The sequence below is a fragment of the Echinicola vietnamensis DSM 17526 genome (assembly GCF_000325705.1).
GTDB classification, from domain to species: Bacteria; Bacteroidota; Bacteroidia; order Cytophagales; family Cyclobacteriaceae; genus Echinicola; species Echinicola vietnamensis.
In genome coordinates this window covers 2,110,001-2,167,671 of the sequence record NC_019904.1, presented here as the reverse complement: position 1 = coordinate 2,167,671, position 57,671 = coordinate 2,110,001, and the positions used below count along the sequence as shown (strand labels likewise).

Annotated in this window: 53 protein-coding genes, 3 tRNA genes and 2 rRNA genes (2 of these 58 running past the window's edge); 26 read left to right on the top strand and 32 right to left on the bottom strand. The window is 44.8% G+C overall.

All coding sequences use genetic code 11. From position 1 onward, the window contains the following. The 3 genes from ECHVI_RS09080 to ECHVI_RS09070 all read right to left on the bottom strand — a co-directional run. Positions 1–61 (bottom strand) — tRNA-Arg (locus ECHVI_RS09080); it reaches 13 nt to the left of the window's first position. A gap of 27 nt (positions 62–88) precedes the next feature. Further along, a tRNA-Pro gene (locus ECHVI_RS09075) sits at positions 89–163 on the bottom strand. A gap of 61 nt (positions 164–224) precedes the next feature. Beyond that, positions 225–297 (bottom strand) — tRNA-Lys (locus tag ECHVI_RS09070). A gap of 261 nt (positions 298–558) precedes the next feature. On the opposite strand from ECHVI_RS09070, the gene ECHVI_RS09065 reads away from it, so the two are divergent. After that, on the top strand, positions 559–1,137 hold the full coding sequence (locus tag ECHVI_RS09065; protein WP_245553461.1) for an SH3 domain-containing protein: 579 nt from the start codon (positions 559–561) through the stop codon (positions 1,135–1,137). A 499-nt stretch (positions 1,138–1,636) separates the two neighbouring features. On the opposite strand, the gene ECHVI_RS09060 is transcribed toward ECHVI_RS09065, so the two are convergent. The 5 genes from ECHVI_RS09060 to ECHVI_RS09040 form a co-directional block, all read right to left on the bottom strand. Beyond that, positions 1,637–2,545, bottom strand: a complete 909-nt coding sequence (locus ECHVI_RS09060; protein ID WP_015265670.1) for a sugar phosphate isomerase/epimerase family protein — start codon at positions 2,543–2,545, stop codon at positions 1,637–1,639. 67 nt (positions 2,546–2,612) lie between these two features. Beyond that, positions 2,613–3,164 carry a gluconate 2-dehydrogenase subunit 3 family protein gene (locus tag ECHVI_RS09055; protein WP_015265669.1) on the bottom strand — a complete coding sequence of 184 codons (552 nt, stop codon included), beginning with the start codon at positions 3,162–3,164 and terminating at the stop codon, positions 2,613–2,615. Positions 3,165–3,182: 18 nt separating this feature from the next. After that, positions 3,183–4,862: a GMC oxidoreductase gene (locus tag ECHVI_RS09050; protein WP_015265668.1), complete on the bottom strand. Its 1,680-nt coding sequence runs from the start codon at positions 4,860–4,862 to the stop codon at positions 3,183–3,185. Positions 4,863–4,896: 34 nt separating this feature from the next. Then, the gene (locus ECHVI_RS09045; RefSeq protein ID WP_015265667.1) at positions 4,897–5,730 is read right to left on the bottom strand and encodes a hydroxypyruvate isomerase family protein; all 834 of its coding nucleotides are present in this window, start codon (positions 5,728–5,730) and stop codon (positions 4,897–4,899) included. 42 nt (positions 5,731–5,772) lie between these two features. After that, on the bottom strand, positions 5,773–7,005 hold the full coding sequence (locus tag ECHVI_RS09040) for a nucleoside permease (RefSeq protein ID WP_015265666.1): 1,233 nt from the start codon (positions 7,003–7,005) through the stop codon (positions 5,773–5,775). A 284-nt stretch (positions 7,006–7,289) separates the two neighbouring features. Here ECHVI_RS09040 and ECHVI_RS09035 point away from each other — a divergent pair, with 284 nt between their 5' ends. From ECHVI_RS09035 to ECHVI_RS09020, 4 genes are all read left to right on the top strand, one after another. Then, a complete protein-coding gene (locus ECHVI_RS09035) occupies positions 7,290–8,459 on the top strand; it encodes a Gfo/Idh/MocA family protein (RefSeq protein ID WP_015265665.1) in 1,170 nt (389 codons plus the stop codon). Positions 8,460–8,646: 187 nt separating this feature from the next. Next, positions 8,647–9,699, top strand: a complete 1,053-nt coding sequence (locus ECHVI_RS09030) for a sugar phosphate isomerase/epimerase family protein (RefSeq protein ID WP_015265663.1) — start codon at positions 8,647–8,649, stop codon at positions 9,697–9,699. 27 nt (positions 9,700–9,726) lie between these two features. Further along, positions 9,727–10,152, top strand: a complete 426-nt coding sequence (locus ECHVI_RS09025) for a c-type cytochrome (RefSeq protein ID WP_015265662.1) — start codon at positions 9,727–9,729, stop codon at positions 10,150–10,152. 53 nt (positions 10,153–10,205) lie between these two features. After that, positions 10,206–10,964: a 3-keto-disaccharide hydrolase gene (locus tag ECHVI_RS09020; RefSeq protein ID WP_015265661.1), complete on the top strand. Its 759-nt coding sequence runs from the start codon at positions 10,206–10,208 to the stop codon at positions 10,962–10,964. A 121-nt stretch (positions 10,965–11,085) separates the two neighbouring features. Here the strand turns inward: ECHVI_RS09020 and ECHVI_RS09015 are convergent, their stop codons facing one another. Beyond that, positions 11,086–13,329 (bottom strand): NADP-dependent isocitrate dehydrogenase, encoded by a 2,244-nt coding sequence (locus ECHVI_RS09015; protein ID WP_041738463.1) that lies wholly within the window; start codon positions 13,327–13,329, stop codon positions 11,086–11,088. Positions 13,330–13,651: 322 nt separating this feature from the next. Here ECHVI_RS09015 and ECHVI_RS09010 point away from each other — a divergent pair, with 322 nt between their 5' ends. Beyond that, the gene (locus tag ECHVI_RS09010) at positions 13,652–14,740 is read left to right on the top strand and encodes a 6-bladed beta-propeller (protein ID WP_015265658.1); all 1,089 of its coding nucleotides are present in this window, start codon (positions 13,652–13,654) and stop codon (positions 14,738–14,740) included. A gap of 103 nt (positions 14,741–14,843) precedes the next feature. Here the strand turns inward: ECHVI_RS09010 and panB are convergent, their stop codons facing one another. The 6 genes from panB to ECHVI_RS08980 all read right to left on the bottom strand — a co-directional run bounded on the left by panB (position 14,844) and on the right by ECHVI_RS08980 (position 20,611). Continuing rightward, positions 14,844–15,665, bottom strand: a complete 822-nt coding sequence (panB, locus tag ECHVI_RS09005) for a 3-methyl-2-oxobutanoate hydroxymethyltransferase (RefSeq protein ID WP_015265657.1) — start codon at positions 15,663–15,665, stop codon at positions 14,844–14,846. A 54-nt stretch (positions 15,666–15,719) separates the two neighbouring features. Next, positions 15,720–16,223 carry a phosphoribosyltransferase family protein gene (locus tag ECHVI_RS09000; protein ID WP_015265656.1) on the bottom strand — a complete coding sequence of 168 codons (504 nt, stop codon included), beginning with the start codon at positions 16,221–16,223 and terminating at the stop codon, positions 15,720–15,722. A gap of 164 nt (positions 16,224–16,387) precedes the next feature. Continuing rightward, the gene (gene rsgA, locus ECHVI_RS08995) at positions 16,388–17,317 is read right to left on the bottom strand and encodes a ribosome small subunit-dependent GTPase A (RefSeq protein ID WP_015265655.1); all 930 of its coding nucleotides are present in this window, start codon (positions 17,315–17,317) and stop codon (positions 16,388–16,390) included. Then, positions 17,296–18,621, bottom strand: coding sequence for a 3-deoxy-D-manno-octulosonic acid transferase (locus ECHVI_RS08990; protein ID WP_015265654.1), 1,326 nt, complete (start codon positions 18,619–18,621; stop codon positions 17,296–17,298). Before ECHVI_RS08990 ends, rsgA begins: the two co-directional genes overlap by 22 nt. Before the next feature lie 894 nt (positions 18,622–19,515). Beyond that, a complete protein-coding gene (locus tag ECHVI_RS08985; RefSeq protein ID WP_015265653.1) occupies positions 19,516–20,145 on the bottom strand; it encodes a peroxiredoxin in 630 nt (209 codons plus the stop codon). Between the two features lie 52 nt (positions 20,146–20,197). Then, positions 20,198–20,611, bottom strand: a complete 414-nt coding sequence (locus ECHVI_RS08980) for a Fur family transcriptional regulator (protein ID WP_015265652.1) — start codon at positions 20,609–20,611, stop codon at positions 20,198–20,200. Between the two features lie 150 nt (positions 20,612–20,761). Between ECHVI_RS08980 and ECHVI_RS08975 the strand changes: the two genes are divergently transcribed. From ECHVI_RS08975 to ECHVI_RS08965, 3 genes are read left to right on the top strand one after another with little or no spacing between them, the layout of a single operon-like run. Further along, positions 20,762–21,751: a DUF6588 family protein gene (locus tag ECHVI_RS08975; protein ID WP_015265651.1), complete on the top strand. Its 990-nt coding sequence runs from the start codon at positions 20,762–20,764 to the stop codon at positions 21,749–21,751. A gap of 2 nt (positions 21,752–21,753) precedes the next feature. Continuing rightward, a complete protein-coding gene (locus tag ECHVI_RS08970) occupies positions 21,754–22,239 on the top strand; it encodes a low molecular weight protein-tyrosine-phosphatase (protein ID WP_015265650.1) in 486 nt (161 codons plus the stop codon). Next, positions 22,232–23,104, top strand: coding sequence for a fructosamine kinase family protein (locus tag ECHVI_RS08965; protein ID WP_015265649.1), 873 nt, complete (start codon positions 22,232–22,234; stop codon positions 23,102–23,104). The genes ECHVI_RS08970 and ECHVI_RS08965 overlap by 8 nt, the downstream gene beginning before the upstream one ends. 39 nt (positions 23,105–23,143) lie before the next feature. On the opposite strand, the gene ECHVI_RS08960 is transcribed toward ECHVI_RS08965, so the two are convergent. Then, positions 23,144–24,415 (bottom strand): aspartate kinase, encoded by a 1,272-nt coding sequence (locus ECHVI_RS08960; protein ID WP_015265648.1) that lies wholly within the window; start codon positions 24,413–24,415, stop codon positions 23,144–23,146. 58 nt (positions 24,416–24,473) lie between these two features. Between ECHVI_RS08960 and fbp the strand changes: the two genes are divergently transcribed. Then, positions 24,474–25,505: a class 1 fructose-bisphosphatase gene (fbp, locus tag ECHVI_RS08955; protein ID WP_015265647.1), complete on the top strand. Its 1,032-nt coding sequence runs from the start codon at positions 24,474–24,476 to the stop codon at positions 25,503–25,505. A gap of 1 nt (position 25,506) precedes the next feature. On the opposite strand, the gene ECHVI_RS08950 is transcribed toward fbp, so the two are convergent. The 3 genes from ECHVI_RS08950 to yihA all read right to left on the bottom strand — a co-directional run bounded on the left by ECHVI_RS08950 (position 25,507) and on the right by yihA (position 26,988). Continuing rightward, complete coding sequence (locus ECHVI_RS08950) at positions 25,507–25,809, bottom strand: hypothetical protein (protein WP_015265646.1); 303 nt, start codon at positions 25,807–25,809, stop codon at positions 25,507–25,509. Positions 25,810–25,884: 75 nt separating this feature from the next. Further along, entirely contained in the window at positions 25,885–26,322 is a 438-nt protein-coding gene (locus ECHVI_RS08945; protein WP_015265645.1) for a DUF5606 family protein, read from the bottom strand. Between the two features lie 60 nt (positions 26,323–26,382). After that, on the bottom strand, positions 26,383–26,988 hold the full coding sequence (yihA, locus tag ECHVI_RS08940) for a ribosome biogenesis GTP-binding protein YihA/YsxC (RefSeq protein ID WP_015265644.1): 606 nt from the start codon (positions 26,986–26,988) through the stop codon (positions 26,383–26,385). A 126-nt stretch (positions 26,989–27,114) separates the two neighbouring features. On the opposite strand from yihA, the gene ubiE reads away from it, so the two are divergent. The 5 genes from ubiE to ECHVI_RS08915 all read left to right on the top strand — a co-directional run bounded on the left by ubiE (position 27,115) and on the right by ECHVI_RS08915 (position 31,784). Continuing rightward, positions 27,115–27,837: a bifunctional demethylmenaquinone methyltransferase/2-methoxy-6-polyprenyl-1,4-benzoquinol methylase UbiE gene (gene ubiE, locus ECHVI_RS08935; RefSeq protein ID WP_015265643.1), complete on the top strand. Its 723-nt coding sequence runs from the start codon at positions 27,115–27,117 to the stop codon at positions 27,835–27,837. Next, positions 27,786–28,583: a type IX secretion/gliding motility protein PorT/SprT gene (gene porT, locus ECHVI_RS08930; RefSeq protein ID WP_015265642.1), complete on the top strand. Its 798-nt coding sequence runs from the start codon at positions 27,786–27,788 to the stop codon at positions 28,581–28,583. Before ubiE ends, porT begins: the two co-directional genes overlap by 52 nt. Before the next feature lie 853 nt (positions 28,584–29,436). Then, positions 29,437–30,195, top strand: a complete 759-nt coding sequence (locus tag ECHVI_RS08925) for an SDR family NAD(P)-dependent oxidoreductase (RefSeq protein ID WP_015265641.1) — start codon at positions 29,437–29,439, stop codon at positions 30,193–30,195. Then, entirely contained in the window at positions 30,195–30,974 is a 780-nt protein-coding gene (locus ECHVI_RS08920; protein ID WP_015265640.1) for a M15 family metallopeptidase, read from the top strand. The genes ECHVI_RS08925 and ECHVI_RS08920 overlap by 1 nt, the downstream gene beginning before the upstream one ends. 33 nt (positions 30,975–31,007) lie before the next feature. After that, positions 31,008–31,784, top strand: a complete 777-nt coding sequence (locus ECHVI_RS08915; protein ID WP_015265639.1) for a ThuA domain-containing protein — start codon at positions 31,008–31,010, stop codon at positions 31,782–31,784. A 4-nt stretch (positions 31,785–31,788) separates the two neighbouring features. Here the strand turns inward: ECHVI_RS08915 and ECHVI_RS08910 are convergent, their stop codons facing one another. Together ECHVI_RS08910 and ECHVI_RS08905 are read right to left on the bottom strand one after the other, a co-directional pair. Beyond that, positions 31,789–32,439: an alpha/beta hydrolase gene (locus ECHVI_RS08910; RefSeq protein ID WP_015265638.1), complete on the bottom strand. Its 651-nt coding sequence runs from the start codon at positions 32,437–32,439 to the stop codon at positions 31,789–31,791. A 6-nt stretch (positions 32,440–32,445) separates the two neighbouring features. Next, positions 32,446–32,928: a cytidine deaminase gene (locus tag ECHVI_RS08905; RefSeq protein ID WP_015265637.1), complete on the bottom strand. Its 483-nt coding sequence runs from the start codon at positions 32,926–32,928 to the stop codon at positions 32,446–32,448. A 212-nt stretch (positions 32,929–33,140) separates the two neighbouring features. On the opposite strand from ECHVI_RS08905, the gene ECHVI_RS08900 reads away from it, so the two are divergent. Beyond that, positions 33,141–34,487, top strand: coding sequence for a saccharopine dehydrogenase family protein (locus ECHVI_RS08900; RefSeq protein ID WP_015265636.1), 1,347 nt, complete (start codon positions 33,141–33,143; stop codon positions 34,485–34,487). Here the strand turns inward: ECHVI_RS08900 and ECHVI_RS08895 are convergent. The 5 genes from ECHVI_RS08895 to aroQ all read right to left on the bottom strand — a co-directional run bounded on the left by ECHVI_RS08895 (position 34,473) and on the right by aroQ (position 37,891). Further along, entirely contained in the window at positions 34,473–35,192 is a 720-nt protein-coding gene (locus tag ECHVI_RS08895; RefSeq protein WP_015265635.1) for a tRNA1(Val) (adenine(37)-N6)-methyltransferase, read from the bottom strand. The two genes, ECHVI_RS08900 and ECHVI_RS08895, sit on opposite strands and share 15 nt — an antisense overlap. A 47-nt stretch (positions 35,193–35,239) precedes the next feature. Further along, the gene (gene rnhA / locus ECHVI_RS08890; protein ID WP_015265634.1) at positions 35,240–35,692 is read right to left on the bottom strand and encodes a ribonuclease HI; all 453 of its coding nucleotides are present in this window, start codon (positions 35,690–35,692) and stop codon (positions 35,240–35,242) included. Between the two features lie 75 nt (positions 35,693–35,767). Beyond that, positions 35,768–36,346 carry a MarC family protein gene (locus tag ECHVI_RS08885; protein WP_015265633.1) on the bottom strand — a complete coding sequence of 193 codons (579 nt, stop codon included), beginning with the start codon at positions 36,344–36,346 and terminating at the stop codon, positions 35,768–35,770. Between the two features lie 57 nt (positions 36,347–36,403). After that, complete coding sequence (locus ECHVI_RS08880) at positions 36,404–37,459, bottom strand: aminotransferase class V-fold PLP-dependent enzyme (protein WP_015265632.1); 1,056 nt, start codon at positions 37,457–37,459, stop codon at positions 36,404–36,406. A gap of 12 nt (positions 37,460–37,471) precedes the next feature. Next, positions 37,472–37,891, bottom strand: a complete 420-nt coding sequence (gene aroQ, locus ECHVI_RS08875; protein ID WP_015265631.1) for a type II 3-dehydroquinate dehydratase — start codon at positions 37,889–37,891, stop codon at positions 37,472–37,474. A 118-nt stretch (positions 37,892–38,009) separates the two neighbouring features. Between aroQ and xerD the strand changes: the two genes are divergently transcribed. Together xerD and ECHVI_RS08865 are read left to right on the top strand one after the other, a co-directional pair. Next, on the top strand, positions 38,010–38,915 hold the full coding sequence (xerD, locus tag ECHVI_RS08870; protein ID WP_015265630.1) for a site-specific tyrosine recombinase XerD: 906 nt from the start codon (positions 38,010–38,012) through the stop codon (positions 38,913–38,915). A gap of 293 nt (positions 38,916–39,208) precedes the next feature. Continuing rightward, entirely contained in the window at positions 39,209–40,201 is a 993-nt protein-coding gene (locus tag ECHVI_RS08865; protein ID WP_015265629.1) for a c-type cytochrome, read from the top strand. 86 nt (positions 40,202–40,287) lie between these two features. Here the strand turns inward: ECHVI_RS08865 and ECHVI_RS08860 are convergent, their stop codons facing one another. Continuing rightward, the gene (locus tag ECHVI_RS08860) at positions 40,288–42,669 is read right to left on the bottom strand and encodes a glycoside hydrolase family 95 protein (protein WP_245553459.1); all 2,382 of its coding nucleotides are present in this window, start codon (positions 42,667–42,669) and stop codon (positions 40,288–40,290) included. A gap of 359 nt (positions 42,670–43,028) precedes the next feature. Here ECHVI_RS08860 and ECHVI_RS08855 point away from each other — a divergent pair, with 359 nt between their 5' ends. The 8 genes from ECHVI_RS08855 (at position 43,029) to ECHVI_RS08820 (ending at position 52,712) form a co-directional block, all read left to right on the top strand. Further along, positions 43,029–44,069: a quinone-dependent dihydroorotate dehydrogenase gene (locus tag ECHVI_RS08855; protein ID WP_041739655.1), complete on the top strand. Its 1,041-nt coding sequence runs from the start codon at positions 43,029–43,031 to the stop codon at positions 44,067–44,069. Between the two features lie 63 nt (positions 44,070–44,132). After that, a complete protein-coding gene (locus tag ECHVI_RS08850) occupies positions 44,133–46,610 on the top strand; it encodes an FtsK/SpoIIIE family DNA translocase (RefSeq protein ID WP_015265626.1) in 2,478 nt (825 codons plus the stop codon). 30 nt (positions 46,611–46,640) lie between these two features. Continuing rightward, complete coding sequence (lolA1, locus tag ECHVI_RS08845; RefSeq protein WP_015265625.1) at positions 46,641–47,294, top strand: outer membrane lipoprotein periplasmic chaperone LolA1; 654 nt, start codon at positions 46,641–46,643, stop codon at positions 47,292–47,294. Positions 47,295–47,842: 548 nt separating this feature from the next. Further along, positions 47,843–48,658, top strand: coding sequence for an orotidine-5'-phosphate decarboxylase (gene pyrF / locus ECHVI_RS08840; protein WP_015265623.1), 816 nt, complete (start codon positions 47,843–47,845; stop codon positions 48,656–48,658). Positions 48,659–48,827: 169 nt separating this feature from the next. Continuing rightward, the gene (locus ECHVI_RS08835) at positions 48,828–50,120 is read left to right on the top strand and encodes a DUF2851 family protein (protein WP_015265622.1); all 1,293 of its coding nucleotides are present in this window, start codon (positions 48,828–48,830) and stop codon (positions 50,118–50,120) included. A 55-nt stretch (positions 50,121–50,175) separates the two neighbouring features. Further along, on the top strand, positions 50,176–50,811 hold the full coding sequence (locus ECHVI_RS08830) for an acetyltransferase (protein ID WP_015265621.1): 636 nt from the start codon (positions 50,176–50,178) through the stop codon (positions 50,809–50,811). Between the two features lie 61 nt (positions 50,812–50,872). Then, a complete protein-coding gene (gene trhO / locus ECHVI_RS08825) occupies positions 50,873–51,856 on the top strand; it encodes an oxygen-dependent tRNA uridine(34) hydroxylase TrhO (protein ID WP_015265620.1) in 984 nt (327 codons plus the stop codon). Then, the gene (locus ECHVI_RS08820) at positions 51,849–52,712 is read left to right on the top strand and encodes a nucleoside phosphorylase (RefSeq protein ID WP_015265619.1); all 864 of its coding nucleotides are present in this window, start codon (positions 51,849–51,851) and stop codon (positions 52,710–52,712) included. The genes trhO and ECHVI_RS08820 overlap by 8 nt, the downstream gene beginning before the upstream one ends. A gap of 48 nt (positions 52,713–52,760) precedes the next feature. Here the strand turns inward: ECHVI_RS08820 and ECHVI_RS08815 are convergent, their stop codons facing one another. The 5 genes from ECHVI_RS08815 to ECHVI_RS08790 all read right to left on the bottom strand — a co-directional run. Further along, positions 52,761–53,786, bottom strand: coding sequence for a flavin-containing monooxygenase (locus ECHVI_RS08815; RefSeq protein ID WP_157501314.1), 1,026 nt, complete (start codon positions 53,784–53,786; stop codon positions 52,761–52,763). A 1-nt stretch (position 53,787) separates the two neighbouring features. Beyond that, positions 53,788–55,692 carry an ABC-F family ATP-binding cassette domain-containing protein gene (locus ECHVI_RS08810; protein WP_041738454.1) on the bottom strand — a complete coding sequence of 635 codons (1,905 nt, stop codon included), beginning with the start codon at positions 55,690–55,692 and terminating at the stop codon, positions 53,788–53,790. Between the two features lie 555 nt (positions 55,693–56,247). Then, positions 56,248–56,565: a hypothetical protein gene (locus ECHVI_RS08800; RefSeq protein ID WP_015265616.1), complete on the bottom strand. Its 318-nt coding sequence runs from the start codon at positions 56,563–56,565 to the stop codon at positions 56,248–56,250. Between the two features lie 824 nt (positions 56,566–57,389). After that, positions 57,390–57,501: ribosomal RNA gene (gene rrf, locus ECHVI_RS08795) — 5S ribosomal RNA — on the bottom strand. Positions 57,502–57,596: 95 nt separating this feature from the next. Beyond that, positions 57,597–57,671, bottom strand: a 23S ribosomal RNA gene (locus ECHVI_RS08790); it runs 2,823 nt beyond the window's last position.

The window sequence follows — 57,671 nt, the reverse complement described above, 5'->3', positions numbered from 1 at the left end:
ACTCGAACCTTTAACCTACTGCTTAGAAGGCAGTTGCTCTATCCAGTTGAGCTACAGGACCTGATACTTTTATGACAAAGTATGAAAGTCGGGGTGGCAGGATTCGAACCTGCGACCTCCTGCTCCCAAAGCAGGCGCGATGACCGGGCTACGCTACACCCCGTAAATATTTCTTCCTGTCACTCGTTCGGAACAGTGCTCTTTTCTTTCCAGAAAAGAAGAAGTGATCCCGCTGGGGCTCGAACCCAGGACCCATACATTAAAAGTGTATTGCTCTACCAGCTGAGCTACGGAATCATGATTTCAAGCCATAAAAACCACTTTTGGTTTTCGTTTTTTTATCAATTTCGACTTGCTTTTTGTTATATCTTTATCGTAATTGGACTGCAAATTTAAGAGACTATTTTAAAAATGCCAAACATCAATCGAAACTTTATTATAAAATTTTCAATCTTTTTAACCATCATTCTGCAAAGCATTAATTGTCAAGCAGATAACAATAAGCTGATTTTAGCAGATTCTTTGTTCAATGCTAAAAGCTATAAAGAGGCCTATAATTTGTATACAGACATCCTCCAGAATGACGAAGCATACTCTCCGGCCATGCTTCTTAAGATGGCATACATTACCGAGGGCATGGGCAACTATGAAGACGCCTCCTTATACCTTTCGAAATATTACGACCATAACCCTTCACCAAAGGTCATCAGTAAAATCAAATCCCTTACCGACCAGCCAGACCTGAAGGGGTACACCGTCTCGGACAGTGCCCAGTTCTTTAAAATCCTTACCGATTACCAACAGCCCATTACAGGCACCCTTGCCCTACTGCTGGTTGTTTCACTGATTTTTATCTTTGTAAAAAAGAAAACGCACCAGCCAAAATACCTGATTCCATCTGCCATCCTTATTTTGTTGGTATTTATGAGCAATAACTTCCTTGTGGCGCCTCAATCAGGAATCATAAAAGAAAGCCCAACCATCATCATGGGGCAACCTACGGCGGCAGGAAAGTTCATTGAAAAGGTAAACCCTGGACACCGGGTCATCATCAAATCCTCCGAGGACATGTGGTATAAAATCGATTGGGAAGGACAAGATGCTTACGTAAAAAAGAATGCGGTCTCAAAATTATAATGCCAATCCCGTAAACAGAGCGCTTGTAACAATCATGGACCAAGCCATTTTTCTGGGGAGTTTTCCAAAAAGAAAGGCATTTCAACTATGGACTGGATGCATGTGGAGAAAGTGACACCGAGTGACATCATGGAAACGGTTATTGCAGATGATAAGGATGCGCTGAGAGCATGATCACCAAGCAGCATACCCAAAGCCTTATAGAACCCTTTACTTCACTACGAAGGGCAAACAACCATTAAAACTATTAACCCTGGTCAAAAGGGATGAACGTAGTTTTGCAATGCCTTAAGCATCCTATCAGCGTTCACCCGTTGGCCAAATAGAAACCAAAGGTGGCAAATTGTTAAGCCACCGAAATAGGCTATCCCCGTCGATTCTGCTTGACCCACAACCATGCTGCTTGCCTTAAAGCACATAATGTCGGTAGCTACCTAAAACAAAAAAGACGGCCCTAACGAGCCGTCCTTTTTGGTCACTGGATCGATATTACTCCAGGCTATATTTCTAAGGCTTTTAGATAGGCTGCATTTTTTTCAGCCGCTTCCATTGGAGTGACGCCAGAGAACTTCTCTTGCTCCACAATAAAGTAGTCCATGCCATTATCCTTTGCTGTCCTTAGGACTTTGCTGTAATCAATAGTCCCTGTACCCAATACTGTCGAAGCATTATGTTCACCGGCTGGCGCTCCCTTTTCACGATCTTTTACGTGACAGAGCCTAAACCTATTTTTATACTTTTCGAAATATTTCTCAGGATCAGCTCCTGCGGTTACGGCCCAATAAATATCAAGTTCGAAGTCCACCAATTCCGGGTCAGTATTCTCCAGCAAGAAATCTTGCGGCATTTGTCCTTCCTGTTCTTCAAACGTATAACCATGGTTATGGTAGGCAAAGCGAAGTCCATTTGACTTGCATATTTCTCCTACCTTATTAAACCTATCGGCCATTTTCTTCCAATCCTCCATGGACTCCTGAGGGCCTACGTAAGGAGCGATAAGGTACTTCATACCAATCTCACCAGCCTCCGCAGCCAATTTCTCCGTATTTTCAAAAACGTTGGCATGGGACGCAACGAAGTCCAGGCCCAAGTCCTCTGTAAAGGCCTTGAAATCCGTATTTTTCATCCCCCAAAAGATGCCCTTACCACCATCAAACCCTTCGATCTGATTGTAGCCATATCCGGCGATTTTCTTGATGGCTTCTTGCGCATTTTCAGCCATATCTCCTTTTACCGAGTACAACTGTATGCCAAAACTTTCCAGCTTTTCCTTTACTGATTCTTTTACCGCTTCTTCTACAACGGCCGTTTCACTTTCACTTTTGGGAGAAGAACAAAACTGCAAAGGCAAAAATGAACCTGCAGTAAAAGCCGCTCCCAGCTTTAAAAACTTTCTTCTTTTGTTCATAGTAGGGTTTTGATAATAAGAATGTAGAAAAACGGAACAGCGCCTGAGCACTGTTCCGTTTATGGGATCAGATCGCGTGGGCTTTATCCCCTTTTTTGTAATCTATACAAGGCTCCCATTTTCCAGGAACCTCCACATAATTCAACGCTTGCGTGGCACCAATTTCGGAAGTAAAGTATCCCAAAACGGTCAAATCCTTCAACATGTTAAAGTACTTAGGTCCATTTTCTTCACGTGCCGCAGCATTCAACTTATTCAGGTAAGCCGTTCTTTCCTCTTGGGAAGCATCCATAAAGTCCTTTCCGACTTCCTCCTTAAATCCCTTTCTGAGGCTATTGAGTCCATCGATAAACTGCTTTTGTTCTTCCTCCCAATACGTATCCTTTACCATCATTACCATAAAGGATCCAATCCCTACGGCTTTGGCTCCAGGCGTATCCGTAGTAGGAATAATGGTATCGCCTATTTCATCCAGAAAGTCAATTTCTTCTGGGCTGAAATCGAGCCCTTCTATCTGCTTATCCGGCGTACAACCGGTTAGCAAGGCATTGGCACCTACCATGGTCCCTCCCATCATCAGGGCGAAGCTCTTCAGTGCATCTCTTCTGTTCATTGCCATAATTAGTGTCGTTTTGGGTTAAAGGTTTCCTTTTTTGAGTTCCTTCACAGCAAAATCTGCTGCTCGGGCCGTCAGTGCCATATAGGTCAGTGACGGATTTACCGCAGCGGCAGAAGTCATTGCTGCCCCATCAGTCACGAACACATTTTTGGCATCCCATACTTGGTTGTTTTCGTTCAGGACGGAGGTTTTGGGATCCCTGCCCATTCGAGCAGTTCCCATTTCGTGAATCCCCTGTCCGAAGGTATATCCAGAATCATACGTATGGATATTCTTGACCCCTGCTGCTTCCAGCATTTCAGCGGCATCATTCATCATGTCCTTACGCATCTTCTGCTCATTGTCCTTGATCTCAGCATTCATGACCAGTGCATACATGCCCCACTTATCCTTCACATCTTTACTGATCTTGATGGTGTTTTCGTGGTAAGGCAGGATTTCACCAAACGCCATCATGCCCATGCTCCATGGTCCTGGCTCAGTTAAGGCTTCTTTCATCGGACCGCCAATGTTCATCTCTGCCACATCTCTTCCCCATCCGCTTCTACTGGCACCTCCTTGGTAGCCAAAACCACGTACATAGTCACGCTTATCATCTCCTACATTCCGGTACCTTGGAATGTAAATACCTCCAGGCCTTCTGCCGAAATAGTATTTATCATCATACCCTTCTACTGTTCCACTTGCGCCTAACCGGAAATGGTGATCCATTACATTGTGGCCAAGTTCACCAGAGCTACTGCCCAATCCTTCCGGCCAGATATCGGTTGCCGAACGCATCAATACGTGAGCAGAATTAAGGGCCGAAGCACAAAGGAATACAATCTTGGATTTATACTCGATGGTTTCCATGGTTTCGGCATCCACGATTTCTACTCCCGTCGCTTTCTTGGTGTCTTTATCGTACAATACACGGTGTACAATGGAATATGGTCGAAGGGTTAGGTTTCCGGTAGCCATCGCAGCCGGCAAGGTAGAAGCCTGTGTACTAAAATACCCTCCAAAAGGACAGCCTAACCAACACTTATTCCTCGCTTGACAGCCTGGCCTCCCAGGAAGTGGCTCTGTAATATTGGCCACCCGAGAATTGATCAGGTGACGTTTTCCTTCAAAATGCTTGGCAATTCGCTCCTTTACATCCTTCTCCACGCAGTTCATCGCAAATGGCGGCATAAACTCCCCATCGGGAAGCACATCCAACCCGTCACGGTTCCCAGCAATCCCCGCAAACTTCTCCACATAATCGTACCAGGGTGCGATATCCTTATACCTGATTGGCCAGTCCACCGCAATACCCTCTTTTAGGTTTGCCTCAAAATCCAGATCGGACCAGCGATAACTTTGCCTGCCCCAGAGCAGGGACCTTCCTCCCACTTGGTAGCCCCTAAACCAGGTAAAGGGTTTTTCCTCTACATAAGGAGAAGTATCTTCATGAGCCCACCAGTCCAACACCAATTCGTTCAGCACATAGTCACGTTTTAGGTTAGGATGGTTTTCCACCATTTCCGTTGTACGCCTTCCTCTGTGGGGAATTTCCCAAGGCGGCAAGGTCGCATTCTTATAATCTTTTACGTGCTCTACATTTTGCCCCCTTTCGAGTAGCAAAACCTTGAGCCCTTTCTCTGTCAGCTCTTTAGCAGCCCAACCACCGCTTATACCTGAGCCAACAACAATTGCATCATACTCTTGATTTGCCATAATTCATCTATAGGTTTTATTAGGTTATTCTGGTTTAAATGTCACATAGGGCGATGGCTTCTCGGAGCGATGCCGCCTTGTCATCAGCCTTAGGGATAAACTCCTGAGCAATATAGCCTTTAAAGCCTGTTTTCGCAATGGCTTTAATGATCGCTGGGTAGTTTAGCTCTTGGGTATCATCAATTTCATTCCTCCCTGGATTCCCCGCTGTATGATAATGTCCATAGTATTGGTGGTTTTCACCAATGGTCCTGATCACATCCCCTTCATCGATCTGCATATGGTAAATATCATAGAGCAAATTAAAGTGCTCACTATCCAGCCGCTTGCACAGCTCTACGCCCCACACGCTTTTGTCACACATATAATCGGGATGGTCTACTTTGCTGTTCAGCAATTCCATCGTCAGGGTGACACCATGTTTTTCTGCCAGCGGCAATAATTTCTGCAATCCCTTTACACTATTTTGCAGGCCTGTTTCATCATCCATACCATTTCTGTTCCCACTAAAGCAAATCAGGTTTTTGTAACCGTTTTTGGCCACAAGGGGGATCATTTCCGTATAGTTTTTGATGAGGGTATCGTGGTATTCCGAATGGCTAAAACCTTCCTCAAGGCTAATTTCAGCACCATTGCACATGGAGCTGTACACTCCATACTTCTGTGCGGTGGGCCAGTCATCAGGTCCCAGCAAGTCGATGGCATTAAACCCAATATCTTTGATCAGTACGCATAACTCATCGAGCGACAGGTGACCATAGGTCCACCGGCACACCGAATGGTTTATATTTCCTTTCAACATTTCTTTATTTTTTGCTTTGAGATTCAAGTAGGGCAAGCCGCTAAGTACTGCCGACCCCACCATCATTTTCTTTATTGCTGATCTACGAGGCTTCATTCTGACAAAATATTAAGCCTCTACAGGCGTAGTTTTTTTCTGTTTAAACGCCACGGCAAAGATCAGGGCTACCAATACGGCAATTCCTGACGGAATCAACCAGATCGTCTTCCAGTCGTGGACTTTATCACTCATTTCATAGGTGTCATATGCCCATCCTGCTACCCAGAAGCCGATCAACATGCCCACGCCATAGGTTGCGAGGGTAATCATTCCCTGTGCAGCACTCTTGAACTTTTCGCCTGCTTTGGAGTCTGTATAAATCTGCCCGGAAACAAAAAAGAAATCATAGCAAATCCCATGAAGGGCAATCCCTGTCAAAAGCATAAAAGAAAGCTCCCCGACATTACCAAAGGCAAACAACGCATAGCGGACCACCCAGGCCAACATGCCTACCAACAACGTTTTCTTCACACCGAATTTACCAAAGAAGATCGGAAGCAGCAGCATGAAGAGCACCTCACTGCCTTGCCCCAAGGCCATTTTACTGGTAAGATTCGTCATACCGATCTCACCGAAAAATTTACTGGCATTTTGATAGTAAAAGGCAAGGGGGATACAGATCAATACCGAAGACAAAAAGAAAACCAAGTAATTTCGGTCTTTCAGAAGTGTAAAAGCATCAAGCCCCAGAATCTCTGAAATGGACTTTTTCTCGCCTTTGGCAATTTTTGGAGGCGTCTTTGGCAGCATAAAGCTGTAAACACCCAATACCAAGGAGGCAATGCAGGTCATCAAAAAGGTATATTTCAACATTCCAGCTGCGGCATTTTCCGTGGAATCCCAAGCAAACACCAAACTGATCACCAATCCGGCCACAATCCAACCAATCGTTCCCCACACCCTAATGACACCAAATTCCTTTTCTGGATTGCTCATCTGATTAAAGGAAACCGAATTCACCAAAGCCAACGTGGGCATATACGCCACCATGTAGGCAAACACATAAGGGTAAAACGATTCGAAATCAGTTGCGGTGTACATAAGGTACATCAATACCGCGCCAATCAGATGAAGGATTCCCAAAATCCGTTCTGCATTAAAGTACTTGTCGGCTATCAACCCAATGATAAAAGGAGCGATAATGGCTCCCAGTGATTGTGTCGAAAACACAGCTGCATCCTGTGCTCCATTCGTCCCTAAGTTGTTTCCAAGGAACAACCCCAAGGTAACAAACCAACCTCCCCAAATGAAAAATTCGAGGAACATCATAAAGGACAGTTTAAACTTCGTATTGAAACTCATAGGTTTTTAATAGGTTTTTTTGTGTTAATTTTAATTCCCAACTTAAAAAGAAAAAGCCAAACTACTTAAATAATAATTTAAATTTTAGTGTTTTTAGCTTAATTTTAATTTCGTTGAATACAATCATGAAAGTATAACAGTAGCTATTATTTGTTCATTGCCACTCACAAGACTATATCGCATTTTATCAAATATTCAAGCTTTACTCCTGGCCTTTTCCACATGGCAAAAGCAGGAAATCCATTACAGTAGGAAATCACTAAGTTTTATAAAAACCAAATATAATGACGAACCATCGTAAACTCCGAATGGGCATGATCGGTGGCGGACCGGGCGCTTTTATCGGAGCCGTTCACCGGATTGCTGCCAATATTGACGGGCAGATCGCCTTGGTAGCGGGTGCATTCAGCAGCCGACCAGAAAAATCAGCACAAGCGGGGAAAGATCTCTTTCTGGATCCCAAACGGGTATACCAGTCCTATGACGAGATGTTCGAAAAAGAAAAACAACTCCCGGAAGGAGAGCGCATCGACTTTGTGAGCATTGTCACGCCAAACCATGCCCACTTCGATCCGACCATCAAGGCCCTGCAAAATGGCTTTCACGTGGTTTTGGACAAACCCATGACCCTCACCCTGGACGAAGCCAAGCAGCTGGACAAAGTCATTCAGGAAACCGGCATGCTTTTTTGTCTTACCCATACCTACACGGGCTATCCAATGGTAAAAGAAGCCAAACAGCTTATTGCCAATGGCACATTGGGCAAAATCAGGAAAGTGTACGTCGAATACCCTCAAGGCTGGCTTTGGAAAGATTTTTCTGATGAAGGGAACAAACAAGCGGCCTGGCGGACAGACCCTAAAAAAAGTGGAGTAGCCGGCTGTATGGGAGACATTGGCACCCATGCGATGAACTTGGCCGAGTACGTCAGTGGATTGAAACTGGACAAACTGTGCGCCGACCTGAACACCGTCGTGCCGGGACGGACCTTGGATGACGATGGCATCGTTTTATTGAAGTTTGACAATGGGGCTTCTGGAGTCCTCATGGCCAGCCAAGTCGCCACGGGAGCAGAAAACAACCTAAAAATCAGGGTCTATGGAGACAAAGCAGGACTGGAATGGCAGCAGGAAGATGCCAACTCTCTGATCGTCCGCCATCCTGAACAACCGGACCAAATCTACCGCGCTGGAGCCAACGTTCCCTACCTTTCCAGCTATGCCCTAGCCAATACCCGCACGCCGGCTGGCCACCCGGAAGGTTACCTGGAAGCGTTTGCCAATCACTACCACAACTTTGCAAGGACCTTATTGGCCAAGCTCAACAACCAAACACCAGAAAAAGAATGGTTGGATTTTCCAGGAACAGAAGACGGCGTAAGAGGCATGGCTTTTATAGAGCAAGTCGTCAAAAGTGGCCAATCCGAGCAAAAGTGGACCAAGTTTGAAATTTAGGTCTGGCGCTATTTTCCGTGAGTAAACGTGCGCAGGAGCACCGTTTAGCCCCAAAAGACACGCTTTCAAGGAACTTTGGAGCAAAAAGCTGACAAAATATTTAAAGAATACCATGAAAGAATGTATTTTGCATTCCAAATTCATTTGCTAAAACGATTAATTTAATAAACTTAAAAGACCCTTTTGTATGAAGACCATCAAAGGCCCCGCGCTATTTTTGGCGCAATTTGCAGATGACCAGGCACCCTTTAACAGCCTTAAAAGCATCTGTGAATGGGCAGCAAGCATCGGCTACAAGGCCGTACAGATACCTTCTTGGGACGGCAGGTTCATGGACCTTAAAAAAGCTGCTGAAGAACCTGAATACGCAAATGAGATCAAACAAACCGTAGCCGACGCTGGCTTGGAAATCTCTGAATTGAGCACCCATTTACAAGGGCAGTTGGTAGCCGTCAATCCTGCCTACAATGAGCTTTTTGATGCATTTGCACCGGAAGAGCTAAAAGGAGACCTGGAAGGAAAGACCAAATGGGCGACCCAGCAACTGATGTATGCTGCCAAAGCGTCCAAAAACCTGGGCTTGACCAAACACGGCACCTTCAGTGGCGCCTTGATGTGGCATACCGTTTACCCTTGGCCGCAGCGTCCAGCAGGACTGGTTGAGGCTGGATTTGAGGAATTGGCCAAAAGGTGGCTGCCCATTCTGGATGAATTTGACAAAAATGGTGTAGATTTATGCTATGAACTGCACCCAGGGGAAGACCTGCACGACGGCGTGACGTTTGAGATGTTCCTCGAAAAAGTAAACCAGCATCCTCGGGCCAACATCCTTTATGACCCAAGCCACTTCGTATTGCAGTGCTTGGACTATGTTCAGTTCATCGATTTCTACAAAGACAGGATCAAGATGTTCCATGTCAAAGATGCCGAGTTCAACCCAACGGGAAAACAAGGTGTCTATGGTGGCTACCAAGGTTGGATTGACAGGGCCGGGAGGTTCCGTTCCTTAGGAGATGGCCAAGTGGACTTTAACGCTATTTTCAGTAAATTGTCCCAATATGGCTTTGACGGCTGGGCTGTCCTGGAATGGGAATGTGCCATCAAGCATCCCGAAGCAGGAGCCATCGAAGGAGCCAAGTTTATCAGTGAAAAGATCATCAGGGTAACCGAAAAGACCTTTGATGATTTTGCTTCCGCAGGTACCGATGATGCGCTCAACAAAAAAGTGTTAGGAATTTAACTAAATACAAACAAACCTATAGAACCAATGAACTTGAGTAAATTAGCTAGCGCAGGTGCCATTGCACTTGCCGGTATGGCCTACGCCTGCGGCGGAGGGTCAGACACCAAATCGGAAGAAACCACCAGTGCTGCAGAATCTGCTGCACCAAAGAAAGAAATGAGTTTCGACGAAATGTACAAGGACAATCCTGATTACGTAGAAGGATTGGCCCTGGTAAAAGAATCAGATTGCCCCAGCTGCCATATGGTAGAAAGAAAAATCGTAGGCCCTGCTTACAAAGATGTAGCAGAGAAATACGAAAGTACTGATGAAAACATCGAGACGTTAGCCAAAAGAGTGGTAGATGGAAACAACGGAGTTTGGGGACAGGTCCCCATGCCTGCTCACCCAGGCCTCTCAGAAGACGATGCCAAAAAAATGGTGAAATACATCCTAATGCTTAAGAAATAACCCTAAACCTTAAAGAGGGTATTAAAAAACCCTCTTTTAATCGATTTTACATTATGAAAAAATCCATATTATCCCTGTCCGTCCTTGGACTTTTGGCTTCAGCCTGCGGCTCAGCCGAAAAAGGCGACACTGAAAAAGAATCCGTTCAAGAGGAGGTTGCAGTGAAAACCGAAACAGCCTCACAAGAAGAATGGACTCCACTCTTTAACGGCCAAAACCTAGACGGGTGGACCAGCTACAACAAAGAAACCGTAGGTCCTGCCTGGAAAGTAGAAGACGGTGTCCTCTACCTGGACGCTTCCAATAAAGAAAACTGGCAAGTAAACGGTGGTGGCGATATTGTTACTGACAAGGTCTATGGCAACTTCCACCTTAAGCTGGACTGGAAGATTTCCGAAAATGGAAACAGCGGCATCATATTTTTGGTACAAGAACTGGATAAATATAAACATTCCTGGAATACTGGCCCCGAATACCAACTGCTGGACAATGACGGCCATCCGGATGGCAAAATCGAAAAACACCGCACAGGTGACCTTTACGACCTGATCAAGGCTACTGAGGAAGCTGAAAATCCTGTCGGCGAGTGGAACACTTCAGAGATCATCGTTAACCAAGGCAAACTAACCTTCAAGCTCAACGGTGTCACCACCGTGGAGACCACCCTTTGGAACGATAGCTGGAATGAACTTATCGCCAACAGTAAATTCAAAAACACTGAAGGATTTGGTCAATACCAAGAAGGTAAAATCGCCCTTCAAGACCACGGTAACAACGTCTGGTTTAAGAATATTATGATCAAGGAATTGTAAACAACTCTATCAGTTGTTTCAAATAAATAAATGGGCTGGCAAAATATTTTTGCCAGCCCATTTTCTTAAAAAAAGGGCTCCAAAATGGAGCCCTTTTCATATTATAACTATCAGTCAGGTATTACACACTGGCCACTACCATTTCCAAAATCCCGTTCAGGGTTTGGCTTGGACGCATGGCCTTGGAAGTTTTATCTTCAGCGGGTTTGAAGTAACCGCCGATGTCCACAGGACTTCCTTGAGCACCGTTTAGCTCAGCAATCACCTGCTCCTCTTTTTCTATCATGGCTTTGGCCACTTTGGTAAAGATCTCTTTCAGTGCGGCATCCTCGTCTTGGTTGGCAAGGGCCTCTGCCCAGTACATGGCCAAGTAGAAATGACTTCCCCTGTTGTCAAGTTCGTTGACTTTACGGGAAGGTGATTTTCCGTTTTCAAGGAATTTACCGGTTGCGGTATCCAAGGTCTTGCCCAGCACAATGGCCCTGTTGTTATCAAAGGTCTCACCAAGGTGCTCCAATGACACGGCCAATGCCAAGAACTCACCCAAGGAATCCCACCTCAAGTGTCCTTCCTCCACAAACTGCTGTACGTGCTTCGGTGCAGATCCACCGGCACCTGTTTCGAACAAGCCCCCACCATTCATCAATGGCACAATAGAGAGCATTTTTGCAGACGTGCCCAATTCTAAAATCGGGAAAAGATCGGTCAGGTAATCCCGAAGCACGTTTCCGGTTACCGAGATGGTATCTTTTCCATCCTTGATCCGCTCAAGAGAGAATCGGGTAGCCTCCACTGGAGACAGAATGCGAATATCCAATCCTTCGGTATCGTGCTGAGGAAGGTATTGATTCACCTTCTGGATCAATTGCGCATCATGCGCCCTATGCTCATCCAACCAAAATACCGCTGGGGTGTTGCTGGATCGGGCACGGTTGACTGCCAACTTCACCCAGTCTTGGATAGGAGCATCTTTGGTTTGGCACATCCTGAAGATATCGCCTTTTTCTACCTTGTGCTCCATAAGGGTCTCCCCTGCGGCATTCAATACTTTAATAGCCCCATCAGCAGCCGCTTCGAACGTCTTATCGTGGGAACCGTACTCTTCTGCTTTCTGCGCCATCAAGCCCACATTGGGAACACTTCCCATGGTGGTCGGATCGAAAGCACCATGTTGCTTACAGAAATCAATGGTCTCTTGGTACACGCCCGCATACGAACGGTCTGGAATGATCGCTTTGGTATCCTGAAGGGCGTCGTTTTTATTCCACATCTGGCCTGAAGATCGGATCATGGCCGGCATGGAAGCGTCGATGATCACATCACTTGGCACATGAAGGTTGGTAATTCCTTTATGGGAATTTACCATGGCCAAATCAGGACTATCAGCCAAGCAGGCCTCTATATCGGCTTCAATTTCTTTTCTTTTGTCCGCTGGAAGTTTTTCCAATGCGCTCACCAAGTCACCAAAACCATTGTTCACATCCACGCCAAGCTTCTTGATCGTAGCCGCATGCTTTTCAAACACGGGGGCAAAGAACACTTTCACTGCATGCCCAAAGATGATCGGATCGGACACCTTCATCATGGTCGCTTTCATGTGCAGGGAGAACAAAATCCCCTTGGCTTTGGCGTCCGCCTTTTGTTCTGCCAAAAAGGCTTGCAGCTTTTTGACGCTCATTACAGAAGAATCGATCACCTCTCCTTCTTGGAGCTCCAATCCTTCCTTAAGAACGGTAACGGTACCATCGCCGGCTTCCAACTGGATCTTTACGGTTCCGGCTTCAGACATGGTCAAAGACTGCTCACTGCCATAAAAGTCCCCTTCGGACATGCTGGCCACGTGTGATTTAGAATCTGCACTCCACTCGCCCATGCTGTGGGGATTGTTTCGAGCAAACTGCTTGACCGCCTGTGGCGCCCGACGATCGGAATTTCCCTCCCTAAGGACCGGGTTTACCGCACTTCCTTTAATCTTATCGTATTTGGCTTTGACACCTTTTTCTTCCTGGTCCTTCGGCTCATCAGGATAATCAGGCAAGGCATATCCTTTTTCCTGCAACTCCTTGATTGCCGCTTTTAATTGCGGAATGGATGCACTGATATTGGGAAGCTTCACAATATTGGCCTCCGGTGTTTTGGCGATTTCACCAAGCTCCGCCAAAGCATCACCAATGCGCTGGTCCTCTTTGAGGTATTCTGGAAAATTAGCGATGATCCTGCCCGAAAGGGAAATGTCCCTGGTCTCCACAACCACACCAGCTGAATCAGTAAATGATTTAATGATCGGCAACAAAGAATAGGTTGCCAAAGCTGGTGCTTCATCAGTCAGCGTATAAAGGATCTTCGGTGTTTTTGTAGTGGTCATTTCTATTTTAAAATTTGGACACAACCAGGCGCGATCACTCGCCAACCTTGCTGTATTTAGCTAAACAATAAATTCTCGTATAAATGCCTAAGCACTTGATTTTGCCGCTAAATTACGCAAAATATCGCGTATTCAAAGGTTTGCGACTGAATATGCAGAGGGACAGCCAGTTGCCTCCATTACAGCTCAGCACATCGCACAAAACTTCATTTTGATTTACGCCATATTCCTTTCCTATTCCCCATAAATCCCTGTTCAATAAATACTGTATGATATTTTAAACTATTAAAATTTTAGTTATATTGATTGAAACATTTTAGTCATGCGCATTTTTATTAAGATATCAATTTTTCTTCTTTTATCCTGTGGATCCAAAAAACATCCCAACAGCATTCCTATTCGACAAACGGAGGTAAGCTATCCGCTCAGCAAGTTCTTTAGCACACTCACGCCTATAAAACTTGATGAAAGCATCATTGTAGGGAACATCGATAGGTTAATCGTTTCCAATAAATACATTTTGGTACTGGATTTTGACCTGACAAAGTCTATTAAGGTTTTCGACCGCGAAAATGGCAAACTACTTGCCTATAAAGATGATTTTGGAACAGGCCCTCTGGAAGGCCATCACATCAACGATATTGCGTTTCGGAAGGACACGATTTATGCCCTGGATGCATACCATCGGAAAATTCATCTTTTTGACCCCGAGCTCGAAAAATTGGGCACTATCGCAATTCCCCATCCGTTTGAAGGAATCTGTCTTAGGGATAATGCTATCATGGGTTATCTCAATACCACAACCGCTGAAACGGTCTATCAATTAGAAAAAAACGGAAGCAAATCCCATAAATGGATTTCCAATAGTCTTCTACGTCCGCACCTCTCCGATGAACGCTACTTTATCATCAGCAACCAACGCACCATTCATTATCACCCCTTTCTTGATACCCTTTACCAAATCACGGGGAAATTGGTAGAAAAATGGCACCTCGATTTTAATGGTCAGTTTTATCCTGTTGAAACTTTTGATCAGGAGACTGATCCATTGAAAAGGCTACATTCCTTCAATTCCTTTTCAGGATATTCCAACCTACGAAATGGAATTCAGATTTCTGCTGAAAATGTCCTTTTCAGGATCAAGCATCGTCATATCCAAAGGTATCTATTGATCGACTGGAAACACCAAAAAGGCTATGTCTTAAAAGAATTACAAAACGATCTTTTTCCTTCACCTTCCAACATCAATTTTTGCGGGGCTAACCAGCACTTTGCCTGGTATTACCACACGTCAGATGAACTGCAATCATTCTATCAACTGAACGGAAAACGAATCCCACCCCACAAACGCTTGATCTCTTCCCAAACAGAAGCAAATCCTGTGGTCTTTATTGCTGATTTTAAAAAATAAGTGCTTTAAATTGCCTCTAAACAACTTATCAAAACCGATAAGGGACAACATAATCTTGGGCACATGTCTGTAGATATTTAATGGATCCCTATTACCCGCACCTTCAGTAACTCTCCTTCTCGTTGGGGAAGTCATTGGATTTGACATCCTTGATGTATCCTTCTACCGCCTCGGTCATAATGCCACGTAAGTCTGCATATTGCCGTAAAAATCTTGGCTTGAACTCTTGGGTAATGCCCAACATGTCATGCACCACCAACACTTGGCCATCCACATGAGGTCCTGCTCCTATCCCAATAACGGGAATGGATACCGTTTCCGCTACCTTTTTGGCAAGCTGGGCAGGTATCTTTTCCAAGGTAATGGCAAAGCAGCCACATTCCTCCAACACCTTGGCATCTGCAATCAGTTTGGCGGCTTCCTCTTCTTCTTTAGCCCTGACGGTATAGGTACCAAACTTGTAAATCGATTGCGGGGTAAGGCCCAGATGTCCCATCACAGGCACCCCGGCACTCAATATCCGCACCACTGACTCCTTGATTTCTGCCCCTCCTTCTACTTTCACCGCATGGGCTCCTGATTCTTTCATGATGCGAATGGCCGAACGAAGGGCCTCGGAAGAATTGCCTTGATAGGACCCAAAAGGGATGTCCACGACCACCAACGCTCTCTTAACCGCCCTCACCACTGAAGAAGCGTGATAAATCATCTGGTCCAAGGTAATCGGAAGGGTCGTTTCATGTCCAGCCATCACATTGGAAGCAGAATCTCCCACCAAAATGATGTCCAAGCCTGCTCCATCCAAAATCCCCGCCATGGAAAAATCATAGGCGGTCAACATGGAAATTTTTTCACCACGTGTCTTCATTTCCTGCAAAACGTGGGTGGTAATTCGCTTGATATTAGAGGACTGGTGTACAGACATGGTATTTGGGATTTTCAGAATTTAAAATTGATCAATAAGAATTGGAGGTTTTAGCTACTGCAGATAAACCGTGGAATCATGGTCGTCAAGCATCACCTCAATGTTTTCACTTAAGGTAGTGGCCAATTCGTAGCCTGTATAATCTGCAGATACGGGAAACTTCTTATGGCTTCGGTTCACCAGAACAGCGATTTCGATCTTCTTAACGGCATATTTCACAAAAGGCTCCATCACGTAAGTAAGCGTACGGCCAGAATTCAACACATCATCCACAATGACCAGACACTTGTCCGTCAGGTCTACCGCTGGACTTACGGTGACCGCTGGTTGTTTTTTGGTGAACTTATCCAACGAAACCTCCACCTGCTGTATGTCCAATCCTGATATTTCCCTGACCTTTTCCGCCAAAATTCCGGCCAACACACTCCCCATACCTGTCACTCCAGCAAATACCAACGCTTGCTCTCCAGCATTCCTTTCATATATTTCATAAGCAATGCGAATGATTTTCTGTTGGATTTGCTTATGGTTCAACACTAATGTTTTTATCTCACTCATGATGGTCTAATCAATCGGTTTTGCCTGCGAAAATTACTTCAAATGGGAATGGATTCAAAGGTAATGGGATCGAAAAATTAAATATTGAAAGGTCAAAAAATCGGCATAATTTCATCCTTGGCCCTAACGGCTTGGACGAAATCAACACCAGCACCGTCCACCATTTACCGGAAAGTATCCTCTTCATGTAAGATTTTGACATAACTATCGTACCGGTAAGGGTGAATATATCCCTCTTCCAGCACCTCCAAAACCTTACAGCCGGGTTCATTAAGGTGCTTGCAATTGTTATACTTGCACTGCCCCAAGTATTTTCTCATTTCCACAAAATAATGCGAAAGCTCTTGGTCATCGATATCCAGAATCCCAAATTCCTTGATCCCCGGTGTATCGATCAGGTAACCTCCACCTTCCAGCGGAAACATTTCTGCAAAGGTAGTGGTATGCACTCCTTTTGAGGTAAAAGAGGACACCTCCTTGGTCGTCTGGGAAGCAGACGGAATGATCTTGTTCAGCAAAGAGGACTTGCCCACTCCAGAATGCCCCGAGAGCAAAGTGGTCTTCCCGGACAACTTCGGCAAAAACACCTCCTGGAGCCCTTCATCATCGAGGGCAGAAATTTCCACCACGGGATATCCCAATGGCTCATAAATATCATGGATGTCCTGAAGGAATTCCTTGTCCTTTTCCTTCTTGACCAAGTCCATTTTATTTACCACAATGGTCGTGGGAATCCTAAAACTCTCCGTGCTTACGATAAACCGATCGATAAACCCTAAGGAGGTCCGCGGCTGCTTCAACGTCACCACCAAGAATGCCTGATCAATATTGGAAGCCAAAATGTGGGAAAAGTTTTGCTTTCGAGTAGACTTCCTGATGATGTAGTTTTCCCGGGGCAAAATACTGGAGATCACCGCACTCTCTTGATTGATTTCCTTAGCCAATAGCACAAAATCACCTACTGCTATCGGATTGGTAAGCTTAAGGTCGTCCTGCTTGAACTTCCCCCTTAACCGAGCCCGAATCGGTCCCTTTTCCGTCTCTACCTCGTACCAGCTTCCCGTACTCTTTATTACCCTTCCTTTTTGCTCCATTGGACCGTATTTTTCACGCTGTTGATGATGTTAGCTGCACTGCCAAGGTTATCCATGACCAGTTTCTCCGCTGCATTCACGGCTTGATCGTAGGCCTCGGGCGCTTCCAAAGCTAAGATTATTTTCTCGAATGCTGCAGCATCCTCCACTTCGAATCCACAACCATATTGCTGGCTGATTCCTCCTTCAGGAAATTTACTGGCCTTTTTCAATTTCCCGAAAAGTACAGGTATATAGAAAGCCAATGGCTCCAAAATATTATGCAGCCCTTTTCCAAATGCCCCGCCGACATAAGCGACCTTAGCATACTGGTAAAGAGAAGACAACATGCCGATATTATCTATAAAGAGCACCTTCACCCCCTCCGACGAGGCCCCATCCAGTTCTGAATACTTTATGGATGGATGCTTGATCTGGAGCTGCCAATCAGCTATTTGGGCGTCATTGATATCGTGCGGTGCGATGATGTAGTGAAAATCTTCATGACTATTGACAAATGGCAGGATCACCTCCATGTCTTCCGGCCAAGCACTTCCGATCACCATCACCTTTTTCTGCCCAAAAAGAGCTTCGATCTCAGGAAATTGCTTGGGAGATTGGCTGATGGCGCGGACATTATCATAGCGGGTATCTCCGGTCACCGTCGTCTCAGAAACGCCTATTTCCCCTAACAACCTTTGCGTCTGGTCATTCTGAACATAGATATGGTCAAAGCATTTCAGCACTTTTCTGAAAAACCCTCCGTAAAACTGAAAATAAACCTGATCCTTACGCAAAGCAGCCGAAAACAAAAACAAGGGAACTTGCCGTTTTTTTGCTTCAAAGATAAAATTGGCCCACAGGTCATACTTTACAAAAAACACCACCGATGGCTTTACCAAATTCAAAAAATGCTTGGCATTTCCTTCGGTATCAAAAGGCAAATACGTCACCCCGTCCACATTTGGCTGTGGCTTTTTGATGACATTTTCATAGCCACTGGGACTGAAAAAAGTCACCAAAACCGCCATTGCCGGAAACTCCTGTTTTAATCGTGCAATCACCGGCTTGGCCTGTTCATATTCTCCAAGGGAAGCCACATGAAACCAAGCTACTTTTCCATGATGCTTTTCTCGAAAAATGGCTATTTCATCAAAAACAGGCTTCCTCCCCCTCACCAAACGCGCCAATTTGGAGTCTCCTCCACTGGCCATCCTGAGCATTCCGGAAAAAACCCAAACCGAAAAATCATATAACACCTTCATGCCCAAAAATAGCAAGAAGCCGGTAAACGACCTTACATCGATAGCAGTTTTCTGACTCATGCCTGTCGTCCGGCGTATCGCTCATTAGGCGAATGTACGGACACCCGCATCAATTAGGAAGTCACCAAAGCGAGGACATAAAAAAAAAGATTAAGCGGAAAAGTCGGGGACTGCCAGCATTACATAATGGCAAAACCACGGTTAAATAAACATGCCATAACGTCCCAAAGGCACCAAGTGCACGTTGGTCCTGCACGGAAGGAAATGTATAATTGCTTTGGGCCTGAGGCCTTGGCAGCATATCATTGTTCCGATAACTCAATGCATCATCTAGTCCGCATTTGAAATGTGGACTGCGGGGAAGGACTTTTGTAATGCCCTCATATAAGCACTCCATTATTATGGCTTGATCACATTTTATCCATGGTGTAATCTGGAGAGAGGTGAAATACAAGGTATAAAGTATTTTGTAGCGATCGTTATATATGCTCGAAAGCTAGAGGTTGTCTCATAAGTCCTCGTCATTGCGATTCCGATGGATATCGGAAGAAGCAATCTCGTCATACGTGCAATGAAAGCTCATCGAGATCACTTCACTCCGCTCGTGATGACGGATTATTTATTTATGAAACAGCCTCGGTACATCCATAGCCATGGGTGAAGCCCATGGTAAATTTGTCCATTCAACGTTTTCCGTTTTAGCCGCATTACCCTCCCTATTTTCCACAAATTTCCGCTAAAACCCATTCGTGCAGATGGAGGAAAACCATCGTTTTTGCGGTGTGAAATTTTCTTTCATCAGAACATGTCAACATTCACCCCCCAGAAATATGGCTCGATCCGAAAAAAAGTAAGATAAAACACCCATGCTGCCATAGTATCTTTGTGGCTGAAAACTAAAAAAGCCCTGAATCGCTTCAGGGCTTTTAAATTATTTGCTGAATTCAGCAGTGATTAGTTTTTAGCTAGGTATTCAGATACACCTTCTTTGGTCGCTTTCATGGCTTCTTTACCTTCTTCCCAGTTGGCAGGACAAACCTCTCCATGCTTTTCTACGTGGTGAAGGGCATCTACCAATCTGATCATCTCATCGATGTTTCTTCCTAGTGGAAGGTCATTGATGGTTTCGTGTCTTACCACACCTTCTTTATCGATCAAGAAAGAACCTCTGAACGCTACAGGAGCACCTTCATAGATCAATTCACCTTCTTCATTGTAGTTCCACTCTCCGGCCAAAACGCCAAAGTTATGAGCGATGGTCTTGGCTGGATCAGCCACCAATGGATAGGTTACGCCTTCGATACCACCGTTAGCCTTAGGAGTGGCCAACCATGCCAGGTGAGTCTCTTCAGTGTCGCAAGAAGCGCCCACTACCGCTACACCTCTTTTTTCGAATTCGGCCAATTTCTCTTGGAAAGCCAAAATCTCTGTAGGGCACACGAATGTGAAATCTTTTGGATAGAAATAGAAGATCACTTCTTGCTTACCGACATACTGCTCCAAAGAGAAGTTATCTACGATTTCTTCGCCATTGATTACGGCTGGTGCACTAAATAATGGGGCTTTTTTTCCTACTAATGACATACTTTTTACGTTTTATTTGATTAGTTATGTTTAGAAAATTTGTTTTCAATTGTTACTTGTTATGGCCCTTGATGACCACTGATATGTCCTCCACTTCAAAGTCCTGGATCTGGTTTTTATCAAAAAACTCCTTGATCAATTTTTCCAGTTCAGTGTTGCGGTAATCCCGAATCTCATTGGTTTCCTTGTCATACAAATGGCTATGCGCTTCCAAAATCGCATCAAAACGCATCACCCCGTTATTGTCAATGAATTTCTGGATGATATGTGCATTCACAAAGGTATCCAAGGTCTTGTAAACCGTCCCAAGAGAAATAGAAGGGTTGTGCTCATGGACTTGCTCATACACCCATTCAGCAGTGGGATGATTATGGGTTTTGGATACAGCCTCATAGATCACCATCCGCTGATGCGTAAACTTCAGTCCCCCTTGTGCTATTTTCTCTTTTATCGTTTCGGTATCCATTCTTTGTTGAGAATGATTATTATTTAATAATAGTTCCGCAAAAGTAAGAAAGTTAATTAGAAATGCAAAAATTATTTCTTTCCGTCGTTTCTACCTTGGAGAGTTTACTCTAAATTTCATTACCTTTAATTTCTTAAACCAACTAACCTGATGAAAAAATTATTATATTTTTGTTTTGCAGGATTGATGGTCCATGGATCATCAGCCTTTGGACAAGGCAATGTAAATATTGAACAAATCCTTAATGCAGGTAAGGAAGACTTGAACACTTACATGGGCTATTATGTAGAGCCTGCGGCAAAAGGATTTATTTATAGCATGGGATCTGGCTGGGCACAAACCGCCAAAACACATGGCGTACTGGGATTTGACCTGAAGTTTGCTGTCAGTGGTGCAGCAGTACCTTCCCACTATGAAACATTCACCTTTAATCCTGCCGAATATGAAAAAATCAGGGTGAAGGATGTCACTGGGCCGACCCAGCTCCCCACGTTATACGGCAATCCTGACGCTACAGGTGTACTTGAGATATATGATGGAGAAACCCCAATCGCAGAGGCTGACATCCCTCCGGGTATTGACATTCCGGTAAAGTATGTTCCTGCACCGCTGATCCAAGGGGCTGTAGGATTGCCGGCAGGCTTTGAAATCATCGGGAGATTTATTCCCAAAATTACCATCGAAGACACGGAGGTATCCCAGTGGGGAATTGGCATAAAGCATGACTTCAAGCAATATTTTGAAGGCATTAACATCATACCAGTGGACTTCTCGATCTTAGCCGCTTATAATGCATTAGATGCGAAATACTATATCGATGAAGTACAAGGACAGGTCGCGACGATGAATGTGAGCACCTGGACGGTCCAGGGATTGGTCAGTAAAAAATTGTCCATCCTTACGGTTTATGGAGCCGTTGGCTATAATTCCGGAACATCGGATTACAATATGCTGGGCACCTATGAGATCAGCGGCACCTCGCAAGAGTTTGTAGACCCTGTCAGGTTGGCTTATACCGCAAAAGGAGCAATGGGAACAGTGGGAGCAAGGCTGAAATTTGGGCCGGTCTTCCTCAATGGAGACTATACCTTCCAGGAATTTAACACCGTAAATGTCGGATTAGGAGTTTCAATTAGATAAATATGATTAAAGTTTTATTTGTTTGTTTAGGCAATATTTGCAGATCGCCTCTTGCTGAGGCTATTTTTAACCACCAGATCAACTCGCTTGATTTGGCGTATAAATTCCAGAGTGATAGCTGTGGCACATCCGATTACCATATCGGAGAGCTACCCGATGAGCGCAGTGTCGCCAGCGCCAAAAGGCACGGCATCGCCATTTCCCACCGTGGAAGACAACTTAACCATGCCGATATTAGGGATTTTGACTACATTATTGCCATGGACAAGTCGAACAAAAAAAACATCCTCCAGCTGATGGAAAGTTATAACCTCAGTCATGACCGCATCTACCTGATGAGGGAATTCCAGCCAAACGCCAGCTCAAATGAGGTTCCGGACCCCTATTATGGAGGGGAAGATGGTTTCGAAAATGTTTACCAAATCTTGAACGAATCCATTAAAGAATTCATTGTTCAGTTAAAAAAAGAACATCAGGTATATGCATAAGTCCCATTCATTTTATGAAGAAGTCTTAACCGATGCCATACCAGAACCTACCAAATTAAAATCTGTCCGGCTGATTTCTGCCGGCACCATGAACCAAAGCGTACTCTTGGACACTGACAAGGGTGCGCTTTTTTTAAAGTCCAACCACCTGCCGTCCTCGGACATGTTTCTGCAGGAAATCAAGGGACTGACCCTGCTCCACAAGCATGCCCCACTCCAAATACCAAAAACCATTGGCGCAGGCCGGATAGCCTCCCAAAATTACATGCTCATCGAGTGGATTCACGGCGGATACCCCAATGCCAGCTATTGGAAAAACCTCGGCCATGGACTTGCCGAATTGCACATGGCCACGTCCCCGCAGTTTGGGCTGGATGAGGACAACTATATTGCTGCACTCCCCCAGCGGAACACCTTTAACAACAACTGGCCGGATTTCTTTGCCGAAGAGAGACTCGAACCAATGGCCGGAAAAGCCTATTATGACGGACTGATCAGCAAGGACTTCTATAAAAAACTCCAACAAGTCTACCCAAAACTGAAAGACCTCATCCCCAACGAAAAACCTTCCTTGCTCCATGGAGACTTATGGTCAGGAAATGTCATTGTCAACACCAAGGGCGACCCCTGTCTGATTGACCCGGCCATCTATTTTGGTCACCGTGAAATGGATTTGGCCTTTTCCAAGCTCTTTGGAGGATTTAGAAGTGAATTCTATGAGGCCTATCATGAAATCTTCCCCCTCGAACCTGATTTCGAATCCAGGGTAGACATCCATAACCTTTATCCGCTCCTGGTACACCTCAACCTCTTTGGGCAAAGCTACCTTCCCGGCATCAAAAAAGTGGTCAAAAAACTGCTCTGAAAACTCCTCCTTTTGCCTGCCCAGTCAAGTCTTTTAAGCTTACGCTTGCCGGCAAACCACTTGAAAAGTACTCCGTGTGGTCTGCTCCAACAGTATTTCACGATGATCCAGAAACCTTTTCTTGGTTCGCTCATCATAATTTTTGACAGTAACCAGCTGTAGGCCTTCATTGTACTTTACTTTAAATATGCCCTTCATTTCCTCCAGCAACTGTTCGAGCTTAAACAACTCTCTATCCGTACAAATCGAAATGGTAATCGCCGAAGATTGGATCAAATTGGCCCGTAGCTTAAGCCTATCCAATTCGGCATAGACTTGATGCATATGGGATTCGTTGATAAAGGTAAAATCAGTCACCTCAAAAGTCACCAATACCTGCCTATCCTTCACGACAATGGTCGGCACATTGATGCTTCCTTCTCCAAAATCCCCAATTACCGTCCCCTGCTCCTCAGGCTGTAAAAATGACCTTACGAAAAGTGGAATCTTAGCATTTGCCAACGGTTTGATCGTCCGTGGATGAATCACCGAGGCACCATAAAACGTCATCTCTGCAGCTTCTTTATAATCCAACCGGTCAAATTTAACCGTCTCCTCAAAGCGCTTGGGGTCGGCATTAAGGACTCCCGGGACATCCTTCCAGATAGTCACCGATTCGGCTCCTAAGCTCTTCGCGAAAATGGCCGCTGAGAAGTCTGACCCCTCACGGCCCAAAGTAGTGGGCTGACCATCTTTCGTACTGCCGACAAACCCCTGCGTAACCACGGGCAGCTGCTTCAGCACAGGAACCAGCTTCTGCTGACACTGCCGAGCAGTCTGTTCCCAATCCACTTTCGCAAACCGGAAATTATCGTCTGTGAGGATAAAGTCCCGAGCATCCTGCCAAATACAATATTGCTGGCGATGACACAGGTATGCATGGATGATTTTTGTGGAGAGCAGTTCCCCAAACCCTACCACTCGATCATAATACTCATCGTAATTCTCCTTGGTCAGGGGCACCTCCAAAACCCTGGCCAGCTGTAAAAAAATATTCTCTACCATCCCAAACACCAAGTCCCCTTCCTCAAAAAGCTCTTGGCAAATTGCTAAATGGTTTTTTCTCAAAATTGTAATATTCGAATAAAAATCTACGCCATCATATTTCAGTCGTAAAATTTCTTCCAGGGCATTGGTGGTTTTTCCAATGGCCGAAACGACGATGACCATTGGGCTCCGCAATCGATTGAATAAAATGTTTGAGAGGTTTTTGATCGCCGCAGCATCTTTTACAGAAGCCCCACCAAATTTGTATACAATTGCTTTTGTCATAAAAATATATGTAGTAATTTACACTGGGTTATATTTCAAAATTTACTTTTTCAAAGATATGAAGACAAAACCATATGAGCCTAATAACTCCGCATTAGGCTATTCAGTAGGCGTCACCCTTGACCGATTTATCAAGAGTAAACAAGACGATTTTCCGTTTGCATCCGGAGAGCTGTCACAAATACTCAGGGACATCGCTTTGGCATCCAAAATCGTCAACCGTGAGATCAACCGTGCCGGGCTTTCCAACATCAGCGGAGCGTTCGGAAACACCAATGTACAAGGTGAAGAACAACAAAAACTGGATGTGGTGGCCAACATCCGCTTTTGCCGTGCACTGACCAAAGGAGGCGAAGTTTGTGCCATTGTCTCCGAGGAAGATGATGAAGTGATCGATTTGCAGAACAGCAGCGGCAAATATGTGGTGGCCATGGATCCTTTGGACGGCTCCTCCAATATTGATGTCAACATCTCTATTGGGACCATTTTCTCCATCTATCGCCGGGTCACTCCCGTAGGCAGCCCTATCCAGCCAGAAGACATCATGCAGCCCGGTTCCAAGCAAGTGGCAGCAGGCTATGTGCTGTACGGCTCTTCGACCATGCTGGTTTACACCACCGGAAAGGGCGTAAATGGATTTACCTACGAGCAGTCTTTGGGAGAGTTTTTCCTCAGCCATCCCAACGTGACAGCCCCTGAGAACGGCAGCATATACAGCATCAATGAAGGCTTAAAATCACAAGTCAGTGATGGCGTAAACAACTACATTGAAGCGTGCAAGGAAAGAAATTACAGTGCACGGTACATTGGCAGCTTGGTGGCAGACTTTCACCGAAACCTTCTCAAAGGCGGGATCTATATTTATCCCAGCACCGCAAAAGCCCCTCATGGCAAGCTACGGTTGCTCTACGAGGCCAATTCCCTGGCTTTTATAGCCGAGCAAGCTGGCGCTTCGGCCACGGATGGAAAAAACAGGATCTTGGACATCAAGCCCACTTCCCTTCACCAAAGAACACCGCTGTACATTGGCTCTAAAGCCATGGTCGAAGAATCCCAGGAGTTCTTGAAGGAAACAGAGATCAGCCAATAATTCACCTGTATTTTCGACGCAATTGGACCTTTTGGAGCTGTCGATCCACCAAGGCTTCGCTGAGCTCTGAGGCCATGGTTTCTGGATTGGCTTCATGGAGGAGATGCTTTAGACGGGCCTCTCCCAAATCTATCCGATAACAAACTTGAAGCAACCGCTCCAGGTCCCTGTTAAGCAGTTCCCCCACGATCGGTGTCAACAGTTTGATCAGCTGCTCACGATTTAAGGGTTCATCAGGAACGGTAAGTTCAAAATCCTTTTGGAGCAGTTCGATGCTTTCCGAAATATGTTCTGAAGTATTCATAAAAAAAAGCTACTTTTAAAGAACCCCAATGGTTTTCCCTAAAAGTAGCTATTTCTTTTTGTGGTTATCGCGTAATTAATCTTCTTTTTCTTCGGTTTCACCATCTGCAGCTGCATCTTCTTGCAGGACTTCCGGTGCTTGTTCACGGATAATGCGGTACCAAGAAATCAGTTTTTTGATATCCGATGGGTATACGCGCTGCTCATCAAACTCGGGAAGAATATGCTTCATAAAAGCAATATATTCATCGTTGTCCGCTCCTTTCGCCAAGCCAGTATCTCCTTCAAATTCCTTCTCGATCGTGATCATCACCTCTTGTAGCGGGCTGGAACCTTCTTCGGTCATGGTATAAATTGAAATCTCGCTCAGGATGGACACCCTGTGATTTGCACCCACTACTAACTTTGCTTTTTTGGCATCCATTGATTCCAAAATCACCCCGCTCCTGCTAGGCTTAAGCACTTTATACAATCCTGGCTTTCCAGCCACGGTAGCTATTTCTTTAAACTCCATAGTTCTCTTATTAAAATCAGCTTGCAAATATAGGCTTTCGACTTAAAAGCCCAAGTTAATTTAATTTTCCGGGTCAAATTCCTCGGCAACTTCTTCCATAAACCCTACCAGTTCTTCCCGCCCCACTGCAGTGGTAGAGGAAGTCACAAAATACAACGGAGGCTCTTCAAAGATCACCTGCGAAGCCGCAAGAAACTTATTGACATTTCCTTTCACCTTGCTGACCGATAGCTTATCGGCCTTGGTAAACACCAACACAATGGGAACACCGTTCTGGGCACACCAAAGAATGAAATCCAAATCCCTCTTCTGTGGATCCAGACGGCTATCAATTAATACAAAGGTGGCTTTGAGGTTGGGACGGCTGGTCAAGTAGCCCTTGATCATCTTTTCCCAATCTGCCTTGATGCTTTTACTTACTTGTGCAAAACCGTATCCGGGCAAATCCACGATCCACCATTTCCCCTCTGCATCAAAATGATTGATAAGCTGCGTCTTTCCTGGCTTACCGGATGTTTTGGCCAGGTTTTTATTATTGGCCAGCATATTGATCAGGGAACTCTTGCCCACATTGGACCTGCCAATAAAAGCAAACTCCGGCTTGGTGGGGTCTGGACAATTCCTGAAATCAGAATTACTGGTTAAAAATGTCGCCTTTTTTATCATCGCTACGTTATTTTGTACAAAGGTAAGCCTTTCCTGTTAAAACCTGACAACCAATTAATGGTTAACATTTTTCCATTGCTCGTGTTTACTTAGTAATATTGCGCACTCAAACAGTATTCAAATCCCATGTCAGTAGTTCCCTACAAAGATCAGCAAGACGGAAAAAAGGCCCAAGTGGCCAACATGTTTAACAATATCAGCAAGCGCTATGACCTGCTGAACCACCTCTTGAGCTTGGGAATCGACATCACCTGGCGAAAAAAGGCCATCAAGATGCTCCAAAAGGACCAACCGAAGGTGATTTTGGACATTGCCACGGGCACGGGTGATTTTGCCATCGAGGCACTGGCCCTTAACCCCGAAAAAGTAATCGGCGTAGACATCTCTGAGGGAATGCTGGCCGAAGGCAAAAAGAAAATCAAGAACAAAAAGCTCGACCACCTGATCGAATTACAGATGGGCGATTCTGAAAAGTTGCTTTTTGAAGAAAATAAATTTGATGCTGTCATCGTTTCTTTTGGAGTAAGGAACTTCGAAAACCTTGAAAAGGGATTGGCAGATATGCACCGCGTATTGAAGCCGGGCGGCAAAACTGTTATCGTAGAATTTTCTAAGCCCAAAAAGTTTCCGTTTAAACAAGGATACAACTTTTATTTCAAGTATATTTTACCTCAGATAGGAAAACTTGTTTCCAAGGATCAATCGGCTTATACATATTTACCAGAATCTGTACAAGCCTTCCCCGATGGAGACAAATTCCTGGCAGTACTGGAAAAAGTCGGATTTAAAAACACAAAATGCAGACCCTTAACCTTTGGCATAAGTTCGATTTATATTGGAGAAAAATAGCCCTTGTTTTTCTGCTCCTGATAGGCTCATGGTCTTCTGCTTTGGCACAGGACCACTACAGGCCTATCAATAAATCTGGCCAAGATGACCAATTTTTAAGCTACGGTTTTTTCCTGGCGGCCCATACTTCAAGCCTCCGCTTAAAGTACAGTGAAGCCTTCATGGACCCTGAAAATCCTGCATTTGCCAATATCCGAAGCATCCAACCGGTGTTCTCGCCGGGATTTTCTTTGGGCTTCTTATTGAAAATGCGCCTGCACGACCAACTCACCTTAACCGGAACTCCCAAGGTAGGTTTTTACGAATTTCAAACAGACATCACTTACTTTGCCAATAACGGAGGGGTGGTTTGGGAAGACTTAATAGTCCCCGGCGATGGCATGCCATATACCGAAACGACCATCACGGAAATGACCATGGTCGAAATGCCTTTGCTCATCAAATATAAGTCCATGCGGTTTGACAACACACGTATGTTCTTCGTGGCCGGGGCCAACCCCATGTTTCGCACCAAGTCCCAAGATGAAGCCGACGCTGATCAGTTGGTGCTCAAAAGCAAAGATGTGGCCTTGGAGCTGGGCATGGGATTCGATTTTTATTTCAAGTTCTTTAAGTTTTCTCCTGAAATAAGGTTTTCGCATGGCTTGAGCAATATCTACAAATCCGAAACCTCCGACCAACGTTTTGCCGGTGCCATCGACGAACTACGTCGCAAGTCCATTACCGTCTATTTAAACTTTCAGTAAGCCGACCTTATTTCTGGGTTTCCCAACCCCATTCCATTCATCCACTTTCCGGATCAAGCAGAAAAGATGGGGGCTAGCCTATTTCGATGGGTAAATATGTTCTCCCCCACCTTTGGTTGTTATTTGGCCATGGATGAACGCTGATAAACACAGATAGGATGCATAAGAAATGGTAAATCCGCGTTCAAATCTTTTATCAGTAGCTTACTTGACTTAAAAGTTTACGATGCCCATGCCTTTGGCTATGAAGAGGAATTCTCGGCAAAGCCTAGATTCATCCAGTTCATAGTCGAAACAGCATCCTTTTAAACAAAGTTGCCCCTAGAAATATTGCTTGATCCGTGGTATGGTGCTTGATGTAAACTCGAAAACCAGAGGTTATCTCATAAGTTCTCGTCATTGCGATTCCGATGGATATCGGAAGAAGCAATCTCGTCATACGTGCAATCAAAGCACATCTAGATCACTTCACTCCGCTCGTGATGACGGATTAATTATTTTTGAAACAATCTCGGCACATTCGTAGCCATGGATGAAGCCCATGGTAAATTAACCCATTCAACGTTTTCCGTTTTAGCCTCATTGACCGTCCTATTTCCCACAACTTCCCGCTAAAACCCATTCGAGCGGATAGAGGAAAAGCATCGTTTTAGCGGTTTGAAATTTTCTTTCATAAGAACATGTCGAAAAACATTTCCCAGAAATATTGCTTGATCCCACTTCCCTGAGATGGACTGGGTTTTGAATGATAGCACCGTGTAATTCATCTTAAATTAAGGGGCATTGGTGCATGATGGAAGCCATTCTTATAACTTTCTTTTTATTACACGTCTAATTGCGCTAAATTAAGCATATGAATAAAATTGCCTTAATCACAGGAGCGACCTCCGGTATCGGCCGGGAATGTGCCATAGCATTATCAAATTCCGGTTATAACATAATTGCCACTGGCAGACGTGAAGAACGTCTCCAAGCGCTGCAAAGTAAGCTGTCCCCATCAGTCGATTATCACTATTTGGTGTTTGATGTTCGAGATAAAGCAGCAGTGGACGCTGCACTAGACAGCCTACCAAAACCATGGAGCGACATTGATGTATTGATCAATAATGCTGGAAACGCCCATGGGCTAGATCCCATTCAAGAAGGAGACCCCGCGGATTGGGATGCCATGATGGACATCAATGTAAAGGGATTGCTATACGTTTCCAAAAAGGTCATGCCGGGCATGATTGACAAAAAAGCCGGGCATATTGTGAATATTGGCTCTATCGCTGCCAAGGAAGTCTATCCAAACGGAAACGTCTATTGTGCCTCCAAGCATGCCGTGGACGCCATCACCAAAGGAATGCGACTGGACTTGACCAAATACAACATCCGTGTGACAGGCATTCATCCGGGCTTGGTCGAGACCGAATTTTCGTTGGTCCGGTTTAAAGGAGATGAAGAAAGGGCAAAACACGTTTATGAGGGATTTGAGCCCCTAAAGCCAGAAGATATTGCTGACATCGTCCACTTTGCCGTCACCAGACCGGCACATGTGGTCATGACCGACATCACCGTACTGGCAGGAAAGCAGGCCAACAGTAACACCGTTTATAAAGACCAATCCTAATGCGTCATCTTTTATATCTTTTTATTTTAGCTATGGTCATGGCCTGTAATGGTCGAACAGGCCACCAATCTGAAAGCGCCGCCGACAAGTCGGTCACCCCTTCGGCCATCAAGGACCTCGATCCCACGACAGCCAAGGAACCGGTTACTGCCCCCAAGGATTCCTTGGGCAAGCTGGAAAAGGGGCTTATCGTGGCAGGACTGGTGAATGTAAAAGCCCAACTCCCGGAAGTTTTTGTGGAGCTAAAATACAGCACAACGGACAATTTTTTCGGAAAGGACGTGTATGGGCCATTGGTAAATTGCTACCTACAGCCAGAGGTGGTCAAAATGCTCAAGGAAGCCCTCACCAACCTACAAAAGGAGCATTCCGATTTGACGTTCCTGATTTACGATGGGGTGAGGCCCCGGTCTGTCCAACAAATCCTTTGGGATGACCTTGACAAGCCCGACAGCCTTAAGCCTTTATACGTAGCCAATCCCCAAAAGGGCAGCCTTCATAATTACGGTGTCGCCGTGGACCTGACGTTGGCAAACCGCTCCACTGGCAAGCCATTGGATATGGGTACCCACTATGACTATTTCGGTTACCCTGCCTATCCCGACCGGGAAGAGCAGATGCTTGCCGCGGGCAAAATCACTGCTCAGCAGGTCAACAACCGCAAAATCCTTCGAGCAGCTATGAACAAAGCTGGATTTTCTGAAATTGGCTCCGAGTGGTGGCACTTTAATGCCTTCAGCCTTCAGGAAGCCAAAAGTCGTTATAAAATTGTAGAATAATCAACCAATACGTTAAACCTAAAATAATAACCAATGAAGCTCACTCATCAAAAGCCATGGCTTATCGGCTTTTTCACGCTTATGATCACCTTTCTCCTGGCAGATCAGTCCTTTGGCCAGCGAGGACAATTTAAGGCCCTAATCTTTAGCAAAACCCAAGGATTTAGGCACCAATCCATTCCCAATGCAGTCAAAGCACTAAAGGACATGGCCGACACCCGTGTATTCAGTGTTTACGCGACAGAAGACGCTACCATCTTCAATGATAAGTCTTTAAAAGATTATGATGTCATCATCATGGCGAGCACCACTGGTGACATCCTTTCTGATGAGCAAAAAGAAGCATTTAAACGTTTTGTCCAAAGCGGAAAGGGCGTCGTAGGCATCCACAGTGCTACCGACACCGAGTACAACTGGGACTGGTATACCAAGCTGATCGGCGGCCAATTCATGCACCACCCTGCTCAACAGACGGCCAGGCTAAACGTCGTGGACAGAAACCATCCCGCCACTTACCACCTCAACGAAAAGTGGCTTTGGACGGACGAATGGTATGCATTTAAAAACTTCAACGAGGATGTTCACATCCTTTTGCAGCTGGACGAAACTTCCTATGATCCTGGCTCCAGGGACGGAAAATCAATGGCCATGGGCGAGGTTCATCCCATGTCTTGGTACCATGAATACGATGGAGGAAGGGTTTTCTACACGGCCCTCGGCCACGTAGAAGCAGCCTATGAAGATGAGGATTTTCTGGACCACGTTTATGGAGGCATCTGGTGGGCTGCCAAAGGGTATCCCATCGAATAATCCCTTAAGCTTCGGCTAGTGAAACGATCTTTTTCAATGGAGTTTCATAAATATCATGTCCTCCCTTGTAAAGGATCGTTTCTTTTTTCATGTTCATTTTTGCAAGGAATTCTTCTTGCTCAAGCTTTTTCTCCGCAGTTACGAACGCATCACTATCCCCCTCCACAAACCGAACGTCCGTGTCTGAAAACTTGTTTGAAGCCTCTCCGAAATCCATGTCATGTGCAAAGCCCCCTCCCCAGAGGGTCAGGCTTTTGATGGGACTGGAAAGTGCAGCAGCCCAACGGGTCGCCGTCGCACAGCCTTGGGAGAACCCCAAAATATGAATCGACGGAGAGCCGGAAAACTGGCCCAGGTTTTTGGCCAACACCTGATTTAAAAACCGGTGGTTATTAAGGATGTCGATTTCCCTTTCGTGTTTGGTCATCCAGTTGGCACCTACACGCCCCGAAAATCCCTTAAGATAACCGTGGTTTTGTGCTTCTGGGGCTACAAAGAGCCGGTGATCGGTAAACTGGCTTTTAAATTTCCTGAGAAAATAAGGTGCTAGCTGGCCATATCCATGAAGAATTATCCATAAATCAGTTTCATCTCCTAGGGGCAATTGGGAGGTGGCATATGCACCTGTAGCTTCATACGACACATGTTGATACATGGGGATTTAACTATTTAAGTCATCAAATTTAAACGGTAGGAGCTGGCTGACATTTGCTGCCTTGAGGACCTTACCCTCAGGGGTGAGCATTAAAATCTCAATGGGCCGGCCAAATTTAACCTCGTACTCATTGATCGTCTGGCGGCACAGGCCACACGGGGAAACGGTAGCAAAGCCTGCTTCATGGAACCGCTGCGCTACAATCATGATCTTCAGCGGCCTGAGCTCAGGAAAATTGGCATGGGCAAATCCCAGCAGCACCCGCTCGGCACATACCCCAACGGGAAAAGAGGCATTTTCCTGGTTATTGGCAGCCAAAATCTGTCCATCCTCCATCAACAACGCAGCGCCTACCCCGAAATGAGAATACGGAGCATAAGCATTTTTCATTGCTTTTTTTGCTTTCTCCAGCAGCGCAATCTCTGATTCACTAAGCTCATTTATATCAAGTAAATGTAATATTACCTTTTGTTCAATCTTTTCACTCATATCATGTGAATTTAGTTGGCGCGCTCTGTTCTATTTTTTATACCTTAATGTCTCCACTTTCGCAAAGGCATTTTCAGCAGTTATTCTAACGATCCTCCCCTTCGGCTTGGTTTAAGCGGGAGCTTTTTTTGCGCCCAACTAATTTCCATTAAAATATTTTAAGGTCAAAGATTAAATGTTCATCTTCATATACTTAACCCAATAAACTCAAAATGAAGACAATTCTGATCATCGGAGCCGGCAAATCCTCCAAAGTACTGGTAGATTTCTTGCTGAAGGACGCACCGGCCAAGAATCGTAAAGTGATACTTGCTGATGTGGATGCAAAGGTGGCAGAGAAGAAACTTGCCGGACACCCTTCAGGGGAGGCGGCAAGTATAGACATCCATGACAAAAGGAAACTGCACACACTTATCAAGCAAGTGGACATAGTGGTCTCCATGGTTCCGGCCTTTTTACACCCATTAGTGGCAAAAGCAGCCGTAACCGAAAGAAAGCATTTTTTCTCCGCATCTTACGAGTCCGCTGAAATGAAGGAGCTTGCCAAGGAAATAACTGCCCATAACCTGTTTTTTCTGAATGAGTGTGGCCTGGATCCGGGAATCGATCACATGTCCGCCATGAAGCTGATCGACGCCGAAAAAGCCGAAGGAAACCAAATCGTCCTTTTCAAATCCTATTGCGGTGGATTGCTCTCCTCCGAAAGTGAAGCGGATAATCCATGGAAGTATAAATTTACGTGGAACCCGAGAAATGTTGTCCTGGCAGGGCAAAGTACCTCGCGGTTTATCAGGAACGGACGTTACAAGTTCATTCCGTATCACATGCTTTTCAGAAGGACAGACCTGATCTCCTTTAAGGAAGAAGGTGATTTCGATGGCTATGCCAATAGGGACTCCCTGAATTACCGGGGTGTGTATGGGCTGGAGGGTATTCCTACGATCATACGGGGCACCCTACGAAGGGCCGGTTTTTGTAAAAGCTGGGATGTCCTGGTCCAGCTGGGATTGACGGACGATTCGTTTGAGATGGATTTGCCACACGATTTCACCATGCGGATGTTCACCAATGCCTTTCTCCCCTATGATCCCGTGCACCGTTTGGAAGAGAAAATCCAGCGGCTATTACCTTGGGTGGATAAGGAGATCATAGAGAAATTGGCTTGGCTAGGATTGTTTGACCATACGCCCCTTTCATTATTTAAGGGGAGCCCAGCAGTGATATTACAGGCGATCCTGGAGGACAAATGGAACCTTTCTCCCTCCGACAAGGACATGGTGGTCATGCAGCATCAACTTGAAACGGTAAGCCCTTCTGGTACCAAAAAAAGCATCACCTCCAGCATGATCATTAAAGGCGAAAATCATGAATATACTGCGATGGCCAAAACCGTTGGACTCCCTTTGGCTGCTGCCGTTGACCTCTTCTTGGAAGGGGAAATTCCACTTCGGGGGCTCCACCTTCCCATAAAAGAAGAAATTTATTTACCTGTCCTGAAACTATTGGCCAATAATGGCATTACCTTCGATGAGGAAGCAGTCATCCTAAAAGGTCAATAAAAAATCCTTAAGCAAGTTTTGGTAACTTGCCGTATAAGTAAAATCCTCATTTTTAATACAGATGGTATTCATTTCAGGCGATGGCTTCGCATTAAAACTGAATGACTTGATGTGCCGCAACGTTTTGGTAGACGGCCTGTCCTTCAACTCATACCACTCCTGCGCATGTAACCCAAAGAAGCGCGCGATTTTATCCAGCTCCTTCATTTGCTGGGGCGGCAGTATCACCCAAAAAAACCCTCCATTTTTATCAAGACGCTTCACAACTCCCTTTATCAAATCACCAAATGACAGCTCGTCGTTATGCAGTGCCAGGTTTCGCTGTAAATCTGCAGACTTATGATGCTTGGGAAAGTAAGGAGGATTGCTGACGATAAGCGGATAATTTTCAGTGGACTCTTTTTCAAACGCCTGAAAACGCATACACTTTATCTCCACACGTCCTGGCCAAGGGCTTTTTTGGACATTTCTCCTTGACTGGCTGGCGGCCGCTTCGTCCAGTTCAATCCCCTGTACGGTAGCTTCAGGAAACCGCTGAGCAAGCATCAGGGTAATCACACCAGTACCACTCCCAATATCCAAAATGCTATTTGGTGATGCATGCTTGGCTAAAGCCCCAAGAACAACAGCATCAGTGCTCACCTTCATGGCACAATGATCCTGGTGAATGGTAAACTGCTTAAACTGAAAATAAGTATTGGCCATGATTGACTATTTCTCTTTTGACATGGACAGACGCCAAAGTACAAAACCTAATTTTCTCTCTCGTACGCCTCGTCTACCAAAAGCTTGGACGATTCAGCTGCAGCGACAGCCAGTTGGTCACAGCGTTCGTTTTCTGGATGGCCGGCATGCCCCTTCACCCATTGAAATTGCGGTTTGTATTTATTGTGCAGGGGAATATAGCGCTTCCACAGGTCCACGTTCTTTTTATCCTTGAACCCCTTTTTCTGCCAGCTCCAAATCCACCCCTTGGTGATCGCATCCACCACGTATTTACTGTCCGAGTAAACTTTTACGGGGATTCCATCTACCTTGATGGCCTCCAGTCCCTTGATGACCGCCAATAACTCCATTCGATTGTTGGTCGTCAGACGAAATCCTTCCGACAGTTCTTTTTCATGTTGCCTGAATTTCAAGATTGTTCCGTACCCTCCATTCCCGGGGTTTCCTTTGGCCGCGCCATCTGTATAAATCAAAATCATGCCCAAAAGTAAAAAAAATGTCAGCCATTTCTAGCTGACATGTTAATTGACATTCTGGGTATTTTATATAAACACCTAGAAGTTATCAAATAGATTCGTCTTAAAGATTTTGATCGCAATCGACAGCAAGATGATTCCGAAAATCCTTCTGAGCACATCCAAGCCTGTTTTTCCTAGTTTTCTCTCCAGCCATGTGGTACTCTTCAGCACCATGTACACGACGACCAAATTGATCAGAATCCCTATGGCTATGTTGATTTGGTGAAATTCAGCCTTGAGGGTCAGGATCGTCGTCATCGTCCCTGCGCCTGCGATGAGCGGAAAAGCAATCGGAACAATCGACGTGCTCGATGCGTCGGCCTCAGGATCGGGCTTGAAAATCTCAACGCCCAAGATCATCTCTGCCCCCAGTGCAAAAATGATCAAGGCACCCGCAATGGCAAAATCATCCACTCCTATCCCAAACAGGTTTAGGATGTTTTTTCCCAATAAAAGAAATAAAACCATCAATATCCCCGCCACGATGGTCGCTTTCTCCGACTGGATATGGCCTGATTTACGGCGCAGATTGATGATAATGGGGATAGACCCCAAGATATCAATGACCGAAAACAAGATCAATGAAACCGAAATAACTTCTTTGAAATCAAACATTATCTAAATTTTTGCGCGAAATTAGAATTTAAATTTTGAATAATTTCAATTTATGGATTAATACTCTTTTAAGAAGGTCAATAATTTTTCAAACTCCCCATCTGTAATGGCGGGAAAGTTAGCGATACGGAAGCTGGTCGGCTTTAAAGGGCCGTACCCGCTGCCCATTTGCATTCCTTTTTCCTCTGCCGTCTTCTTGACTTGCTTGATAAATTCTTCCGTACCGGAAATCCCCATGACCGTCTTGCTTCGGGTATTGGGGTTTTGCACCAGCATCATCAGCTTATCCGACTGGGCAATCGTATTTTCCAGTTGCCGCATACGATCACGCAGCATTTTATCGGTTTCCTGTATCTCAGGTCGGTCCTCCAGGCTACGCTTTAGCAAGTAAATGCCTAGCACATTGGGGGTATAGTGGGTTTGGTAATTGGCGGCATTTTCAAGCATAAAGCCCAAGCTATTGTACCGGCCTTGCTCTCCTTTCCGTTGGCATTTTTCAATGGCCTTAGGAGATAGCAGGAGCAGCCCAAGCCCTGCAGGGAGTCCAAAGCACTTTTGTACAGAAGCATACCAAATATCCGCAGCAGCAAAGTCCAGCTCAATACCGGCCATGGAAGAAGTCGTATCCACTGCAATCATTTTGTTGGGAAATTTTTTCCCCACTTGGCGAATCAGTTCATTGCTCACCTCTGTGGCATTGGAAGTCTCGTTCTGGGTAATGGCAATAAGGTCAAATTTTTCATCGATCTCCAATCCTGCCACGTCCAATTCCGTTTCCGTATCCAGCTTAAGAGACTGGGTATCGGCATTTAAGTGCTGCGCAAAATTCAGCCATTTCTTCCCAAAAGACCCTGAATAAATATGAAAACTTGCACTTTCCACGATGGACTGGGCGATGATCTCCCAGTTTTCGGTGGCACTGGAGGTAAACAGCAATTTGTAATCCTCAGGAACATGAAGCTTTTCCTTGATCAGCGTTTCCGTTTCCTGATAGAGATTCATAAAGGTCGCGCTTCTGTGATTGGCGCTCATGATGCCTTGGTCAAAAGCATCCTGAAGGTATTGTGCCAGCTGGTCATAGACCTTAGATGGCCCTGGAGCGAATGTAATCATTTTTGATAGGTGTTAGTTTTCAAGAAAATACTGAATGCCCAGTGCATAGCCCTTGAGACCAAGCCCAGCGATCATACCGATGCACTCTTTAGAAATAATGCTTTTGTGCCTGAAGGTTTCCCTTTTGTAGATGTTTGATATGTGGATTTCCATAACAGGAGTCGTGACGCCTGCGATGGCATCAGAAATCGCCACTGAAGTATGCGTATAAGCTCCTGCATTCAGCAAAATGGCATCGTAGGTAAATCCCACTTCGTGAATTTTATTGACCAATTCTCCTTCTACATTGCTTTGATAATAGCTCAGGGAGATATTGGAAAAAGTTGTCTCCAGCTCTCCAAAGAAGTCTTCAAAGGATTTGCTGCCATAGATTTCCGGTTCTCTTTTGCCCAAAAGGTTCAGGTTAGGGCCGTTAATGATCAGTATTTTCAAAATTTTAAATGGTTTGAAGTATGCTATCCCAAATTTTGATCAAAGTTAAGCATTGGAAGCAGGAAATGGATAAAAAAGTGGGGCTTTAATTTTATCTTTGGACAGAAAAGATGCACTTATGGCCGACTCTTGGGAAAATCACATCAAGCAATTTGAATACTATTTGAAGATCGAGCGCTCCCTCAGTAAAAATTCCATCTCAGCCTATCGTCGAGATATGGAAAAGCTTTCCGCATTCATGAAGGATGCTTTTCCTGGCATCACTCCCTTGACCACCCAATTAAATCATCTGAGAGCTTTTGTGAGCGAACTGGCCAGCTTGGGAATTTCAGAATACACACAGGCTCGCGTAATCTCAGGAGTAAAGGCATTTTTTAAATTTATGGTCTATGAGGACAAACTGGAAGAAGATCCCGCGATCTTGCTGGAAGCACCAAAACTAGGGAGGAAACTTCCCGACACCCTCAGTTATGAAGAAATCGTCAAACTTCTGGAAGGCATCAAACTCGGGACGCCAGAAGGCCACCGGAACAGGGCCATGCTAGAAGTCCTGTACAGCAGCGGGCTGCGGGTATCCGAGCTGGTAGAACTCAAACTGGGCATGGTCTATTCAGACATTGGTTTTCTGAGGATCCTTGGCAAAGGCAATAAAGAACGCTTGGTCCCCGTAGGAAAAGATGCCTTGCGCTACCTAAAACTGTATTTAGATGAAGTCAGGAACCATCAAAAGATCGCTCCGGGGCATGAGGAATACGTTTTTCTGAATAGGCGGGGCAAAAAGATGACCCGAGTGATGGTGTTTATTTTCATCAAAAAACTGGTCGAAGAAGTCGGCATCAAAAAGAAGGTTAGCCCCCACACGTTTAGGCATAGCTTTGCCACTCACCTGATTGAGGGAGGAGCGGACCTTAGGGCCGTCCAAGAGATGCTGGGCCACGAAAGCATCACCACCACGGAAATCTACACACACCTGGACCGGGAATATTTACGGCAGGTATTGACCGATTTCCATCCTAGAAAATAAAAAGGGGCAATCGATACCACCAAAGAATTTCATGACCGACTAAACAGCTATTAAACATTATAACGAAAGTATTTCATCGATATAAAAATGTTTTTCATTCCATTTATACATTCAAAAAACTAGAATCAATTATACTTATTGAGACTAAAAATACTAAAATTAGTCTTATCCTAAGAATAAAATATACCATGTGTCATTTTTTTAAATCCCCGCCCATAACCATAGGAGATATTATTTTTTTGATAACCCACTAATACACACTAAATTATAGTGTTTTTAACCACTCCAGCACCATGAAAAAACTAGCTAAGATTATACTTTATGGAACAGCCATATTTATAGCGATTTTGATTATAGCAGGTATCTATATGAAAACTGTTCTGCCCAATGTAGGAGATCCTGAGGAATTGGAAATAGAGGGAAGCACTGAACAAATAGCCCGAGGAGAGTATTTAGCGAATCACGTTATGCTCTGCATGGATTGTCACTCCGACCGTAACTACTCCCTATTCTCCGGACCTCCTCACCCGGGCACTAAAGGTTTAGGTGGCGATCGATTCGATAGGTCCATGGGACTTCCAGGAGTCTTTGTATCCCCCAACATCACTCCTGAGGGGATAGGAAACTGGACAGATGGTGAACTTTACCGATTGATCACTACTGGAGTTAAAAAGAATGGTGAGCCCATATTTCCCGTAATGCCCTACCAAAGTTACGGAAAACTTGACCCCGAAGACATTAAGGCAGTCATCGCATACATTAGGACCCTAGCCCCCCAAAAAAGTAACATTCCCCCAAGAGAGATCGATTTCCCAGTTAATTTCATTATAAGGACCATGCCAAGTAAAGCTACCCCCACTACACGACCCAATAAAGAAGATGTAATAGCATATGGTGAATATTTGGTCACCGCTGCAGCATGTGGTGAATGCCACACCAAATTCGAAAAAGGAAAATTCGTAGGCCCATATTTAGGAGGAGGAAGAGCATTCCCCTCTCCTAATGGAAATATAGTAAGATCCTCCAATTTAACCTTTCACTCCACAGGATTGGGTAATAAGTCAAAGGAGGATTTTGTACGGCAATTTAAGCAATATTCCCCTGAGCTATATACCCCAACAAAAGTCGGTGAAGGAGAATTCCAAACCATCATGCCTTGGACCATGTATGCTGGTATGGATACAACAGACTTAGCTTCAATCTATGAGTATCTTAGATCTTTGGAACCGATCAACAACCCAATCGAAAAAGTAACGTTTGCCAAGATAAATTCTAACACTGAATAACTAGAGACCTCCTCTACAGCCTGTCCTTATGCCACTATTGTTTTAAGCCCTGCTATCAGGGCTACCTAACACTGATTACAAATTAATTACCTCACGACATTAAGATCCTTATCCAGCCAAACCTTTTCATCTGCTGAAAGGGTCACGGACATTTTCTTCCCATTGTACAGTATAGGCTTGGTCTGGTTGGTCGCGCTCTTCAGTCCGAGCTTCAATAGCTGGCCTCCTTCCCAAATCATATCAACTTCTATATTCCCCCTGGCCACCAGACCTTTTACACTCCCGCTTTGCCAGCTTTCGGGCAGCGCTGGAAGAATACGAAGGAATCCTTCATGCGACTGCAGTAATAGCTCTGCTACTCCAGCGGTAAAACCAAAGTTACCGTCTATCTGAAACGGTGGATGCTCATTAAAGAGGTTTTTGGCGGTAGAAACCTGCAAGAGTTTGTAGAGGTTTTCTTCAGCAGACTTACTATCCAGCAGCCTCGCGTTAAAATTGATCATCCAGGCCCTGCTCCACCCGGTACCTGCGCCGCCGTGCTGAAGGCGGTAATCGATGGTCTTTTGGGCACCGGCAAAGGCCTCTGGAATATCCTCCGTAATATCATCTCCTGGATGAAGGGCATAAAGATGGGACATATGCCGGTGTCCTTTTTCCGGTTCTTCATAAGGCTCGTTCCATTCCAAAATCCTTCCATCAGGCCCGATGCCCACTCCGGGATATAGCTTCGCCAATTTCCCGCTCACCTCTTCGGTAAAGTCATCTTCTATGGAAAGTACCTTGGCGGCTGAAAGGGTGTTTTGAAACACATCACTGATGATTTGATGTCCCATCGCTGCTCCATAAGAGATCGCTGCAGGCTGACCATCGGCAGCCAAATAAGAATTTTCCGGCGACGTTTCAGGATAGGAGACATATAATCCTGTTTGATCATCTTTCTGGAGCCAATCCATATAAAATGCCGCAAATTCCTTCAACGCAGGATATCCCCGCTCTTTCAGGAAAGTGGTATCACCTGTAAATTGAAAATACTCCCAATAATGCCTGGATATCCAGCCTCCTCCGTGTATCCATGCGCCCCAATAGGCCCTGTTTGCACGCATCCATGGAGCTGCCCATAAATCAGATGCATGGTGCACCACACTTCCCCGCTCAACCCCATATTGCTCCTTCGCCGTAATTTTCCCTCGTTGGATCAATTGATCCACATAATCAAAAAGTGGAAGATGCATCTCTGGCAGATGGGTAGGGCCTGCCGGCCAATAATTCATTTGCAAATTGATGTTAAGATGGTAATCCGCATTCCAAGGCGCCTCGATATCCTTGTTCCAAATCCCTTGCAAATTTGCCGGGTTGGTGCCGGGTCGGGAAGATGAAATAAGCAAATACCGCCCATATTGGAACAAAGCTGCCGCCAATCCTTCGTCCTTACGACCATCTTGAACCCTTTTCAAGCGCTTGTCAGTGGGCAAAGTATCAAGCGCATGGCCTCCCAAATCAAGGGATACCCTGGAATAATATTCATCGAAATCCTCTTGATGTGCTAAAAGCAGTTCGTCAAAGCCCTTTGTCCCCAACTTCTGAAGCGTCTTTTCATTTTTTGACGCATAATCATCCTCGTAGTAAGAAGTATTACATACCAAATAAATCACGGCCTCCTTTACGCCTTCCAAACGAAGCTCCCCATTTTCCGCGGAAGAAGCCCCTCCTGACGTGACGACCTTAAGTTTGGTCTGAAACTTCACGCCATAATCCAGCGGTGTAGGCTGACCTTCTTTCGCGGCTTTATATTGGGTCACTTCTCCATCCATGACCAATTCATCTGCTGCTGGAGCATTTACGTTCACCGTGGGGTGGCCATCATCTTTTGGCCGGCCCAGACGAAGCTTGAAATTCATACCCGCTTCATCTGTAGTGGTCAGCCGAATGACCAACGCATCATCTACGGCAGAAGCGAACACCTCCTCGGTGTACTGTTCCCCTCCTGATTGATAACGCACCGATACAAGGGCATCATCAAGGCTTAACTGTCTCCTGTAGTGCTGAATTTCCCTTTCATCCCCAAAATCAATAAACAAATCCCCCATGGTCTGATGAGAGCGAACGATTCCTCTATAAGAAAATTTGTCGATAATTTCCTTATCCGCCTCATGAACCCTTCCGGACTTCACCAGTGCCCGAAGGGAGGCCAAATCTGCAGGACTTCCTTTGCTATCTCCCCAATCGGCGGCACCTGGCCACATCGAATCTTCATTAAGCTGAATTCTCTCGGTGCTCGTTTGCCCAAACACCATGGCGCCCAGCCGGCCATTTCCGACGGGTAGTGCCTCTTCCCATGAACCGGCAGGTTGTTCATACCAAAGCACAGTGGAAGGACGATCATCACGGTCTTTGGAAGTATCCGGAGAGCAGGAAAAAAACACACTGCTTGTTAAAAATCCGAGGATCAAGGTAAATCTTTGCATCATTAAAGGGTTAGTGTCAATCATTACGAAATCAAATTTGCCATGGGCTCAATGAGTAAATATACACAAAATAGTACTGATGACTTCAGGGATTTTTTCAAGGGCTTTACCCAACATCCATACTATCTTTGCAGCGTTTAAACGTTATCAAAAAAATAGTCATCGCCATCAGTACTAGTGGCAGACTGGTGTGCATTCCATTTGGCCTCCTCGCTTCCAGCACTTTTAAGTATGATTCTTCTGGGAGCTTAGAACGAAGCTTTTGAACTTTATCCGCAATTGATTTCTAGATATTGATTATTCCATCATGAAGGTTTCGTCTAATTCAATTAATTTAGCGGATAAATCAATCGACAATGTCTGTGTACAAATCCCTTTTAAAGCCATTTTTATTCAAGAAAAGTGCGGAAGAAGCCCATCACTTCACCTTTTCTATGACAAAAACCACGTTTAATTTACCCCTACTAAAAGGAGTACTCAAAACCATGTATGGATATGAGCATCCTTCGCTGGAACGAGAGGTGTTTGGGCTGAAATTTAGAAACCCAGTAGGATTGGCTGCTGGATTTGACAAGGATGCCAAGTTGATTGATGAGATGGCAATGTTGGGGTTTGGCTTTATTGAGATTGGCACCCTGACCCCCAAGCCCCAAGACGGAAACCCCCAGCCCAGACTTTTTAGACTTCCTGAAGATGAAGCCTTGATCAATCGCATGGGCTTTAACAATGGCGGGGTGGATGAAGCTGTAAAAAGACTCAAAAAGCGGACTTCCAAGGTCCTTATTGGGGGAAATATCGGCAAAAACAAGGTCACGCCTAACGAACATGCGGCATCAGACTACCTGTATTGCCTGGACAGCCTGCATTCCTATGTCGACTATTTTGTGGTCAATGTCAGTTCTCCCAACACGCCCAATCTCCGGGATCTTCAAGAGAAAGAGCCGCTCAAGGAGCTGCTTTCAGTAGTAAAGGAGCGCAATGACCAAAAAGACCACCCAAAGCCCATTCTGCTAAAAATAGCCCCGGACCTGAGCGATGGACAGCTGGATGACATCATCGAAATCGTCAAGGAAACCCAAATTGATGGCGTGATCGCCACCAATACTACCATTGACAGAACTGCACTCAAAACAGATCCGCAGCAGGTAGAAGCGTTGGGCGCAGGAGGAGTAAGTGGCAAGGTCCTCGGAAAAAGAAGCACGGAAGTCATCCGCTACCTTTCTGAGCATTCTGGAAAAGCGTTTCCCATTATCGGCGTAGGGGGAATCTTCAGTGCACAAGACGCCATTGAAAAGCTTGAAGCAGGGGCTTCTTTGGTACAGGTATACTCTGGGATGATTTACGAAGGACCGGGATTGATGAAAGCAATCAAGAAAGGCCTTAAGGAGTATTACAACAAATGATGCTTTAATTATTAGTCGATTACAATTAACTTACCTATTACACCAGGGACATATTGAAGAATTATGGCTTCAAACACTTATAAATCAAATACATTCAGAAAAAAAGAAAAAGCCAAAAAGAAGAAAAGCTCCTTTAACTTTTCATTGGGAGCATTAAAAGACAAGAAAATAGGGCTATCATTTGGGATTTTGTTTATGATGATCGGGCTATTTTTGTTTTTTGCCTTTTTGGGGTACCTTTTTACCGGCCCGGCCGATCAGAGCGTGGTCTCAGGCGGAAATGCGGAAGTGACCTTGCGACAAAATGCCGCCGAAGCCAGGAACTGGCTTGGATACGCAGGTGCCTACGTTTCCCATTGGCTAATATTCAGATGGTTTGGGCTGGCCGCTTTCTTATTGCCTCCTTTCCTCTTTTTACTTGGATTCAAATGGGCATTTAAAAAATCACTCGTCCCCATGACACAGTACAGCGCATTTGCACTGTTCTTTGTTTTCTGGTTGGGACTTTTGCTAGGTTATGTCGTCCACATCCTAAAAGGATTCAGCTATCTTCAGTTTTTAAGTGGCGGATTTGGCTATGAAATGGCAGTATTGGCGGATGAATTTCTAGGATGGGGTACATTCATTTTGATCTTCGGTTCGCTGCTGATTTTTGTGGTATTTTTCTTTAACATCACCCACATTGACTGGTTACAGCACGACCTAAAATCCGACGATCCTTACATCGCTCCCAAGCCGGCCGCACCGGTATCAAGAGAGTCCAATATCAGCGAACCATCCCAAGAAGATGAAATGGAGGAGGATGAAGAAGAAGTAATGATGAGTGATCAGGAAGAGGAGGACGAGCAAAGCTGGACCATTAAATCCGCTCAACCCGAGAAGAAAAAGACGCCTGTTTCAGAGCCTGCTTTCAATATCGACGACCTCGAAACAGCAGATGATGTCCAAGAGAAGGAAAAACCAGCAGACGAGAAAAAGTTTACCGTAGAAACCACGGCGCACGAAGAGAAGAAAGTCAGCGAAGTAGAAAACCTGGACCCCTACGATCCTACACTGGACCTTCCAAGCTACCAATACCCGAGCATTGACCTGCTCAATGAATACGACCAACAAAAGGTGACGGTGACCAGGCAAGAGCTTGAAGAAAACAAAAACAAAATCGTCGAAACGCTCGTCAATTTCAAAATCGGTATCCAAGAGATCAAAGCGACCATTGGCCCAACGGTAACGTTGTATGAGATTGTACCGGATCCTGGGGTCAAAATATCCAAGATCAAAAACCTTGAAGACGATATTGCCTTGAGCTTGGCGGCTTTGGGAATCAGGATCATTGCTCCCATTCCCGGAAAGGGCACCATCGGTATAGAAGTCCCCAATAAAAACAGGGAGCTGGTAGCAGCCGGATCCGTGTTGGGCACTGAAAAGTTCATGAAAAGTGACAAGGACCTTCCTGTGGCCTTGGGCAAAACCATTAGTAACGAAGTATTTGTCTTTGATCTGGCGAAAATGCCGCACTTGTTGATGGCCGGTGCCACGGGGCAGGGTAAGTCCGTCGGGCTAAATGTGATTTTGGCCTCCTTGGTTTACAAGAAACATCCATCGCAGTTGAAGTTTGTGCTGGTCGATCCCAAGAAAGTAGAATTGACCTTGTTCAACAAAATCGAAAGGCATTTCTTAGCCAAGCTGCCCAATGCCGAAGATGCCATCATCACTGATACCAAAAAGGTAATTTATACCTTAAATTCCCTTTGTATCGAGATGGACAACCGCTATGACCTGCTTAAAGACGCCGGCTGCCGGAATCTAAAAGAATACAATTCCAAGTTTGTGGCCCGAAAGCTCAATCCTGAAAAAGGCCATAAATTCATGCCTTACATCGTGCTGGTCATTGACGAATTGGCGGATTTGATGATGACAGCCGGTAAGGAAATAGAAGGCCCTATTGCCCGCTTGGCCCAGTTGGCCAGGGCTATTGGCATCCACCTGGTCGTGGCCACACAGCGCCCATCCGTAAATGTGATTACCGGTATCATCAAAGCAAACTTCCCGGCAAGGCTATCTTTCAGGGTAACCTCCAAAGTGGACAGTAGGACGATTTTGGATGCAGGGGGTGCTGAACAGCTTATCGGCATGGGGGACATGCTGCTTTCCCAAGGTTCTGACGTGATTCGTTTACAGTGTGCTTTCCTGGACACCCCTGAAGTGGAAAGGGTTTGTGAATGGATCGGAGAGCAACGAGGATACAGTGACGCCTATCTATTGCCGGAGTTTGAGGGTGAAGATGGAGACAGCAGCGTAGGAGAAGTAGACCTTGCAGATCGTGACCCGCTCTTTGAGGATGCCGCCCGGCTTATTGTCATGCACCAACAAGGAAGTACCTCCCTCATTCAAAGGAAGTTAAAACTCGGATACAACCGTGCCGGAAGGATCATCGACCAGTTAGAAGCTGCTGGGGTCGTAGGAGCTTTCGAAGGCAGTAAAGCCAGGGAAGTATTAATTCAAGATGAAGTCAGTTTGGAACAGTTATTGAGTAGCCTCTAGCGGCGAGAGCTTATTAACTGGATTACAATTATGTTAAAAAAGATCATACTACTCAGTCTACTTTTAGGCTGTATACAAACAAATTTATGGGCGCAAAAGGATCCAGATGCCAAGGCATTGCTAGATCAAATGAGTGCGCGATATCAATCCTTGGATGGCCTTAAAGCTACCTTTGAGTATTATTATTACAATGATCTGGACGGCGCAAGTCAGCGTAGTTCAGGAGAAGTAGCCGTCAATGGCAATCGTTACAAATTGGTCTTGCCCGACCAAGAGGTTTACAATGATGGTGAGACGGTTTGGACTTTTATCAAATCCAATAATTACCAAGAAGTCACTGTGAATACGGTGAGTGATAACACCGATGAACTTACCCCTTCCAGTATCTATAACTTGTATAAAAAAGGCTATAATTACGTTCTCAAAGGCGAAAAAAGCCAAGATGGGAAAAAAATAATTGAAATTTTACTCACGGCCGAAAGTGCCAAAGCACAATTCCAGAAGATCATATTATTTGTGGATAAAAGCAATAAGGACTTATTGGCATGGGAAGTATCCGATAGCGACGGTGGCACCTTTAAGTATGAGTTTAATGAAGTCGATACAAATGTCTCCCTAGGAAAATCCTTTTTTACGTTTGATCCCCAAAAATATCCCGGCGTAGAAATCATTGATTTGCGCTAGTAACACCGGAAAAAATTATCATATATTCTACACGAGACTGTCTCATACATCAGCCAAATCAGTTTATCACCAATTAGAGAACTGTTTTTTTGAGACAGTCTCTTTCTTATGTCCTATTCAACAAAACGGATCAAGCAGAAAAGATGGGGCTAACCTATTTCGATGGGCAAATATGTCCTTTGTCACTTTTGGTTGCTATTTGGCCACAAATAAACACTGATAAACACAGATAGGATGTTTAGGCATCGCAAATCCGTGTTCATCGCCCAGATTTATGGCTTGATCAAAATAACAGGAATTAAGCCTATATCGATGGCAAAACCAAGGCTAAATAAAAATGCCCTAAGACACCAAGTGGATGCTGTAATCTACACGGAAAGTCATTAATAATTGCTTTGTGCCATTGAGCCTTCATGGCAAATCATTATCCCCTAAATAGCAAAATTTCTCGCCCCAGAAATATGGCTTGATCCAAAAAACGGTCATTCCGGAACATCAAGTTTCAGATTGGCGGGTAATTTCCTACTTTTGCGGAAACCTTTAGAAAAATGGATAAGAAAACGCTCTTTGGTAACATTCAACAAAAATCATCTTTTCTTTGTGTAGGGCTGGACACGGATTTGGCCAAAATCCCTTCCCACCTATTAAAAGAACAAGATCCCATTTTCGCGTTCAATAGAGAGATCATCGATAAAACGGCCGATTTTGCAGTGGCTTACAAGCCTAATATCGCTTTTTACGAAGCCCTCGGCCCAAAAGGCTGGGAAAGCCTCCAAAAAACCCTCGACTACATTCCCAAGGATATTTTCACCATTGCAGATGCCAAAAGGGGCGATATAGGAAATACCTCAAAGCTCTACGCCAAAGCATTTTTTGAGCAAATGGACTTTGATTCCATCACCGTAGCCCCCTACATGGGGCAAGACAGTGTAAGTCCGTTTTTGGAGTTTGAAGACAAGTGGGTCATCCTGTTAGCATTGACCTCCAATGGGGGCAGCTCGGATTTCCAAGTACTGGAAACAGAAGGTGGCAAACCGCTTTTCCAACAGGTATTAGAAAAAAGCCAACGGTGGGGATCAGACGACAACCTGATGTATGTCGTGGGAGCTACCAATGGGGCAAAGATTGCTGAAGTACGAAAATATGCTCCGGATCACTTCTTTTTGGTGCCCGGTGTAGGGGCCCAGGGAGGAAGCCTGGAAGAAGTGGCCAAATACGGCATGAACAGCAATTGCGGACTCTTGGTAAACTCCTCTCGAGGCATCATTTATGCTTCTGATGGAGCTGATTTTGGCGATGCAGCACGAGCTGAAGCAAGCAAGCTTCAGCAGGAGATGGCTCGCCTGCTGGAAAAATACGGCTGATGCTTCCTCCGAAAATCTAATATCTCGGGAATTCCACTGTTGTTATTTGCATGTTCTTTTCATACATCACCTAAATTACAGTCCTAAACGAGGATATTTTTTTGTTCTATGGATTTCATCCTAAATTCTAGGGTTAAAAAAATAGATTTTATGGATTTTTTGTGGTGTTATGCATTTTAGAGAAGACTTTATCCATGCAATTTGGCGGTATCAGTATTTTGAAAAACGTGAGTTGACAACAGTATCCGGCCTTCCATTAGCGATAAAAAAAATCGGGTTTCAAAATTTCCATGAAGGGCCTGACTTTTCGGAAGCCCATATCATACTGGACGGAATGGACTTCTTTGGCAGTGTGGAAGTCCATATCAAAACATCAGACTGGAATGCCCATGGCCATGAAAATGACAAAAACTACGACGCTGTCATTCTCCATGTAGTGTGGGATCACGACACCGAAGTGAGCCGAAAAGATGGGACGACCATTCCTACATTGGCTTTGAAAGGCCGGGTGTTTTTGGATGTATTAAGAAACTATCAGCGCCTCATCAGCACACGGAAGCGGTTGCTTTGTAGTGACTTTTTATCGGAGGTAAAACCCATCATAAAGTTTTCGATGCTGGAAAGGGCTTTGGTCGAACGGCTGCAAAAAAAGGCCCAACTGATTCATCAAGAAGTACACGCTACGGCAGGAGACTGGGAGGAAGTAGCTTACAGATGGCTTTTTTACTGCTTTGGCTTTAAGGTAAACAGCACCCCGATGCTGAAGTTGGCCAGGGAAATGCCCTACCGATTGGTCAAAAAACATGCTGACCAGCCCTTGATCCAAGAAGCCCTCCTGATGGGACAAGCAGGCTTCTGCTATCAAGAAAACCCCGATGACTACACCTTCTTTATGAAAAGAGAATACGAGTTTTATCGAAAAAAATACCACTTGCCTGAAGCCATTTACCCGTCGGAATGGAAATTTATGCGGGTAAGACCTGGCAACTACCCCTCTGTAAGAATTAGTCAATTGGTGGCAATACTATCCAACAGTCCCAATTTATTTTCACTTTTGACACATGAAGTCCGTAAAGTATCCGACCTTAGGCAGCTGTTTCGCGCAAAGCCAAATGGATATTGGGAATATCACTACCAGCTGAGTAAAGCGAGCGGCAAGCCACAAAACAGACTTTTAAGCAAACGAACCCTACATCTTTTAGGTATCAATTTCATCGTGCCTTTATGGTACGCATACGGGAAATATACCGATGAAGCAGAATGGCGTGAACGCTGCTTTGACTTTTTACAGGATATTCCAGCAGAAGAAAACCGCATCATATCGGCCTTTACAAAAGAAAACTGGCATCCAGAAAATGCCTTTGATACACAGGGAATGATCGGGGTCCACCACTTGTATTGCAGTCCCAAAAAATGCTTGGAATGTAAAATTGGCCAGAACGTATTGAGGCCTTCAAAATGACATTTTGGTTCCAACCGGAATTTGGCGTAATTTTGCGGACTAAACGATTGAAACCATGGAAAAACCAGTCATTATATTAGGCGCAAAGGGCATCGCGCAGCCAGCTCTGGAAATATTCAACAGCAACGAAGTTACGGTATACGGCTTTTTGGATGAAGATGAAAGTCTGCACGGTACCGAAATCAATGTGGTGCCTGTTTTGGGGAATCCTGAAGATGATGGCTACTTAAAGCTTATCGGGAAAAAATCCGAAGCCTTTGTAGCCGTGGACGACAACCAATACCGGCAGTTTTTGGTAAAGCTTCTAAACGACAGAAGAAAAACCCAGCCGATCAATGCAATTCATAAAACAGCTTATATTTCCACTGATGCAGCCATTGGCCATGGAAATTTCATCAATGCACGGGTAACCATAGGTTCTGGAGCAGAAATCGGCAGCCATGGCATATTTCACACCGGTGCGATCATCGACCATGGTGCTAAACTGGAAGACTTTGTGCAGGTAGGGGCTGGAGCCGTCATCAATTCTGGCGTAACGATCGGTAAAGGTGCCTTCATCGGTTCTGGCGTAACGGTCGTCTCAGGAGTAAAAATTGGAGAAAATGCCCGCATTGGAGCCGGATCGGTCGTAGTAGGAGACGTAGAAGAAGAAACCACCGTCTTTGGGAATCCAGCCGCGCCCATCAAGTAATAATTTAGTATATTCAACCAATAAAAAACCAAAACACCCTGTCGGAAACAGGGCTTTAGTTATGGAAAATTTAGATTACAGCGTTTTACTTTATTACTGCTATGCAGAGATCAAGGATCCTGAAGCATACAGAGAAGAACATCATTTGTTTTGTGTAGAAAACAATATCCGGGGACGAATCATCATTTCTTCCGAAGGCTTGAATGGAACTGTTTCAGGCTTGAAAGAGGATTGTGACAAGTACATGGAATACGTAAAATCGGACCCTCGCTTCGCCAAAACAGAATTCAAAGTAGATCATTTTGACAAACATGCATTTGCAAAAATCCATGTAAGGGTAAAGCCAGAGATCGTGCATTCCAGTTTGCGGCATCTCGATCCAAACATACGAACGGGAAAGCACCTTGAACCCGCTGAATTCAAGGCCCTAAAAGATCAAGAAGACGTAGTGATCCTAGATGTTCGATCGAATTATGAGCATGAGCTAGGCCACTTCAAAAATGCCCTCAGGCTGGACATTGACAATTTCAGGGACTTTCCTGAAAAGGTAAAAGAGCTGGAACACCTTAAAAACAAAAAGGTGCTCACTTATTGCACTGGTGGAATTAAATGTGAGAAAGCATCAGCTTATTTGCTAGAGCAAGGTTTTGAGGATGTCTATCAGCTCCATGGAGGGATCATTAAATATGGCATGGAAGCCGACGGAGCTGACTTTGAAGGCAAATGCTACGTATTTGACAATAGGGTAGCTGTCGATGTAAACAAAGTCAACCCAAAGGTGATTTCCAAATGCCACTGCTGTGGAACACCATCCGACCGAATGGTCAACTGTGCCAATCCTGAATGCAACATTCATGTGCCCATCTGTGAAGCATGTGGCTGGAAATACGAAGGTGCATGTTCTGATGAATGCAAGGAACATCCCGAAAAGCGGCCTTACGACGGTACAGGCTACTATCAAAAAAACACCAACGGTTATAATCCCTACAAAGGGCTACACAGGAAATCTGAAAAAGAAATTTCAAAACCTACCGTCAATGACTAAGGTAATTCCAGCATCTGAACTGATCATCAATCCCGATGGAAGCATCTATCATCTAAATTTGAAGCCAGAATTTCTGGCTTCAAATGTTATTACTGTAGGTGATCCAGAACGGGTTCCCAAAATATCACAATATTTTGATCACGTGGACATAAAGGTCGCCAAGCGTGAATTTGTCACCCATACGGGCACCTACAAAGGAAAGCGACTTTCCGTGATGAGCACAGGAATGGGAACAGATAATATCGAAATTTTCATGACTGAACTGGATGCGCTGGTCAATATCGACCTTCAGACACGACAGGTAAAGCCCAAGCATACCGCACTCAATATCGTACGTGTCGGCACATCTGGAAGCATGCGTGAAGAAATCCCTGCAGGAGCTTTGGTTGCTTCGGAATATGCAGTAGGCTTGGACACCTTGATGCAATACTATGCGGCTGATTACTCCGACAAGGAGCAAGCGATTAGAGAAGCCGTTCAGCAATCACTTGGTGTAGACTTCCTCCCTTATTGTTTTGAAGGTTCCAAAAAGCTTCTTGGACAGATGAACACCAAAGACATGATCTTGGGTAACACTGCTACTTGTCCTGGCTTTTTCGGACCACAGGGCAGGGAAGTCCGGCTCAAACCGGCTATTCCTGACATTATCGAACGATTATCGGCAATGGAAGTGGACGGATTCCAATTGACCAATTTTGAAATGGAAACGGCTGGTTATTATGCCATGGGCAAAATGCTGGGGCATGAAGTCCTCAGCCTAAACGCCATTGTGGCCAACAGAATAACCCATACATTTGTGGGAAACCCAAGTGAGGTCGTAGACCATTTGATCCATCATACCCTGGAACATATTTAGAGCCTTTATAAACATGCCGAATGCTTAAAGCACCACAAAAAGGAACGGTTAATCAGCGTTTCGAGCAATTTCCACTATAAACGCAGCATCTCGCTGACCACCATAGATGAGGTGTGAGCTGCGGCTACGCTGAAAAGGAATCCCTAAAAAGTACAACCCGGAAACGCTTGAAACACCCTGCTGTTTCCGTAGCATTTCCATGTCATTTTCAAACCCCTCAATATTTATAAAACTATAATCCGAAGTAAATCCCGTAGCAAAAAGAACAAACTCATATTGCTCGGTTTTTTGATTCGAAAATGTAACTTGGTTACTTCCCGCTCCTATCACTTCAGGTTGTCTCTTGGCCTTCTTGATTTTCTTTTTCAAGTCGTCAAACAGGTAAATAGGCTCTGCTTTTCCGATACGCTTTTCTTTGGCAGGCTTCTTAAGCTTATTGAACTTTTCTCCCCACCAAAGAATGTTCTTCCCGAAAACCGACAAGGAACGTAATTTCGGCTTCTTTATAGTGGACCAGTGGATCTCAAAATAGTTGGTAAGATCTGCTATAATCTGTGCAGCAGAATTCCCGCCTCCTACAATCAGCACTTTCTTTCCTTTTACGGAAATGGGCGTACGGTATTGCCCACTGTGGATGTATGGAATGCTTAAATTATCAGCCCATTCAGGGATAAACGGCTTTTGGCATAGCCCATTTGCTACAATTACTTTCTTGGCCTTGATTTCTTCAAAGGTAGTTTTGACAAGGAATGCTTCCCCCAATTTAGAAATTTCTGTAACCCTGTTTTTTGTATGGACGGGCAAATCAAAGTGACTGGCATAGCGCGAAAAATAATCTGCCAGCTGATTTTTTGTAGGCCGTACACTGGAGGGTAAAGCCATTTTTAAATCAGGTAACTGACAGTAAGCTGCTGGGGAGAAAAGCTTAAGCGATTCAAATCGATTCCGCCAAGAATCTCCCACCTCCAAGTGCTGGTCCAAAATGATAAAATCCTCCTTGGCCTTTTGCAAATACATTCCAGCCGACAAGCCACATTGGCCAGCTCCAATGATTACATAATCTATTTCTTTCATGCTAATCCATAATATCATCCAGCTCGCTCAGCTCGAGCCATCTGAATTCTAGTTCTTCCAGTTGCTCATCAATTCCCTGTATAGCGGTAGACCATTCCAATAGCAATTCATGGTCCTCTGTACCTTCATTTATCTTTTCAATAAGGCTGCCCTTCTCGAGCTCCAGCTGATTGATCTTTTCCTGTACAGCCTTGAATTCCTGCTTTTGTTTAAAGGAGGCTTTACTACTTTTTTTAGCTTTCTCAGAGGCCCCTTCATGGACAGATGGTTGGGTTTTGGTCACGGATTTATCGGCCGCGGCTTTAGCTTCCTCCTCCTTCTCCCACTCCCGTAGGTCAGAATAATTACCAGGGAAATCCTTAATCTGACCGCCACCTTGAAACACGAAGATATGATCCACTAAGCGATCCATAAAATACCGGTCATGTGAAACAATAATCATGCAACCTGGAAAGTATTCTAAAAAATCTTCCAAGGTGTTTAAGGTAACGATATCCAAATCATTGGTGGGCTCATCCAGAATTAAAAAATTCGGGGTCTTAATTAAGACCATTAAAAGCTGTAATCTTCTCTTTTCACCTCCAGAGAGTTTGGAAATTGGAGTATGCTGCTGTTTTGGGGGGAAACCAAATTGATTCAGAAATTGGGAAGCGGTAATTGTGCTACCATTGGACAAAGTGACCACTTCCGCCACTTCCTTGACCAAATCTATCAACCGTTTGCTTTCATCAAAGGAATGCTCTTCCTGCCTATAATACCCAAAGGCAGTAGTTTGCCCAATGGTAATGTCCCCACTATCTGGCTTCAAAGTTCCTGTAAGCATGTTCAGGAAAGTAGTTTTACCCGCTCCATTAGGCCCCACAATTCCTATCTTATCACCTTTTTTAAAGGTATAAGAAAAATCGCTCACTATTCTTTTATCGCCATAGCGCTTAAACAGCTTTTCGAGTTCTATGATCTTCCCGCCTAGCCTTTTTGCCGATACCTGAAGCGCCACCTCTCGTTCTTCTTTCCGCTGAAAAGCCTTTTCCTTGGTAGCCTCAAAAGCATCTACCCGGTATTTCGCTTTCGTACCTCTTGCTTTAGGCTGACGACGAATCCATTCAAGTTCTTTTTTGTATAGGCTTTTGGCCTTTTCTTGTTCACTGGCTTCAACTTCCCTTCTTTCAGCTTTCTTGTCCAAGAAATAGCTATAATTCCCCGTATATCTGTAGATTTTACCAGCATCCAATTCCAGGATTTCGTTGGTTACTTTTTCCAGAAAATAACGATCGTGCGTCACCATAAAGAGGGACAAATTAGCTTTAGAAAGGTAATCTTCAAGCCATTCAATCGTTTTTAGATCCAAATGGTTTGTAGGCTCATCCAATAAAAGTAAATCTGGTTTTTCTAGGATGGCTTTCGCAAGAGCAACACGCTTTCGTTGTCCACCAGAGAGATTCCCTACAGGAAGGTCGGTATCATGAAGGCCTAGCTTTCCCAAGACTTCTTTAATTTGATATTCGAAGTCCCATGCTTGAAGCCGATCCATTTTCTCCATTATACCATTCAGCTCATCAGCATTGTCCTTCCCCGACTCTGCCGCTAACATGGCCTTTTGATAGGCTTCGATGGCCTTTAGGGGCTCACTGGAGGAATCAGAAAATAAGGTCTGATAGATAGTTAGGTTAGCCTCAAACACCGGATTCTGATGAACATAAGCGGTCTTGATGCCTTGATTTATGGCCACCTCCCCCTCATCGGGAATTTCCATCCCCATAATTATTTTCATCAAGGTGGACTTGCCAGCACCATTTATACCCACCAAGGCTATTTTTTGTCCTTGATCTATTCCAAAAGAAATCTGGTGAAATAATGGTTTGTCTCCGAAACTCTTCGAGAGTTTTTCTACAGAAAGGTAATTCATGTCCAAAAATAAGGAAAATTTACCCCATAAAACCAATTGTCATTTAGTAAATGCTATACGATCAAGTGATATTACGGGGAACAGCTTCCCTGAAAAATGGCATTTAAACGATGGACTGGATGAGTGCATACAGGATGATCTCCTAGAACATCTGCGGCCAGTTTCTCGCAAACAAGATGGATACCCTAAAGAATCCAACAGACAGCACATAGAAGCCTTTGCTACCCCCTATTCATTGCCAAGGCAAGCCCATGGTAATGATTAAGGTCATTTTAAGCAACGCTTAAAAAAAATAATCTGTGGCAGAATAATAATCAAGGTTAGTAAGGAATATAAATAATCATCTAAATCGCTACCCTCAACTTTTTTCTAATTCCCCCATGATATATGGCATAAATATAGATCAAAGCATATTCATGGAGAATATGAATTTTGACTTCGCATTTTTGAAAGGATTGCCATAACCTTATAATGCTGGGCTTCCACTATTGGCTATAAAAGGGGTTCTATGGGAAACAGAGTGGTCAATGCTACTAAAACATCAGCCTACAGAACCTATTTATTATTGATTAGGTTTTTCACAGCATCCGATAATGCCTTAAGCCCTGCATGAAAATGTGTCTTGGACTGTTCGAGCAAAGGGCTTACCGTTGCCCTTTTGGAATGGTATTTTTCCTCAAAGGCTTGTTTCCTCTTATAAAATTCCTTTTCTATGGAGAACTTATCCTTTTTAAGGGTCTCTACTTTTTTCTCTACTTCCACTTTCGCCTCACCACTCATTTCAGCACCTTTAGCTATAAGCTCCTCAATTTTATGCCCAATTTCCTGAAGTAATTTTTCGACTTCATCAAAAGATGTGTTGTTAGTGCCCATAATCAAGTCAATTTGGTAAAAATCAATATAATACAATATACAAAGCCCAATGCATTTATGGTAGAAATGTCAAAAATAATGGATCAAACAATAAGCCTACTGGCAATAAATTTATCTATGGAATAATGGTAGGCTACTAAGACGCTAAGGCACAAGGCAATTATACATCCCTTTCCATGCAGGTCGCAGCATGCATTTGGTGGTTTGGACATTATGGCTTTTCCAGGGGATGAATGTTGACATGTTCTTTTGAAAGATGAGGCCGCCCCGTCAAAGCGATGGTTTTGCTCTATCCGCACGAATGGGTTTTAGCGGGAATTTGTGGGGAATAGGGAGGTAAATGCGGCTAAAACCGAAAACGTTGGATGGGCAAATATACCATGGGCTTCACCCATGGCTATGGATGTGCCGCCCCTTTGGGGCTGGGCATCTGATCTTGCCCGATGATGGGGCAACCATAAAGTCTCCTTTAAGGGGACTTAGGGGCAGAAACAAATCAAGCAATATTTCTGAGGGCTACTTTATTTAAAGGATGCTATTTCATCTATGAACTGGATGAATCCAAGCGTTGCCGAGAAGTCCTCTGCATAGCCAAAGGCATGGGCATCGTAGTTTTATAAGTAAGTTACTGATAAGGGATTTGAACACGGATTAGCAACGCCTTAAGCATCCTATCTGTGTTTATCCGTGTCCATCCGTGGCAAAACAGAGCCCAATGTGGCAGGGCACATGTCCGGCAATCATAAGTAGGCAGATCCCCAACACTTTGGGACCTGCACAAAAAAGAAAAGGCCCTTCCGCAACTGCGGAAGGGCCTGTATAAAAGCGGGCGGCGACCTACTCTCCCGGGTGTAACCCCAGTACCATCGGCGCGACAGGGCTTAACTTCTCTGTTCGGGATGGGAAGAGGTGGATCCCCCGTGCCGTACCACCCTAAGCTCTTCGTCCCATCGCAATTTCTCAGGCGACGGAACAATATCTTCATTTCCTTTTTTGGCTTTCGACATGACCAAAGATAATACAACGTGTCCACAGGCAAGCTTTCGGGCTATTAGTACTGCTCAGCTATGCCGTCTCCGGCTTTACACCTGCAGCCTATCAACGTC

Coding starts and splice junctions, on each gene's coding strand:
- ubiE (WP_015265643.1), top strand. CDS start 27,115: ATGTCAGTAGTTCCCTACAAAGATCAGCAAGACGGAAAAAAGGCCCAA.
- lolA1 (WP_015265625.1), top strand. CDS start 46,641: ATGTTAAAAAAGATCATACTACTCAGTCTACTTTTAGGCTGTATACAA.
- ECHVI_RS09025 (WP_015265662.1), top strand. CDS start 9,727: ATGAACTTGAGTAAATTAGCTAGCGCAGGTGCCATTGCACTTGCCGGT.
- ECHVI_RS08960 (WP_015265648.1), bottom strand. CDS start 24,415: ATGACAAAAGCAATTGTATACAAATTTGGTGGGGCTTCTGTAAAAGAT.
- ECHVI_RS08815 (WP_157501314.1), bottom strand. CDS start 53,786: ATGAAAGAAATAGATTATGTAATCATTGGAGCTGGCCAATGTGGCTTG.
- ECHVI_RS08990 (WP_015265654.1), bottom strand. CDS start 18,621: ATGAGTCAGAAAACTGCTATCGATGTAAGGTCGTTTACCGGCTTCTTG.
- pyrF (WP_015265623.1), top strand. CDS start 47,843: ATGGATAAGAAAACGCTCTTTGGTAACATTCAACAAAAATCATCTTTT.
- ECHVI_RS08850 (WP_015265626.1), top strand. CDS start 44,133: ATGGCTTCAAACACTTATAAATCAAATACATTCAGAAAAAAAGAAAAA.
- ECHVI_RS08910 (WP_015265638.1), bottom strand. CDS start 32,439: ATGTATCAACATGTGTCGTATGAAGCTACAGGTGCATATGCCACCTCC.
- ECHVI_RS08820 (WP_015265619.1), top strand. CDS start 51,849: ATGACTAAGGTAATTCCAGCATCTGAACTGATCATCAATCCCGATGGA.
- ECHVI_RS08800 (WP_015265616.1), bottom strand. CDS start 56,565: ATGGGCACTAACAACACATCTTTTGATGAAGTCGAAAAATTACTTCAG.
- xerD (WP_015265630.1), top strand. CDS start 38,010: ATGGCCGACTCTTGGGAAAATCACATCAAGCAATTTGAATACTATTTG.
- ECHVI_RS08985 (WP_015265653.1), bottom strand. CDS start 20,145: ATGTCATTAGTAGGAAAAAAAGCCCCATTATTTAGTGCACCAGCCGTA.
- fbp (WP_015265647.1), top strand. CDS start 24,474: ATGAAGACAAAACCATATGAGCCTAATAACTCCGCATTAGGCTATTCA.
- ECHVI_RS08975 (WP_015265651.1), top strand. CDS start 20,762: ATGAAAAAATTATTATATTTTTGTTTTGCAGGATTGATGGTCCATGGA.
- ECHVI_RS08980 (WP_015265652.1), bottom strand. CDS start 20,611: ATGGATACCGAAACGATAAAAGAGAAAATAGCACAAGGGGGACTGAAG.
- ECHVI_RS09050 (WP_015265668.1), bottom strand. CDS start 4,862: ATGGCAAATCAAGAGTATGATGCAATTGTTGTTGGCTCAGGTATAAGC.
- ECHVI_RS09020 (WP_015265661.1), top strand. CDS start 10,206: ATGAAAAAATCCATATTATCCCTGTCCGTCCTTGGACTTTTGGCTTCA.
- yihA (WP_015265644.1), bottom strand. CDS start 26,988: ATGATAAAAAAGGCGACATTTTTAACCAGTAATTCTGATTTCAGGAAT.
- ECHVI_RS08970 (WP_015265650.1), top strand. CDS start 21,754: ATGATTAAAGTTTTATTTGTTTGTTTAGGCAATATTTGCAGATCGCCT.
- rnhA (WP_015265634.1), bottom strand. CDS start 35,692: ATGATTTTGATTTATACAGATGGCGCGGCCAAAGGAAACCCCGGGAAT.
- ECHVI_RS08905 (WP_015265637.1), bottom strand. CDS start 32,928: ATGAGTGAAAAGATTGAACAAAAGGTAATATTACATTTACTTGATATA.
- ECHVI_RS08860 (WP_245553459.1), bottom strand. CDS start 42,669: ATGATGCAAAGATTTACCTTGATCCTCGGATTTTTAACAAGCAGTGTG.
- ECHVI_RS08810 (WP_041738454.1), bottom strand. CDS start 55,692: ATGAATTACCTTTCTGTAGAAAAACTCTCGAAGAGTTTCGGAGACAAA.
- ECHVI_RS08895 (WP_015265635.1), bottom strand. CDS start 35,192: ATGGCCAATACTTATTTTCAGTTTAAGCAGTTTACCATTCACCAGGAT.
- rsgA (WP_015265655.1), bottom strand. CDS start 17,317: ATGGAGCAAAAAGGAAGGGTAATAAAGAGTACGGGAAGCTGGTACGAG.
- ECHVI_RS08915 (WP_015265639.1), top strand. CDS start 31,008: ATGAAGCTCACTCATCAAAAGCCATGGCTTATCGGCTTTTTCACGCTT.
- ECHVI_RS08925 (WP_015265641.1), top strand. CDS start 29,437: ATGAATAAAATTGCCTTAATCACAGGAGCGACCTCCGGTATCGGCCGG.
- ECHVI_RS09015 (WP_041738463.1), bottom strand. CDS start 13,329: ATGACCACTACAAAAACACCGAAGATCCTTTATACGCTGACTGATGAA.
- ECHVI_RS09060 (WP_015265670.1), bottom strand. CDS start 2,545: ATGAACAAAAGAAGAAAGTTTTTAAAGCTGGGAGCGGCTTTTACTGCA.
- ECHVI_RS09010 (WP_015265658.1), top strand. CDS start 13,652: ATGCGCATTTTTATTAAGATATCAATTTTTCTTCTTTTATCCTGTGGA.
- ECHVI_RS08900 (WP_015265636.1), top strand. CDS start 33,141: ATGAAGACAATTCTGATCATCGGAGCCGGCAAATCCTCCAAAGTACTG.
- ECHVI_RS08945 (WP_015265645.1), bottom strand. CDS start 26,322: ATGGAGTTTAAAGAAATAGCTACCGTGGCTGGAAAGCCAGGATTGTAT.
- ECHVI_RS08920 (WP_015265640.1), top strand. CDS start 30,195: ATGCGTCATCTTTTATATCTTTTTATTTTAGCTATGGTCATGGCCTGT.
- ECHVI_RS09030 (WP_015265663.1), top strand. CDS start 8,647: ATGAAGACCATCAAAGGCCCCGCGCTATTTTTGGCGCAATTTGCAGAT.
- porT (WP_015265642.1), top strand. CDS start 27,786: ATGCAGACCCTTAACCTTTGGCATAAGTTCGATTTATATTGGAGAAAA.
- ECHVI_RS08830 (WP_015265621.1), top strand. CDS start 50,176: ATGGAAAAACCAGTCATTATATTAGGCGCAAAGGGCATCGCGCAGCCA.
- ECHVI_RS08865 (WP_015265629.1), top strand. CDS start 39,209: ATGAAAAAACTAGCTAAGATTATACTTTATGGAACAGCCATATTTATA.
- ECHVI_RS08880 (WP_015265632.1), bottom strand. CDS start 37,459: ATGATTACATTCGCTCCAGGGCCATCTAAGGTCTATGACCAGCTGGCA.
- ECHVI_RS08885 (WP_015265633.1), bottom strand. CDS start 36,346: ATGTTTGATTTCAAAGAAGTTATTTCGGTTTCATTGATCTTGTTTTCG.
- ECHVI_RS09035 (WP_015265665.1), top strand. CDS start 7,290: ATGACGAACCATCGTAAACTCCGAATGGGCATGATCGGTGGCGGACCG.
- ECHVI_RS08835 (WP_015265622.1), top strand. CDS start 48,828: ATGCATTTTAGAGAAGACTTTATCCATGCAATTTGGCGGTATCAGTAT.
- ECHVI_RS09040 (WP_015265666.1), bottom strand. CDS start 7,005: ATGAGTTTCAATACGAAGTTTAAACTGTCCTTTATGATGTTCCTCGAA.
- ECHVI_RS09055 (WP_015265669.1), bottom strand. CDS start 3,164: ATGGCAATGAACAGAAGAGATGCACTGAAGAGCTTCGCCCTGATGATG.
- ECHVI_RS09000 (WP_015265656.1), bottom strand. CDS start 16,223: ATGAGTGAGATAAAAACATTAGTGTTGAACCATAAGCAAATCCAACAG.
- ECHVI_RS08965 (WP_015265649.1), top strand. CDS start 22,232: ATGCATAAGTCCCATTCATTTTATGAAGAAGTCTTAACCGATGCCATA.
- ECHVI_RS09045 (WP_015265667.1), bottom strand. CDS start 5,730: ATGATGGTGGGGTCGGCAGTACTTAGCGGCTTGCCCTACTTGAATCTC.
- panB (WP_015265657.1), bottom strand. CDS start 15,665: ATGTCTGTACACCAGTCCTCTAATATCAAGCGAATTACCACCCACGTT.
- trhO (WP_015265620.1), top strand. CDS start 50,873: ATGGAAAATTTAGATTACAGCGTTTTACTTTATTACTGCTATGCAGAG.
- ECHVI_RS08950 (WP_015265646.1), bottom strand. CDS start 25,809: ATGAATACTTCAGAACATATTTCGGAAAGCATCGAACTGCTCCAAAAG.